General features: G+C 74.5%; 51 protein-coding genes (1 of these 51 running past the window's edge). 26 read left to right on the top strand and 25 right to left on the bottom strand.

Annotated elements, in window-relative coordinates:
* Positions 1–298, bottom strand: the 5' end (the start) of a protein-coding gene (locus ACI79P_RS18240) for an MMPL family transporter (protein WP_456582478.1). The gene continues 1,832 nt to the left of window position 1, outside the view; the window shows 298 of its 2,130 coding nt (coding positions 1–298); the start codon lies at positions 296–298; the stop codon falls past the left edge of the window.
* 76 nt (positions 299–374) lie between these two features.
* Between ACI79P_RS18240 and ACI79P_RS18235 the strand changes: the two genes are divergently transcribed.
* Positions 375–836, top strand: a complete 462-nt coding sequence (locus ACI79P_RS18235; RefSeq protein WP_456582477.1) for a MarR family winged helix-turn-helix transcriptional regulator — start codon at positions 375–377, stop codon at positions 834–836.
* A gap of 69 nt (positions 837–905) precedes the next feature.
* On the opposite strand, the gene ACI79P_RS18230 is transcribed toward ACI79P_RS18235, so the two are convergent.
* The 6 genes from ACI79P_RS18230 to ACI79P_RS18205 all read right to left on the bottom strand — a co-directional run bounded on the left by ACI79P_RS18230 (position 906) and on the right by ACI79P_RS18205 (position 6,144).
* Positions 906–1,235: a GroES family chaperonin gene (locus ACI79P_RS18230; RefSeq protein ID WP_456582476.1), complete on the bottom strand. Its 330-nt coding sequence runs from the start codon at positions 1,233–1,235 to the stop codon at positions 906–908.
* Positions 1,236–1,252: 17 nt separating this feature from the next.
* Positions 1,253–1,600, bottom strand: coding sequence for a metallopeptidase family protein (locus ACI79P_RS18225; RefSeq protein WP_456582475.1), 348 nt, complete (start codon positions 1,598–1,600; stop codon positions 1,253–1,255).
* Complete coding sequence (locus ACI79P_RS18220) at positions 1,597–3,021, bottom strand: GuaB1 family IMP dehydrogenase-related protein (protein ID WP_456582474.1); 1,425 nt, start codon at positions 3,019–3,021, stop codon at positions 1,597–1,599. The genes ACI79P_RS18225 and ACI79P_RS18220 overlap by 4 nt, the downstream gene beginning before the upstream one ends.
* Before the next feature lie 212 nt (positions 3,022–3,233).
* Positions 3,234–4,685, bottom strand: coding sequence for a glycosyltransferase (locus tag ACI79P_RS18215; RefSeq protein ID WP_456582473.1), 1,452 nt, complete (start codon positions 4,683–4,685; stop codon positions 3,234–3,236).
* Complete coding sequence (locus tag ACI79P_RS18210; RefSeq protein ID WP_456582472.1) at positions 4,682–5,761, bottom strand: HEAT repeat domain-containing protein; 1,080 nt, start codon at positions 5,759–5,761, stop codon at positions 4,682–4,684. Before ACI79P_RS18210 ends, ACI79P_RS18215 begins: the two co-directional genes overlap by 4 nt.
* Complete coding sequence (locus tag ACI79P_RS18205; protein WP_456582471.1) at positions 5,758–6,144, bottom strand: response regulator transcription factor; 387 nt, start codon at positions 6,142–6,144, stop codon at positions 5,758–5,760. The genes ACI79P_RS18210 and ACI79P_RS18205 overlap by 4 nt, the downstream gene beginning before the upstream one ends.
* A 121-nt stretch (positions 6,145–6,265) precedes the next feature.
* On the opposite strand from ACI79P_RS18205, the gene ACI79P_RS18200 reads away from it, so the two are divergent.
* The 5 genes from ACI79P_RS18200 (at position 6,266) to ACI79P_RS18180 (ending at position 14,041) form a co-directional block, all read left to right on the top strand.
* A complete protein-coding gene (locus ACI79P_RS18200; RefSeq protein ID WP_456582470.1) occupies positions 6,266–9,049 on the top strand; it encodes a response regulator in 2,784 nt (927 codons plus the stop codon).
* Positions 9,050–9,119: 70 nt separating this feature from the next.
* Positions 9,120–10,415: a serine--tRNA ligase gene (gene serS, locus ACI79P_RS18195; RefSeq protein WP_456582469.1), complete on the top strand. Its 1,296-nt coding sequence runs from the start codon at positions 9,120–9,122 to the stop codon at positions 10,413–10,415.
* Positions 10,412–11,323, top strand: a complete 912-nt coding sequence (locus tag ACI79P_RS18190) for an HAD family hydrolase (protein WP_456582468.1) — start codon at positions 10,412–10,414, stop codon at positions 11,321–11,323. The genes serS and ACI79P_RS18190 overlap by 4 nt, the downstream gene beginning before the upstream one ends.
* A complete protein-coding gene (locus ACI79P_RS18185; RefSeq protein ID WP_456582467.1) occupies positions 11,316–12,119 on the top strand; it encodes an HAD family hydrolase in 804 nt (267 codons plus the stop codon). Before ACI79P_RS18190 ends, ACI79P_RS18185 begins: the two co-directional genes overlap by 8 nt.
* 281 nt (positions 12,120–12,400) lie before the next feature.
* On the top strand, positions 12,401–14,041 hold the full coding sequence (locus tag ACI79P_RS18180; protein ID WP_456582466.1) for a methyl-accepting chemotaxis protein: 1,641 nt from the start codon (positions 12,401–12,403) through the stop codon (positions 14,039–14,041).
* Between the two features lie 109 nt (positions 14,042–14,150).
* On the opposite strand, the gene ACI79P_RS18175 is transcribed toward ACI79P_RS18180, so the two are convergent.
* Entirely contained in the window at positions 14,151–15,158 is a 1,008-nt protein-coding gene (locus ACI79P_RS18175) for a type IV toxin-antitoxin system AbiEi family antitoxin domain-containing protein (protein WP_456582465.1), read from the bottom strand.
* A 157-nt stretch (positions 15,159–15,315) separates the two neighbouring features.
* The gene (locus tag ACI79P_RS18170; protein WP_456582464.1) at positions 15,316–15,864 is read right to left on the bottom strand and encodes a bacterial proteasome activator family protein; all 549 of its coding nucleotides are present in this window, start codon (positions 15,862–15,864) and stop codon (positions 15,316–15,318) included.
* Positions 15,865–15,952: 88 nt separating this feature from the next.
* On the opposite strand from ACI79P_RS18170, the gene ACI79P_RS18165 reads away from it, so the two are divergent.
* Positions 15,953–17,176, top strand: a complete 1,224-nt coding sequence (locus ACI79P_RS18165) for a cysteine desulfurase-like protein (RefSeq protein ID WP_456582463.1) — start codon at positions 15,953–15,955, stop codon at positions 17,174–17,176.
* A gap of 66 nt (positions 17,177–17,242) precedes the next feature.
* Here the strand turns inward: ACI79P_RS18165 and ACI79P_RS18160 are convergent, their stop codons facing one another.
* From ACI79P_RS18160 to ACI79P_RS18150, 3 genes are all read right to left on the bottom strand, one after another.
* A complete protein-coding gene (locus ACI79P_RS18160) occupies positions 17,243–18,235 on the bottom strand; it encodes an NAD(P)H-quinone oxidoreductase (RefSeq protein WP_456582462.1) in 993 nt (330 codons plus the stop codon).
* A gap of 65 nt (positions 18,236–18,300) precedes the next feature.
* The gene (locus tag ACI79P_RS18155) at positions 18,301–19,812 is read right to left on the bottom strand and encodes a GAF domain-containing protein (RefSeq protein ID WP_456582461.1); all 1,512 of its coding nucleotides are present in this window, start codon (positions 19,810–19,812) and stop codon (positions 18,301–18,303) included.
* Positions 19,813–19,952: 140 nt separating this feature from the next.
* The gene (locus ACI79P_RS18150; RefSeq protein WP_456582460.1) at positions 19,953–20,372 is read right to left on the bottom strand and encodes a GlcG/HbpS family heme-binding protein; all 420 of its coding nucleotides are present in this window, start codon (positions 20,370–20,372) and stop codon (positions 19,953–19,955) included.
* A gap of 163 nt (positions 20,373–20,535) precedes the next feature.
* On the opposite strand from ACI79P_RS18150, the gene ACI79P_RS18145 reads away from it, so the two are divergent.
* Genes ACI79P_RS18145 through ACI79P_RS18125 form a run of 5 tightly spaced genes read left to right on the top strand, consistent with a single transcriptional unit; the run spans position 20,536 to position 25,646 of the window.
* Positions 20,536–21,081: a diol dehydratase small subunit gene (locus ACI79P_RS18145; RefSeq protein WP_456582459.1), complete on the top strand. Its 546-nt coding sequence runs from the start codon at positions 20,536–20,538 to the stop codon at positions 21,079–21,081.
* Positions 21,078–22,790 carry a propanediol/glycerol family dehydratase large subunit gene (locus tag ACI79P_RS18140; RefSeq protein WP_456582458.1) on the top strand — a complete coding sequence of 571 codons (1,713 nt, stop codon included), beginning with the start codon at positions 21,078–21,080 and terminating at the stop codon, positions 22,788–22,790. Before ACI79P_RS18145 ends, ACI79P_RS18140 begins: the two co-directional genes overlap by 4 nt.
* A gap of 3 nt (positions 22,791–22,793) precedes the next feature.
* A complete protein-coding gene (locus ACI79P_RS18135; RefSeq protein WP_456582457.1) occupies positions 22,794–23,387 on the top strand; it encodes a propanediol/glycerol family dehydratase medium subunit in 594 nt (197 codons plus the stop codon).
* Position 23,388: 1 nt separating this feature from the next.
* The gene (locus tag ACI79P_RS18130; protein WP_456582456.1) at positions 23,389–25,287 is read left to right on the top strand and encodes a diol dehydratase reactivase subunit alpha; all 1,899 of its coding nucleotides are present in this window, start codon (positions 23,389–23,391) and stop codon (positions 25,285–25,287) included.
* Positions 25,288–25,322: 35 nt separating this feature from the next.
* On the top strand, positions 25,323–25,646 hold the full coding sequence (locus tag ACI79P_RS18125; RefSeq protein ID WP_456582455.1) for a glycerol dehydratase reactivase beta/small subunit family protein: 324 nt from the start codon (positions 25,323–25,325) through the stop codon (positions 25,644–25,646).
* 50 nt (positions 25,647–25,696) lie between these two features.
* On the opposite strand, the gene ACI79P_RS18120 is transcribed toward ACI79P_RS18125, so the two are convergent.
* From ACI79P_RS18120 to folP, 3 genes are all read right to left on the bottom strand, one after another.
* On the bottom strand, positions 25,697–27,295 hold the full coding sequence (locus ACI79P_RS18120) for a 4-coumarate--CoA ligase family protein (RefSeq protein ID WP_456582454.1): 1,599 nt from the start codon (positions 27,293–27,295) through the stop codon (positions 25,697–25,699).
* Positions 27,296–27,382: 87 nt separating this feature from the next.
* Positions 27,383–27,808: a PaaI family thioesterase gene (locus tag ACI79P_RS18115; protein ID WP_456582453.1), complete on the bottom strand. Its 426-nt coding sequence runs from the start codon at positions 27,806–27,808 to the stop codon at positions 27,383–27,385.
* 162 nt (positions 27,809–27,970) lie between these two features.
* The gene (folP, locus tag ACI79P_RS18110; RefSeq protein WP_456582452.1) at positions 27,971–28,831 is read right to left on the bottom strand and encodes a dihydropteroate synthase; all 861 of its coding nucleotides are present in this window, start codon (positions 28,829–28,831) and stop codon (positions 27,971–27,973) included.
* Between the two features lie 28 nt (positions 28,832–28,859).
* On the opposite strand from folP, the gene ACI79P_RS18105 reads away from it, so the two are divergent.
* Positions 28,860–29,363, top strand: a complete 504-nt coding sequence (locus ACI79P_RS18105) for a MaoC family dehydratase (RefSeq protein WP_456582451.1) — start codon at positions 28,860–28,862, stop codon at positions 29,361–29,363.
* Between the two features lie 120 nt (positions 29,364–29,483).
* On the opposite strand, the gene ACI79P_RS18100 is transcribed toward ACI79P_RS18105, so the two are convergent.
* The 3 genes from ACI79P_RS18100 to ACI79P_RS18090 all read right to left on the bottom strand — a co-directional run bounded on the left by ACI79P_RS18100 (position 29,484) and on the right by ACI79P_RS18090 (position 32,521).
* Positions 29,484–30,740, bottom strand: coding sequence for a serine hydrolase domain-containing protein (locus ACI79P_RS18100; RefSeq protein ID WP_456582450.1), 1,257 nt, complete (start codon positions 30,738–30,740; stop codon positions 29,484–29,486).
* Between the two features lie 125 nt (positions 30,741–30,865).
* Positions 30,866–31,150, bottom strand: a complete 285-nt coding sequence (locus ACI79P_RS18095) for an HU family DNA-binding protein (RefSeq protein WP_456582449.1) — start codon at positions 31,148–31,150, stop codon at positions 30,866–30,868.
* 276 nt (positions 31,151–31,426) lie between these two features.
* Complete coding sequence (locus ACI79P_RS18090) at positions 31,427–32,521, bottom strand: EAL domain-containing protein (protein ID WP_456582448.1); 1,095 nt, start codon at positions 32,519–32,521, stop codon at positions 31,427–31,429.
* A 187-nt stretch (positions 32,522–32,708) separates the two neighbouring features.
* Here ACI79P_RS18090 and ACI79P_RS18085 point away from each other — a divergent pair, with 187 nt between their 5' ends.
* Positions 32,709–35,459, top strand: coding sequence for a SpoIIE family protein phosphatase (locus ACI79P_RS18085; RefSeq protein WP_456582492.1), 2,751 nt, complete (start codon positions 32,709–32,711; stop codon positions 35,457–35,459).
* A gap of 247 nt (positions 35,460–35,706) precedes the next feature.
* Here ACI79P_RS18085 and ACI79P_RS18080 read toward each other — a convergent pair whose 3' ends face one another.
* Together ACI79P_RS18080 and ACI79P_RS18075 are read right to left on the bottom strand one after the other, a co-directional pair.
* Positions 35,707–37,758 carry an acyl-CoA dehydrogenase family protein gene (locus ACI79P_RS18080; RefSeq protein WP_456582447.1) on the bottom strand — a complete coding sequence of 684 codons (2,052 nt, stop codon included), beginning with the start codon at positions 37,756–37,758 and terminating at the stop codon, positions 35,707–35,709.
* On the bottom strand, positions 37,755–38,516 hold the full coding sequence (locus ACI79P_RS18075) for a TetR family transcriptional regulator (protein WP_456582446.1): 762 nt from the start codon (positions 38,514–38,516) through the stop codon (positions 37,755–37,757). Before ACI79P_RS18075 ends, ACI79P_RS18080 begins: the two co-directional genes overlap by 4 nt.
* A gap of 61 nt (positions 38,517–38,577) precedes the next feature.
* On the opposite strand from ACI79P_RS18075, the gene ACI79P_RS18070 reads away from it, so the two are divergent.
* The 6 genes from ACI79P_RS18070 (at position 38,578) to ACI79P_RS18045 (ending at position 44,949) form a co-directional block, all read left to right on the top strand.
* Complete coding sequence (locus ACI79P_RS18070) at positions 38,578–39,873, top strand: acetyl-CoA C-acetyltransferase (protein ID WP_456582445.1); 1,296 nt, start codon at positions 38,578–38,580, stop codon at positions 39,871–39,873.
* A 78-nt stretch (positions 39,874–39,951) separates the two neighbouring features.
* A complete protein-coding gene (locus ACI79P_RS18065) occupies positions 39,952–41,307 on the top strand; it encodes a 3-oxoacyl-ACP reductase (protein ID WP_456582444.1) in 1,356 nt (451 codons plus the stop codon).
* A complete protein-coding gene (locus ACI79P_RS18060) occupies positions 41,307–42,176 on the top strand; it encodes a MaoC family dehydratase (protein ID WP_456582443.1) in 870 nt (289 codons plus the stop codon). Before ACI79P_RS18065 ends, ACI79P_RS18060 begins: the two co-directional genes overlap by 1 nt.
* A 108-nt stretch (positions 42,177–42,284) precedes the next feature.
* A complete protein-coding gene (locus tag ACI79P_RS18055; RefSeq protein WP_456582442.1) occupies positions 42,285–43,499 on the top strand; it encodes an acyl-CoA dehydrogenase family protein in 1,215 nt (404 codons plus the stop codon).
* Positions 43,500–43,696: 197 nt separating this feature from the next.
* On the top strand, positions 43,697–44,770 hold the full coding sequence (locus tag ACI79P_RS18050) for a class E sortase (RefSeq protein ID WP_456582441.1): 1,074 nt from the start codon (positions 43,697–43,699) through the stop codon (positions 44,768–44,770).
* A 20-nt stretch (positions 44,771–44,790) separates the two neighbouring features.
* Entirely contained in the window at positions 44,791–44,949 is a 159-nt protein-coding gene (locus ACI79P_RS18045) for a hypothetical protein (protein ID WP_456582440.1), read from the top strand.
* A gap of 3 nt (positions 44,950–44,952) precedes the next feature.
* Here the strand turns inward: ACI79P_RS18045 and ACI79P_RS18040 are convergent, their stop codons facing one another.
* From ACI79P_RS18040 to ACI79P_RS18030, 3 genes are read right to left on the bottom strand one after another with little or no spacing between them, the layout of a single operon-like run.
* A complete protein-coding gene (locus ACI79P_RS18040) occupies positions 44,953–45,993 on the bottom strand; it encodes a DUF1611 domain-containing protein (protein WP_456582439.1) in 1,041 nt (346 codons plus the stop codon).
* The gene (locus tag ACI79P_RS18035; protein ID WP_456582438.1) at positions 45,990–47,012 is read right to left on the bottom strand and encodes a dipeptide epimerase; all 1,023 of its coding nucleotides are present in this window, start codon (positions 47,010–47,012) and stop codon (positions 45,990–45,992) included. Before ACI79P_RS18035 ends, ACI79P_RS18040 begins: the two co-directional genes overlap by 4 nt.
* Positions 47,013–47,044: 32 nt before the next feature.
* Complete coding sequence (locus ACI79P_RS18030; protein WP_456582437.1) at positions 47,045–48,232, bottom strand: hydroxymethylglutaryl-CoA reductase; 1,188 nt, start codon at positions 48,230–48,232, stop codon at positions 47,045–47,047.
* Positions 48,233–48,406: 174 nt separating this feature from the next.
* Between ACI79P_RS18030 and ACI79P_RS18025 the strand changes: the two genes are divergently transcribed.
* The 5 genes from ACI79P_RS18025 (at position 48,407) to ACI79P_RS18005 (ending at position 54,125) form a co-directional block, all read left to right on the top strand.
* Complete coding sequence (locus tag ACI79P_RS18025) at positions 48,407–49,936, top strand: ABC transporter substrate-binding protein (protein ID WP_456582436.1); 1,530 nt, start codon at positions 48,407–48,409, stop codon at positions 49,934–49,936.
* The gene (locus tag ACI79P_RS18020) at positions 49,933–50,874 is read left to right on the top strand and encodes an ABC transporter permease (RefSeq protein ID WP_456582491.1); all 942 of its coding nucleotides are present in this window, start codon (positions 49,933–49,935) and stop codon (positions 50,872–50,874) included. The genes ACI79P_RS18025 and ACI79P_RS18020 overlap by 4 nt, the downstream gene beginning before the upstream one ends.
* A 94-nt stretch (positions 50,875–50,968) precedes the next feature.
* Complete coding sequence (locus tag ACI79P_RS18015; RefSeq protein ID WP_456582435.1) at positions 50,969–52,012, top strand: ABC transporter permease; 1,044 nt, start codon at positions 50,969–50,971, stop codon at positions 52,010–52,012.
* Positions 52,009–53,025 carry an ABC transporter ATP-binding protein gene (locus ACI79P_RS18010; RefSeq protein ID WP_456582434.1) on the top strand — a complete coding sequence of 339 codons (1,017 nt, stop codon included), beginning with the start codon at positions 52,009–52,011 and terminating at the stop codon, positions 53,023–53,025. The genes ACI79P_RS18015 and ACI79P_RS18010 overlap by 4 nt, the downstream gene beginning before the upstream one ends.
* On the top strand, positions 53,022–54,125 hold the full coding sequence (locus tag ACI79P_RS18005) for an ABC transporter ATP-binding protein (protein ID WP_456582433.1): 1,104 nt from the start codon (positions 53,022–53,024) through the stop codon (positions 54,123–54,125). Before ACI79P_RS18010 ends, ACI79P_RS18005 begins: the two co-directional genes overlap by 4 nt.
* An 89-nt stretch (positions 54,126–54,214) precedes the next feature.
* Here ACI79P_RS18005 and ACI79P_RS18000 read toward each other — a convergent pair whose 3' ends face one another.
* Both ACI79P_RS18000 and ACI79P_RS17995 read right to left on the bottom strand, forming a co-directional pair.
* Positions 54,215–55,417: an MFS transporter gene (locus tag ACI79P_RS18000; RefSeq protein WP_456582432.1), complete on the bottom strand. Its 1,203-nt coding sequence runs from the start codon at positions 55,415–55,417 to the stop codon at positions 54,215–54,217.
* Positions 55,414–56,217 (bottom strand): IclR family transcriptional regulator domain-containing protein, encoded by an 804-nt coding sequence (locus tag ACI79P_RS17995; RefSeq protein WP_456582431.1) that lies wholly within the window; start codon positions 56,215–56,217, stop codon positions 55,414–55,416. The genes ACI79P_RS18000 and ACI79P_RS17995 overlap by 4 nt, the downstream gene beginning before the upstream one ends.
* A gap of 212 nt (positions 56,218–56,429) precedes the next feature.
* Here ACI79P_RS17995 and ACI79P_RS17990 point away from each other — a divergent pair, with 212 nt between their 5' ends.
* On the top strand, positions 56,430–57,404 hold the full coding sequence (locus ACI79P_RS17990) for an ABC transporter substrate-binding protein (protein ID WP_456582430.1): 975 nt from the start codon (positions 56,430–56,432) through the stop codon (positions 57,402–57,404).
* Positions 57,405–57,536: the final 132 nt, after the last annotated feature.

Here is a 57,536-nt window from a genome sequence, read left to right as displayed (position 1 = left end):
CGCGGGCGACGTCGGCGGCCTGCTGCACCCGCTCGGCGATGGTGGCGAGGGTGGCGGGGTCGATGCCGCCCTCGCCCTCCCACAGCAGGATCGCCGGGATCGACTGCGTCGGCGCGAAGCCCTGCTGCAGCTCCTGCACCCGCGTGCTCTCGGCGCTGTCGGGCAGGAACGCGGCGACGTCGTTCTCCTGCAGGCCGGTGAGCCCGGCGCCCAGGGCGCTGAGCGGGCCGGCGCCGCCGAGCCAGACGACCAGGACCAGGAGCGGGAGGATCCAGCGGGCGGAGCGGCGGCCGGGCATGATTCCCCTAGATGCTCGATCATCTCGATCGTCGAGATGATAGGACGGCGGGACCACGATGGCGAGTGGAGGTGCGGTGGCCGAGGACGTCGACCGGCAGGAGCTCGCGCTGCTCCTTCGCCGGCTGACCGTGGAGCTGGATGCGGTCGGGCAGCGGTTCGCCGATCTGCACGGGCTCGGGCGCACCGACGTCCGGGCGCTGGTGGCCGTCATGGACGCCGCGCGGCGCGGGGAGGCGCTCACCGCCGGGCGGCTGGGGTCGGCCGTGGGGCTGAGCTCCGCGTCGGTGACCGCGCTGGTCGACCGGCTGGAGCGGGCCGGTCACCTGCGCCGGGTGCGGGACGGCGCCGACCGCCGGCGGGTGACCCTGGAGATGTCGGCCGGTTCGATGGCTGCCGGCGCGGAGTTCTTCGGCGGGCTGCAGCGGGACCTGCTCGCCGCGATGGAGGGGTTCTCGGACGACGAGCTCACCGTCGTCCGGCGGTTCCTGCTGGGGATGACCGAGGTGATCGAGACGCACGCCCGCGACGCCCCGTGACCGTGCGGCCCGCTCGCAGGGTCCCGCCCTGAGCGCGCGCGAAGGGGCGGGGGGCGAGGGGGTCCTCTCTCAGAGGTAGAGGCCGGTCGACTCCTCGATGCGCTCGGCGGCGACGGCGTGCACGTCGCGCTCGCGGAGGATGACCAGGTCCTCGCCGTGCACCTCGACCTCGTGCTGGTCCTCGGGGGAGAAGAGCACCTGGTCGCCGACCTTCACCTGCCGGACGCTGGGCCCGACCCCCTTGGCCTCGCCCCAGACCAGCCGCTTGGCGACCTGGGCGGTCGCGGGGATGAGGATGCCGCCGGTCGAGCGCCGCTCGCCGTCCTCCCGGCGCAGCGACACCAGGATGCGGTCGTGCAGCATCTTGATCGGCAGCCGTCCGGCGCTGTTCTCGGGCACGGGGGGCAAGGCTACGTTCACCCCCAGCCGAGCTCGTGCAGGCGGTCCTCTTCGATGCCGAAGTGGTGCGCGATCTCGTGGACGACGGTGATCGTCACCTCGTCGACCACCTCGTCCTCGGTCTCGCAGATGTCGCAGATCGCCTCGCGGTAGATCATGATCCGGTCGGGCAGCGCCCCGCCGTAGTCCCAGCCGCGCTCGGTCAGCGCGTAGCCCTCGTAGAGCCCGAGCAGCTCGGGCTCGTCGGGGTTCCGGTCCTCGACCAGGACGACGACGTTGTCCAGCAGCGCCATCAGCTCGGGCGGCACCTGGTCCAGCGCGTCGGCGACCAGGTCCTCGAAGACCGGGAGCGGGAGCGGCGTCACCAGCTGGTCGGCAGCGGCCGGCCCTCCTCGTACCCGGCCGAGCTCTGCACCCCCAGCACCGCCCGCTCGTGCAGCTCGTCGACGGTGCGCGCACCCGCGTAGGTGCACGAGGAGCGCACGCCGGCGACGATCTGGTCGATCAGGTCCTCGACGCCGGGGCGCTGGGGGTCCAGGTACATGCGGGAGGAGGAGATGCCCTCCTCGAACAGCCCGGCCCGCGCCCGCTCGAAGCCGCTCTGCGTCGCCGTCCGTGCCTTGACCGCGCGCGCCGACGCCATCCCGAAGGACTCCTTGTACAGCCGGCCGGCGTCGTCGTGGATGTCGCCGGCGCTCTCGAAGGTGCCGGCGAACCAGGAGCCCACCATCACGTTCGCCGCGCCGGCCGCCAGCGCCAGGGCGATGTCGCGGGGGTGCCGCACGCCGCCGTCGGCCCACACGTGCTTGCCCAGCGAGCGGGCCTCGGCGGCGCACTCCTCGACGGCGGAGAACTGCGGCCGCCCCACCCCGGTCATCATCCGGGTGGTGCACATGGCGCCCGGGCCCACGCCGACCTTGACGACGTCGGCGCCGGCCTCGACCAGGTCGCGGGTGCCCTGCGCCGTCACCACGTTGCCGGCGACGACCGGCACGGAGCCGGCGACCGAGCGGACCGCGCGCACCGCCTCGATCGCCTTCTCCTGGTGCCCGTGCGCGGTGTCGACGACCAGCACGTCGACGCCGGCGGCCAGGAGGGCGCCGGCCTTGCCGGCGACGTCGCCGTTGATGCCGACGGCGGCCGAGGTGAGCAGGTGCCCGTCGGCGTTCACCGCCGGGAGGTAGAGCGAGGAGCGCAGCGCGCCCTTGCGGGTGATGACCCCGACCAGCCGGTCCCCCTCGACCACGGGGGCGGCGCTCACCCGCTCGCCGGAGAGCACGTCGAAGATCTTGGTGAGGTCGGTGCCGGCCGGGATCGTCAGCGGCTCGCGGGTCATCACCTCGGAGAGCTGGGTGAAGCGGTCGACGCCCTGGCACTGCCCGTCGGTGACGACGCCGACCGGGGCGCCGCCCTCGACCACGACGACGATGCCGTGGGCGCGCTTGGTCAGGAGCGACAGCGCCTCGCCCACCGTGGACGTGGGGGAGAGGGTGATCGGGGTGTCGTAGACGGGGTGCCGGGTCTTGACCCAGGAGACCACCTCGGCGACGACGTCGACCGGGATGTCCTGCGGCAGGACGGCGAGGCCCCCGCGGCGGGCCACCGTCTCGGCCATGCGGCGGCCCGAGATCGCCGTCATGTTGGCCACGACGATCGGGATCGTGGTGCCCACGCCGTCGGGCGTGCGCAGGTCGACCTCCAGCCGCGACCCGACGGTGGAGCGCGCCGGCACCATGAAGACGTCGGAGTAGGTGAGGTCGTGCGAGGGCCGCTGCAGGAAGCGCATGGGGCCCATTGTCCCCGATCCCCGGTCCGGCCCGTGGTGCCCTGCGAGCCCTACCTCTCTGCCCCGCCGGGGTGGGCAGAGGGGTACTGCCCGGGCGGGGACCTCCGGGGTGGGTGGAGCGGGCGAGGAGCCGGATCGCGGCCGGCGTCGACCGCGAGCAGTGGACGCGGTGGCACGACGCGCTCGTCGATTCCCCCGGAGCCGGTCGAGCGCTAGCGCGCGGGGGCGAGCTGCCCGCGCCGCGGGTCCGCGGGGAAGCCCACGCGCGGCATGGCCGACCACACCGGGTCGCGGGAGGTCAGCGCCGCCACCAGGCCGCGCAGCCGGAACCAGGCGTGCGCCTGCCGGTACCCCACGTTCTCGACGAGGGCGGCCAGCAGGAGGGCGCACAGGTCCCGCCCCCGCCGGTACCGGTGGTAGGTCAGCTCCTCGACGGCGATGGCCGTGGTCGACAGCAGGGTCCCGACGGCGAGCGCCAGCCCGACCATCACCACGGCGGTGCCGTGGTCGAGGATGCCCAGCCCCGCGGCCAGGACGACCGAGGCCAGCCCGAACACCTCCACGACCGGGCCCAGCAGCTCGAACAGCACGAAGAACGGCAGCGCCATCGTGCCGACGGCGCCGAAGCGCGGGTTGCCGACCATCCGCCGGTGCTTCCACAGCAGCTGCGCCAGCCCGTGCGACCAGCGCCGCCGCTGCCGCGCCAGCACGCCCCACGTCTCGGGGACCTCGGTCCAGCAGACCGGCTCGGGGACGAAGACGACGCGGTGCGGCGCGCCGGCCCGGCGCTGGTGCTCGAGCAGGCTGATGACCAGCTCGGCGTCCTCGGCCAGGGACCGGGCGTCCAGCCCGCCGATCTCCAGCAGCAGGTCGCGGCGGAACAGCCCGAAGGCGCCGGAGATGATGAGCAGCGCGTTGGCGTCGGCCCAGCCCGTGCGACCGAGCAGGAACGAGCGCAGGTACTCGACCGCCTGGATGCGGACCAGCCAGTTGCGCGACAGCCGCGGCTCGAGCACGGTCCCGCGGTCGGTGACGGCGCCGTTGGCCGCGCGGATCACCCCGCCGGCGGCGATGACGTTCGCCGGGTCCTCCACGAACGGGCGGGCCACCCGCAGCAGCGCGTCCTCCTCCAGCAGCGAGTCGGCGTCGACCATGCAGACCAGCGGGTGGCGGGCGACGTTCAGCGCCGCGTTGAGGGCGTCGGAGCGGCGGCCGACGCTGGTCTTGCGGACGACGACCAGCGGGTCGCCGGTGGTGGCCCGGTGCACCGAGAGGATCTCGCCGTCGACCGGGAGCTCCGCGGTGCGGCGGGGGGTGATCTCGGTGAGCCCGTAGCGCTCCGCGACCAGCGCGAAGGTCCGGTCGGTGGAGCCGTCGTCGACGAGCACCACCTCGAGCGCCGGGTAGCGCTGGCCGAGGGCCGCGCGCAGCGTGTCGAGGATGCCCGCCTCCTCGTCGTGCGCCGGGATCAGCAGCGAGACGGCCGGGGTGAGCGGGCTGGCGAAGATCTCGCCGTGCCCCTCGGCACCGCGCCAGCGGCGGGCCTCGGCGACCCGCCGGGCCCCCAGGAGCACCAGGGCCAGCATGCTCAGGTCGAGCAGCAGCGTGTAGCCGAGGACGGTCCAGCTCGCGGTCAGGACGACGTCGGTGAGGAGGCCGCTCACCGGGCACCGGCCGGCTCGGGACGGCGCAGCCCGGCGTCGAGCTCGTCGAGCGCGGCCCGGGCGACGTCGGCGGCGGCCCCGGGGCCGTCGGCCACCTCGCGGAGGGCGAGGCGCCCCTCGGCGCCGAGCCGGCCGAGCGCGTCGGCGCAGGCGCTGCGGACGGCGATCCCGGGGGCGGCCAGGCCGGCGAGCAGCGGGACGGTCGCGACCGGGTCGCCGACCCGCCCGAGGGCTTCGGCGCTGGTGCGCTGGAGCCGGGCGTCGGGGGAGTGGGTCAGCGCGGCGACGAGCGGCTCGGTCGACGTCGGGGAGCCGATGCGGCCGAGCGCGGCGGCCGCGGCACGGCGCACGCCGAGGTCCTCCCGGGCGTCGCGGAGCAGGTCCTCGAGCAGCGGGGCGGCGGAGGCGTCGCCGTGCACGCCGAGCAGCTCGGCCACGAGCTCGCGGGCGACGCCGCCGGAGCCGGCGAGGGCGTGGCGCAGCACGGGGAGGGCCGCGGTCCCCAGGTCGAGCAGGGCCATGCCGACGACGCCGTGGGGCAGGCCGCCGGCGCCCCGGGTGGCCCGGAGGAGGGGGTCGACGGCGGTGGGGTCGCCGGCCTTGCCGAGGGCGCGGGCCGCGGCGCAGCGCACCTCGAGCGAGCGGTCGCGCAGCAGCGGGGTCATCGCCGCGACGTGCGAGGTCCCCGCGGCGGAGCCCAGCAGGGTCACCGCGCGGCCGCGCCGCCAGGGCGTGCGCGCCGCGAGGTCGGCGACCGCGCGGGCCACGACGCCCCGCTCGGTCAGCAGCCGGCGGAGCACCTCGCGGTCGCTGCCGCGGAGCTGGGGGAGGAGCTCCAGCACGATGGCGTCGAGCTCGGCGGGCGCGCCGACGGCCTCGGGGAGGGGCGCGCCGCCCGCGGGGCCGTCGTCCAGCAGGGCGTGCACCAGCGGGGTGAGCTCCCGCTTGCGCCGGGCGTCCCGGGCGACGCGGCGTCCGCGCAGGAGGTGGGCGGCCCCGACCAGGACCAGCAGGACGACGATCAGCGCGGTCACCGCCGCCCCGGCCACGAGCGCCGGTGCGAGCGGGACGGTCACGGGAGGACGCTGCCCGGCGGCAGGGCCGCGGTGACGCGGCTGACCAGCTCGCGGGTGCTGAACGGCTTGGCGACGAAGTCGGTGGCCCCCGCGGCGAACCCCCGCTCCAGGTCCGGCTCCTGGGCCTTGGCCGTCAGCAGCAGCACGGGGGTGCGGGCGAGCGCGGCGTCGCCGTCCCCACGCAGGGCGCGGCACACCTCCAGGCCGTTCATCCGCGGCATCATCCAGTCGAGGACGACGAGGTCCGGGCGCAGCTCGCGGGCGGCCGCCAGGCCGGCCTCGCCGTCGCCCTCGACCGACACCTCGAGGCCCATCCGGCCGAGGCGGAACGCGACGAGGTCGGCGATGACGGGGTCGTCGTCGACGACGAGCACGTGGGTCATGGGGCTCCGATCGGAGGGGGGCGGACCTCCCCGGCATCGGCACGCACGGCGCGGAACTGAAGCGTCCGGGGCCGGGCCGTCGGGCCTCAAGGACGGGGGCCCGGCGGCCGACACCACAGGGGTGCGCCCCTCCCCCCGTCCCCTGACCGACGCCGACGACGCCCGCCCGCTGCGGGCGCTCCTGCGCCGGCCGATGCTGGTCGCGCTCGCCGCCCTCACCACGGTGGCCCTGACGACGCTGGGGCTCGCCCTGCTGGTGGTCACGGTGATCGGCCCCCGGATCGACCGGACCGACGCCATGCTCGCGACCCTCCAGGACGGGCACATCGCGATGCTGAACCAGGAGACGGGGCTGCGCGGGTTCCTGGTGACCCGCGAGGTGCGGTTCCTCCAGCCGTACTGGAACGGCGTCGACGCCCTCCGGCGGAGCGACGCCGCGCTGGACCGCATGGCCCCGGGGGACGCCGAGTTCGCCGCCGTCGTCGCCGACCTGCGGGCCGCGCAGCAGCAGTTCATCACCGACTGGGCCGAGCCCGTCCTCCGGACCCAGCCCGCCGTCGGCGACACCGCCGCCCTGAGCGCGCTGCTGGTGCGCGACAAGGCCCTGTTCGACCGGTACCGGGAGGTGCAGGGCGAGGCGCGCGCCCTCATGCAGGAGCGGCGCGAGCAGGCGACCGGGCAGCGGAACGCCGTCGTCCTGGGCGGAGCCGGGCTGGGGCTGGTCGTGGCGGTCGTCGTGGCGCTGGCCGTCCGCCGGGCCAACCGGCGGCTGGCCGCCCAGCTGCTGCCCCCGACCCGCGAGGTGCGGGACTCGCTGGAGGCGCTCACCTCCGGCAACCTGGACCGCCGGGCCCCCGAGGCCGGGCCCGCCGAGCTGCGCGCCATCGCCGGTGACGTGAACGCCCTGGGCCACGCGCTGCGGGAGCGCGGCGAGCAGGTCGCCGCCCGGGAGACGCAGCTGGTCGCCGCCCGCGACGAGGCCGAGCGCGCCGGCCAGGCCAAGACCGCCTTCCTCGCCACCATGAGCCACGAGATCCGGACGCCGCTCAACGCCGTCCTCGGGCTCACCGACCTGCTGCTGACGACGTCGCTCACCGACGAGCAGCGCGGGCACCTGGAGACCGTCTCGCGCAGCGGCGACAGCCTGCTGGCGCTGATCAACGACATCCTCGACTTCTCCAAGATCGAGGCCGGCGAGCTGGACCTGGAGCAGGCGCCCTTCGACGTCGCCGGGCTCGTGTACGACGTCGCGCAGCTGCTCGCGCCCCAGGCTGCGGGCAAGGGGCTGGACCTGCTGGTCGACGTCCCGGTCACCTGCTCGTGGCGGGCCGTCGGCGACGCCGCCCGGCTGCGGCAGGTGCTCACCAACCTGCTCGGCAACGCGGTCAAGTTCACCAGCTCCGGCCAGGTGCTGGTCAGCCTCGCCGGCCAGGAGACCGACGGGGTGCTGACCTGCCGGCTGGCGGTGAGCGACACGGGCATCGGCATCCCGGCCGCCCAGCGGGACCGGCTGTTCCGGTCCTTCAGCCAGGGCGACGCCTCGATCACCCGCTCCTACGGCGGCACCGGCCTGGGCCTGGCGATCAGCCAGCGGATCGCCCGGGCGATGGGCGGCGACATCGGCGTCGACAGCAGGGAGGGCAGCGGCTCGACCTTCACCGTCACGGTGCAGCTGCCGGTCGCCCCGCCGGCGCCTGAGGACGACCGCAGCGGCAGCCTCGCCGGCCGGCGGTTGCTGCTGGTCGACGACAACCCGACCAACCTGCGGATCCTCGAGCACCAGCTGGGCCGGGCCGGGGCGACCTGCGTCCTCGCCGGCAGCGGGGCGGCCGCGCTCGAGCAGGTGGAGGGCGGGGACTTCGACGCCTGCCTCCTCGACCTGCACATGCCCTTCATGGACGGCGAGGAGCTGGCCCGCCGGCTGCGCGCCCACCCGCGGGCGGGCCGCATGCCGCTGGTGCTGCTCAGCAGTGCCGCGCACATCCCCTGCGACGGCGGCGCGACGTTCGAGGCGCGGCTGCACAAGCCGGTCCGCCCGGAGCGCCTCGTGCAGACGCTCCGCTCGGTGCTGCAGCGGGACGGGGCCGGCGCACCCGATGCCGGGGGCGCGCAGCCGTACGGGACCGGGGTCGCGGGGCAGCGGCTGCGGGTGCTCGTCGCCGAGGACCACGCGGTCAACGCGCACCTGATCGGCCTCTACCTGCGCCAGCTCGGGCACGACGGCGTGCACGTGGAGAACGGCGCGCTCGCGGTGGAGGCGGTGCGCACGGAGCGCTACGACGTCGTCCTCATGGACGCGCAGATGCCGGTGATGGGCGGGGTGGACGCCACGGCGGCGATCCGCGCCCTCGACGTGCGGCAGCCGGCCGTCATCGCCGTGACGGCCAGCGTGCTGGCCAGCGACCGCACCGCCTTCCACACGGCGGGCGCCGACGAGTTCCTGACCAAGCCCGTCCGCATGGGGACGCTCGGCGACGCGCTGGAGCGGGTCGCCACCGGGCGCCCCAGCGGCATCCCGGCGCCGGCACCCGGGGCGGTGCCCGCCGCGGCCCCGGCCGACGACGACGCCCTGGACGCGGAGACGGTGGAGGAGCTCCGCGACCTCGGCGAGGACGGCTTCCAGCACCTCTACCGCCAGTACGCGGACGCGCTCGCGGAGACGGTGGCGGCGCTGCTGGCGGCCGACGTCACCACGGACGCCGACGACGAGGCGGGCCTCCCCCGGCTGGCCCACCGCCTCAAGGGGAGCAGCGCCGCCATGGGGGCGCTGCGGCTGGCCGACCTCTGCCACCGCCTGGAGGACGCCGGCGCGGCGCCGGGGGACCGGGACGAGGTGCTCGGCGCGCTGCGCGACGAGAGCCGGCGGGTGCACGCCGCCGTCACGTCCCTGCTCGACGCCCCGTGACCACGACCCCGCGCCGCCGGGTCCCCCGCCGCTCGACACGTCGTCCGGCCCCGGGTGACACCATGGCGACGTGATCGACCTGCGCCTGGTGCGCGAGCACCCCGACGTCGTCCGTGCCAGCCAGCGCGCCCGGGGCGCCGACGAGTCCCTGGTCGACGCGCTCCTGGCCGCCGACGCGGCCCGGCGGGACGCGGTGAAGCGCGGCGACGACCTGCGCGGCGAGCAGAAGAGCGCCTCGCAGGCGGTCAAGAAGGCGACCCCCGAGGAGCGTCCCGCCGTCCTCGAGCGGGCCAAGGCCCTGGCCGCGGAGGTCAAGGAGGCCGAGGAGGCGCAGCGCGCCGCCGATGCGGCGCTGCGCGAGGTCCACCTGCGCATCCCGAACGTGGTCGCCGACGAGGTCCCGCCCGGCGGTGAGGACGACGCGGTGACGATGCGCACCGTGGGCGAGGTGCCCGCCTACGACTTCCCGCCGCGCGACCACATCGAGATCGGGGAGAAGCTCGGCGCGATCGACATGGAGCGCGGGGCGAAGGTCTCGGGCTCCCGCTTCTACTTCCTCACCGGGCCCGGTGCGCTGCTGGAGTTCGCGCTGGCCCAGCTGGCGATCAGCCGCGCGGTCGCCGCCGGCTTCACCCCGGTGATCGCCCCCGCGCTGGTCAAGCCCAGCGCCATGGAGGGCACCGGCTTCCTCGGCGAGCACGACGAGGAGGTCTACCGGATCGAGCGCGACGACCTGTACCTCGTCGGCACCTCCGAGGTTGCCCTGGCCGGCATGCACGCGAACGAGGTGCTCGACCTCTCGTCGGGGCCGCGGCGCTACGCCGGCTGGTCGTCCTGCTTCCGCCGGGAGGCCGGGTCCTACGGCAAGGACACCCGCGGCATCATCCGCGTGCACTGGTTCGACAAGGTCGAGATGTTCAGCTTCTGCCGGCCCGAGGAGACCGAGGCCGAGCACCTGCGCCTGCTGGCGTGGGAGGAGGAGTTCCTCCAGGCCCTGGAGCTGCCCTACCGCGTCGTCGACATCGCCGCCGGCGACCTGGGCACCAGCGCCACCCGCAAGTACGACATCGAGGCCTGGTTCCCCACCCAGGGCACCTACCGGGAGCTGACCTCGACCTCGGACTGCACCACGTTCCAGGCCCGCCGGCTCAACATCCGCTACCGCGACGCCGACGGGAAGAACCAGATCGCGGCCACCCTCAACGGCACGCTCTGCGCCATCGCCCGCACCATCGCCTGCCTGCTCGAGGTGCACCAGCGGGCCGACGGGTCGGTGCACGTGCCGGTCGCGCTGCGCCCCTGGCTGGGCGGCGTCGAGACGCTGACCCCGGGCATGGCGCTGGTGCCCCCGGTGCCGACCGCATGACGGCCCGCACGCCGCGGGCGGTCCGCGCTCACGGCGTCCTCGAGGGGGCGGACACCGTGGTCGAGCTGGGCGACCTGGGCACCTGGCGGCCCAAGCTGGTGGCCAGCGACCTCGACGGCACGCTGCTGGGGCCCGACGGCGAGGTGAGCCCCCGCACCCGCGCGGCGCTGGAGGCCTGCTGGGACGCCGGGATCCCGGTCATCGGCGTCACCGGCCGGGGGCCGCGGCTGCTCGACAGCGTGCGCGCGGCCCTGGACGGGCGCGGGATCGCCGTCCTCTCGCAGGGCGGGTTCGTCGTCGACCTCGAGCGGGACGAGGTGCTGCGCACCGTCGCTCTCCCGCGTGACCAGGCCGAGCGGGTGGTGGAGCAGATCGAGGAGGTCGCCGGCGACCTCGTCCTTGCCGTCGAGGACGCCGCCGAGCAGGGCGAGGTGCACGCCCGCCTGCGGGTGCAGCACGGCTTCGACTGGCCCTACCCCGAGCCGGCGCACCTGCTCCCCCGCGGCGACGTGCTGCCCGCCGGGCCCGTGCTCAAGGTGTTCCTCCGCTCGGCCGCGCTGGGGCAGGACGAGCTGCTGGCCCGCGCCCGGTCCGTCGTCGACCCGGCCGACGCCGAGCTGACCCACGCCGGGCTCGGCTTCATCGAGGTGCTGCCCCCGGGCATCACCAAGGCCAGCGGCCTGGCGATGGCCCTGGAGCGCTACGGCGTCGGCTTCGGCGACGTCCTCGTCTTCGGCGACATGCCCAACGACCTGCCGATGCTCTCGGCGGTCAAGGACGCCGGTGGCCGGGCGGTCGCGGTGGCCAACGCCCACCCGGCGGTGAAGGCGCTCACCCCGGAGCTGACGAGCGGCCACGAGGTCGACGGGGTCGCCCGCTACCTGGAGGCGGTGCTGGGCGATGTCTGACTGGCGGCCGCGGCTGATCGCCACGGACATGGACGGCACCCTGCTGCGCTGGGACGACACGGTGAGCGAGGCGACGGTCGCCGAGCTCGCGCGCTGGCGGGCCGACGGGGTGCCCGTCGTCCTGGCCACCGGCCGGCCACCCCGCTGGATGGTCCGGATCCGGGAGGTCCTGGGCACCGGCACCGCGGTGTGCTGCAACGGCGCGGTGCTGCTCGACCTGGAGCGGCTGGAGATCCTCCACGAGGACCCGCTGGAGCCGGCGGTCCTCGAGTCGGTCACCGCCGAGCTGCGGCGGCGTCAGCCGGACACCTGGTTCGCGGTCGAGTACGGCCTGGAGTTCCGTCACGAGCCGATCTACAAGCCGCGGTGGGACGTCGACGCACCCGGGGTGGCCGAGGCGACGCTGGCGGAGATGGTCGCGCAGCCGGTCGCGAAGCTGCTGGCCCGGCACGAGTCGATGACCCGGGACGCCTTCGTGCGGCTGGTCGGCGACGTCGTCGGGGACCGGGCCACGGTGACCACCTCGTCGACCGACGCGCTCGCCGAGATCTCCGCGCCCGGGGTGACCAAGGCGACGGGCCTCGCCCGGGTCGCCGCCGAGCACGGGGTCGGACCCGAGGACGTCGTCGTGTTCGGCGACATGCCCAACGACATCGCCGCGTTCGAGTGGGTCCGCGCCGGCGGGGGGCGGGCGGTCGCGATGGCCCACGCCCACCCGGACCTGCTCGCCGTCGCGACCGACGTCACCGGCACCAACGAGGAGGACGGCGTCGCCGCCTTCCTGTCCGCGCTCTAGGTCGGAACGAGCCCTCCCCCGCGCGCCGGCGCCGCCCGGCTGGGATCAGGTGACCTGATCATCGAGGCTCCTCCCTCACGGTGGGCGGTGAGGGTGGACGCGCGGCGCCGAGGGAGGACGCCCCGGCCCGGCGCGTCTCGGCGTCCCGCGACGGCGCCGTCGACCTCCGCCGACCCCGCGTGACGGTCGGTACACCGCTCGGCTGCATTCCGGCCGTCCGCCGTCCGAAAGGAGCACGACGGTCCTCCGCCGACCGACCGACTTCACGGAAGCGAGCAGGCATGGAGCACGTGCACGACCCCGAGACAGCGGCGAACGTCCACCCCGGAGACGAGGCCCGGCGCGGCCTGTCCGGGATCGGGCTGCGCACCCGGCTGCTCGGCTCCATCCTCGTCGTCGCCCTGACCACCGTCGGCGTGGGCGCGTTCGGCATCGACCGGATGTCCACCCTCAGCGACCAGGCCCAGGAGGTCTACGACCGCGGGGCGATCCCGCTCAGCGGGCTGCAGGGGCTCGAGGCGGACTGGTGGCAGCTCTCCACCAACGTCGCGCGGGCCGCCATCCCCACCCTCCCGCCCGAGACGATCGCCAAGGCGCAGCGCGGGACGGTGGCGGCCACCGAGGCCCTCGCCGCCGACACCGCCACCGTCGCGGAGATGCCGCTGGACGGGCCGACGCGTGCGGCGTTCGAGACCTTCGCCGGGGCCACCCAGGCCTACCTGGCCGCGCTCGGCGAGCTGCAGACGGTGGCGACCACCAACCCCGCCGCCATGCCGGGGCTGCTCAGGACCATGAACGAGAACGAGATCCTCATCGAGGAGTCGCTGGTCGAGGCGACCGACGCCGCGGCAGCTGCCGCCCGCGCCACCGCGACCGACGCCAACGCCGCCTACGAGACCGCGCGCACCATGACCCTGCTGATCATCGGCGCGGGTCTGGCGATCTCCGTCGTCCTGGCCCTCGTCGTGGCCCGCGGCGTCACCGGGCCGGTGCAGCGCATCCGCGAGGTGCTCGGCCAGGTCGCCGCCGGTGACCTCACCGTCCGCGCCGGCCGCACCGGCGGTGCCGAGCTCGGCGAGATGGCGGCGTCGCTGGACGAGACCCTCGACGCCATCGGCAACGTCCTCGTGCTGGTGAACGACTCCTCCACCCGCCTCGCCGCGGCCTCGACGCAGCTGAACGCGGCGGCCGAGGGCATGCGCGGCAACGCGGAGACCGCCGCCGGTCAGGCCGACGAGGTCGTCGCCTCCGCCGGTGCCGTCGCGTCGAGCGTGGACACGGTCGCGACCGGCTCCTCCCAGATGGAGTCGGCGATCCGCGAGATCGCGCACAACGCCACCGAGGCCGCCCGCGTCGCCGGTCAGGCCGTGTCGGTCGCCGAGAACACCACCAGGACCGTCGGCAAGCTGGGCGACTCCTCGCAGGAGATCGCCACCGTCATCAAGCTGATCAACGGCATCGCCGAGCAGACCAACCTGCTGGCGCTCAACGCCACCATCGAGGCGGCGCGGGCCGGTGAGGCGGGCAAGGGCTTCGCCGTCGTCGCCTCGGAGGTCAAGGAGCTGGCGCAGGAGACGGCGCGCGCGACCGAGGACATCTCCAAGCGCGTCGAGGCGATCCAGGCCGACACCGCCGGCGCGGTGGACGCGATCAGCCAGATCAGCTCGGTCATCGGCGAGATCAACGACTTCCAGGCAACCATCGCCGCGGCGGTCGAGGAGCAGACGGCGACGACCAACGAGATGAACCGCAACGTCGCCGAGGCGGCCAGCGGGACCCAGGGCATCGCCGCGGCGATCTCGGGGCTGGCTGCGGGCACGCAGGAGACCAACCAGCGCGTCGCCGACGCCCAGCGCGCCGCCGGTGAGCTGGCCCGGATGAGCGGTGAGCTGCAGGAGGCGGTCAGCCGCTTCACCGTCTGACCCGGCGGACCCGGCTGGGATCAGCTGACCTGATCATCGAGCGTCCTCCCTCACCGCCGACCGTGAGGGAGGACGCTCCGCGTTGAGGGAGGACGCGACCGGGCAGGTGTCAGGCGACGGCGTCCGCCGGATCGGACCCGGGCTCGGGCCGGCGGACCACCCGGAAGCGGCGAGGCCCGCTCAACGGCCGGGCCAGCAGCTCGCGGAGGCGCTCGGCGGGTCCGTGGAGCCGGGGGAGGTCCTCGTCGACGACGCGGACCACCCGCACGTCGAGGTCGCGGATCCGGTCTTCGCGACGCTTCTCCCGCCAGGCAACCTCCGCCGGGGTGCGGCCGCCGTGGGGGTCCTCGTACTTGATGCGCCCGTCGAACTCGACGGCGACACCGGCGTCCTCGAACCAGGCGTCCACCCGCGCGACGAAGCCGCGAGGCCCGTGCAGGTCCACCTGCAGCTCAGGGCGGGGCAGCCCGGCGTCCAGGAGGGCCAACCGGCCCCGCGACTCCAGCGGCGACTCGGCTCGCCCGTCGGCCAGGCCGAGGGCGCGCGCCGCCCCACCGATGCCCAGCCAGTGGCTCTGCTGCAGCACCGCCGTCGTCAGCTCGCGCCGGCGCACCTGCTTGCGGAAGATCGCCGCGTCGAAGGCGACGACGGCGTCGGCGACCAGCAGCTCCCTGGCGCAGTCGACCAGCGTCCGCGCAACGCCCGTCACCCGGAACGGGCCGGTGTCGACGACGTCGTCCGCGGGCAGCGCCGCGGCGGCGATGCGGTAGCCGTCGCCGACCCGCCACTGGTCCGGGTCGGTCAACCGGACGACGTCGTCGACACCGCGGGGGAGGACCAGCTCGTGGAAGCGGGCCGCGGACGAGTGACTGAGCACCGGGCCGGCGCGCAGGACGGTGAGCGCCGCGACCGCGGCGAGGAGGTGCCGGGCCCGAGGGTCGCCGGCCGCGGTGGCCCAGGTCTCGGCCGTCACGTAGACGCCGCGGCGCAGCCGGTGCCAGGCGCCCGATCCGACGGCCGAGCGGATCTCGTCGGGGCGGTAGCCGGCGCGGCGGGCATCGGCGACGGTGAAGACGCCGTCACGGCGTCGGGCGGCGGCCTCGAGGACTGGGTGCACCGCGCCAGTCTCGGGATCCCCGGCCGGCCGCGGGACGGCGTCGGCCGATCTGTGGACAACCGGCGTCCGTCCTCAGCGCGGGGTGTCCTCCCTCGCCGCAGACGCTGAGGGAGGACACCCGGTGATCAGGTCACCTGATCCCCGCCGGGGCCAGGTGTCAGAGGTACTGGCCGCCGCCGGGCCGGAAGTCGGGCTGCTGGGCCGGCGCCTGCCCGCCGGGGAGGGCCTTGCGGCGCATCTCCTCCAGCTGGGCGCGGGCGGCCATCTGCTGGGCGAACAGCGCCGTCTGGATGCCGTGGAACACGCCCTCCAGCCAGCCCACCAGCTGCGCCTGCGCGATCCGCAGCTCGGCGTCCGAGGGGGTCTCGCCCTCGCTGAAGGGCAGGGTGATCCGCTCCAGCTCCTCGCGGAGCTCCGGCGCCAGGCCCTGCTCCAGCTCCCGGATCGAGGAGGCGTGGATGTCGCGCAGCCGGTTGCGGCTGGCGTCGTCCAGGGGCGCGGCGCGGACCTCCTCCAGCAGCTGCTTGATCATCGTGCCGATCCGCATCACCTTCGCCGGCTGCTCGACCAGCTCGCCGACGCCCGGCGCGCCGTCGCCCTCCTCGTCGGGCCCCTGGGGCATCGGCACGGTGCCGACCGGACGCCCGTCGGGCCCGACCACGACGACCTGCTGCGGGCGCTCGTTGCCGTTCTGCGGTGCAGTCATGCCCCCATCCTGCCCGGTGGTGCGGACGGTCCGCCGGGGCACCGGGACGGCGCGGGACCGACCGGGCGCACGAACTAGGGTGCGGCCCATGTCTTCGGGGGGCCGGCTGGACGTCGCGCGGGTGCGCGGCCTCTTCCCGGCGCTCTCCGACGGGTACGTCCACGCGGACGGTCCGGCCGGCTCGCTGGTCCCCGAGAACGTCGCGCACGCCGTGGGCTCCGCGATGCGCATGCCGGTCGCGAACCGCGGCGGGGTCTTCCCGGCGTCCGGGCGGGCCGAGGCGCTGGTCTCCGGCGCCCGCGCGGCCGTCGCCGACCTCGTGGGCGGCCGTCCCGGCGGCGTGGTCCTGGGCCCGAGCATGACGGCGCTGACCTACGGGATGGCCCGCGCGCTGGCCCGCACCTGGCGGCCGGGTGACGAGATCGTGCTGAGCCGGCTGGACCACGACGCCAACGTCCGCCCCTGGCTGCAGCTGGCCGCCGTCACCGGCGTGCAGGTGCGTTGGGCGGAGGTCGACATCGAGACCGGTGAGCTGCCCGCCTGGCAGTACGCCGAGCTGCTGAACCGGCGCACCCGGTTGGTGGCCGTCACCGCGGCCAGCAACGCCCTGGGCACCCGGCCCGACGTCGCCGGCATCGCCGCGCAGGCGCACGCGGTCGGGGCAGTCGTCTACGTCGACGCCGTGCACGCCGCCCCGCACGTGTTCCTGGACAAGGCGTCCCTGGGCGCCGACCTCCTCGCGGTGTCGGCCTACAAGTGGTGCGGCCCGCACGTCGCGGCGGTGGTCGCCGACCCCGACCTGCTCGGCCACCTGCAGCCGGAGAAGCTGCTGCCCTCCTCCGACCGGGTGCCCGACCGGTTCGAGACGGGGACGCCGCCGTTCGAGCTCTATGCCGGCGTGAGCGCCGCCGTCGACCACCTGGCCGGTCTCTGCGGGGAGGCGTTCGGCAGCCGCCGCGACCGGCTGCGGATGTCGATGGCCGCCGTCGCCCGGCACGAGGGCGACCTGTTCGACTGGCTGGACCAGGCGCTCCGCGCCATGCGGCACGTGCAGGTGCTGGGCGAGCCCGAGCGGTGCACCCCGACGTTGTCGTTCACCGTCGCCGGCATGCGCCCCCGCCAGGTGGCCGCGGAGCTCGCCCGCGCCGGCATCTGCGCCTGGGACGGCGACTTCTACGCCCGCGAGCTCTTCGACGCCCTCGGGGTCAACGAGAGCGGGGGAGCGGTGCGCCTGGGCCTCATGCACTACAACACCGCGGACGAGGTCGGCCGGATCATCGACGCCGTCGCCGGACTGCGCCCCCGCTGCTGAAGGACCCCCTCCTCCTCACGGCCCCGCTGCGAGCGTGCGAGTGGTGGGGGGCAGCGGGGTCCTTCCTCAGTCGCCGTTGACCAGCAGCACCTTGCCGACGTGCTCACTGGCCTCCACGACCCGGTGGGCCTCGGCCGCCCGCGACATCGGCAGGCGGCGGTCGACGATCGGCCGGATCGTGCCGCGCTCGACGTCGGGCCACACGTCGTGCCGCACGGCCGCCACGATCTCCGCCTTGCCCCCGCGGCCCTCCACCGGGCGCGACCGCAGCGCCGTGGCGTGCACCGAGGCCCGCTTGGCCAGCAGCTTCCCGATGTGCAGCTCGGCCTTCGCGCCGCCCTGCATGCCGATGATCACCAGCCGCCCGCCGGTCGCGAGGGCATCGACGTTGCGGGCCAGGTACTCGGCGCCCATGTTGTCCAGGACGACGTCGACCCCCCGGCCGTCGGTCGCCTCCCGCACGCGCTCGACGAAGTCCTCGTCGCGGTAGTTGATGCCGACGTCGGCGCCGAGCTCGCGGCAGACGTCGAGCTTGGCCGCCGTCCCTGCGGTCGTGAGCACCCGCGCGCCGGCGCGGGCGGCGAGCTGGATCGCCATGGTCCCGATGCCGCTGGACCCGCCGTGCACCAGGAACGTCTCCCCCCGGCGCAGCCCGGCGAGCATGAAGACGTTGGACCAGACGGTGCAGGCCACCTCCGGCAGGGCGGCGGCCGTCGCCAGTTCCACGCCCGACGGCCTGGGCAGCACCTGCGCGGCCGGGACGGCGACCCGCTCGGCGTAGCCACCGCCGGCGAGCAGGGCGCACACCTCGTCGCCGACCGCCCAGCCGGTGACGCCCTCCCCGACCTCGCTCACGATCCCGCTGCACTCCAGGCCGAGGACCTGCGTCGCACCGGGCGGGGGCGCGTAGTTGCCTCGCCGCTGGAGGAGGTCGGCGCGGTTCACGGCGGTGGCGACGACGTCGACGACGACCTCGCCGGGGCCGCAGACCGGGTCGGGCGCCTCCCCCCAGGTCAGCACCTCCGGACCGCCGGGTTCGCTGATCGTCACCGCGCGCATGCCCGCACCTTAGGAGGCCCGTGGGCTCCCCACCTCTCGCGGGCCGGGGCAGGACGGGCTCCGGGTCAGTCGGCCGCCAGCCGACCCCGGCGGACCGCCAGGGGCGCCAGCCGCGGATCGCGCGCGGGCAGCAGCTCGATCAGCCGGTCGTGCACCTCCAGGTCGTCCTCGCCGAGGCGGTGGTGGGCCAGCTCGTGCAGCAGGTCCACGTCCCCGGAGTCGAGCACCGCACGGCGCACGGCGGCCGACAGCTCGCCGCGCAGCTGGCGGACCAGTGGCGCCTCCGAGCGGGGCAGCAGGGGCCCGGGCGCCCCCCGCAGCGCCGTGGCGGCCTGGCCCTGCTGCAGCGCGCGACGCACCCTGCCCAGGTCGCTGTCCACCGGGGTGGTCAGCCGGTAGGGCCGGGTCAGCAGCAACTCGGCGCCGATGAGGCTGCGCAGGCGGAGGACCTCGACACGCACCGTCGTGGGGTTGCCCTCGTCGCCGTACAGCAGCAGGGCCAGCTGCTCGCCGGTGAGCCCCTCGGGGTGCAGCACCAGGGCGGTGAGCATCTCGGCAGGGCGGAGGGTGAGCGGGATCGGGCGTCCCCGCACCACCGCCCGGGGCGGCTCGTCGCCCATGAGGCGCAGGGAGAGCGCCCTCTCGGGTGGCCCGGCGGCGCTGCCGGAGAGGCGGTCGGTGGTGCGCAGGAGGAGCCCCTCGTCCAGCTGCTCGACCACCACCTCCTGGCCACCCGGAAGCACGAGCCGGTCGCCCGCGGCGGGGATCTCCATGCGGTCGGGCCACCAGCCCCAGGGTTGCCCGGCGAGCAGCCGGCCGGACGGGGTGAGGAGAGCTCCGGGGGCGCCCCGCAGGGCCGTCAGGTGCCGCATGTTCTGCCGGCGCAGGCGCTCGTCGGCGATCGCCGACCGCACCCGAAGCTGGTGCTCGGCGAGCTGCGCGGTGGTGGAGACCAGTTGCACGAGCGCCGGGTGCACGGTCTTCAGAGGGCCGCTGAGGTCTATCGCGCCGAGGATCGAGCCGGTCTCCGGGTCGTGCACGGGCGCGGCCACGCAGGTCCAGCTGTGGTAGGTGCGGACGAGGTGCTCGGCCGAGTGGATCTGCACCGGCTCGTCCACGGCCAGCGTCGTTCCCATCGCGTTCGTGCCGATGGCCTGCTCGCTCCAGTTCGTGCCGGGGAACAGGCCGACCCGGTCCCCCTGGTGGAGCAGGGTGGCCGCGCCCTCCCGCCACAGGACGTTGCCGGCCGCGTCGGTGACCAGCATGACGTGCACGGCCTCGTCGGCGATGCTGGCCAGGGTGCTCTGCAGGAGGGGGAGCACCGCGTTCAGCGGGTGGGCATCCCGGATGTCCCGCAGCTCGTCCTCCGCGTAGACGACCGGCGGGGTGCGGTGCTCGGGGTCGACGTGCGCGGCGAGGCTCCGCTGCCACGAGGCCGACACGACCGGGCGCGGGCGGGGGGCGTCCGCGTCGCCGGCGAGGACCGCGTCGAAGACCCTGCTCAGGGTGCGGGCGTGCGCGACGGGATCGGGTGCCGTCCGCGCGCTGCCGAGCCGGGGCGCCGCTCCGCGTGTCACCCGCACCTCCGAGCCCGGTGCCGGGCACCCGCCGAGCACACCTCGCCCGCGCATCATCGACCCGGCCGCGCCGGGCGGGCAACCCCCGCCACCGCCGGTCCTGCTCGTGGCGGCAGGCGGCAGGCGGCAGGCGGCAGGCGTCAGGCGTCAGGCCGGCCGTCGAGCGCAGCCGCGGCCGCCGTCGCGACGACGACGTCCTGCTCGACGGATCCGGCGCTGACCCCCACCGCTCCGATGATCTCGCTCCCGCGCTGCAGGGGGATCCCACCGCCGAAGGTGACCAGGCCGCCCGCGGTGTGCTCGAGGCCGTAGAGCTCGGCCCCCGGCTGGACGAGGGGCATGAGCGCGGCGGTCGGCAGGGCCATCAGCGCCGACGTCACCGCCTTGCGGTTGGAGATGTCGATGCTGGCCCGGATGGCGCCGTCCATCCGGGCGAAGGCCACCAGGTGGCCACCGTCGTCGACGACGGCCACGTTCATCGGCTGGCCGATCTCTTCGGCCTTGGCGATGCCGGCGTCCAGCACCTGGCGGGCTTCTGCGTGGGTGAGGCGAGGTGTCATGGCGGGCAGCAAACCGCCAACGCTCCGTCGGGGCCAGCCCTCCCGTCGTGCCGGTCCGCGGCCCGGTGCCCGCCGTCCCCCGACGCAACGCGCGTGCAACGTGGCGCCTGTCACAGTTGCCGGGCTGGACGCCCGCGCCGGACCACCACAGGAGCGCCGCCGGATGAGCACGCCACCGAGCAGACCGCTGACCCCCGCCGACTACCCGCTGTCCATCAACCGGCCCGACCTCCTGCGCACCCCCACCGGCAAGTCGGTCAGCGACCTGACCATGGCCGCGGTGGTGTCCGGCGAGCTGTCGGCCGACGACCTGCGGATCGCCCCGCAGACCCTCGAGCTGCAGGCCCAGCTGGCCGAGGCGAGCGGCCGCCCGCAGCTGGCGGCCAACTTCCGGCGCGCGGCGGAGATGGCCGTGATACCCGACGTCGAGGTGCTGCAGATGTACAACGCGCTCCGCCCCCGCGCCTCGACGGGTGCGGAGCTGCGCTCGCTCGCCGACCGGCTGGAGGGCACGTACTCGGCGCCGACCTGCGCCGGCCTGGTCCGCGAGGCCGCCGAGGTCTACGCCCGGCGCCGCCTGCTGGCCCCCGACGCCGCCACCGACGCCGACGGCCCGGTCGCCTCCGGGGACGTGCCCCCCACCGCCGCCGACGACGTCGCGGCCGCAGACCTCACCCCCGAGCTGAGCGAGAGGACACCGCGGACATGACCACCACGCAGCCCCGCACGGCGGACGAGCCCGGGCGCTCCCGGCGCACCGACGTCCTCGAGGCGCGGCCGGTCAACCTCGACGGCTTCGTGGAGGAGTGGCCCGAGAAGGGCCTCGTGGCGATGGAGAGCGCCTTCGACCCGGCCCCGGGTGTGCGGGTGGAGGAAGGCCGGATCGTCGAGCTCGACGGCCGCGCACGCGCCGACTTCGACTTCATGGACACCTTCATCGCCGACCACGCGATCGACGTCGCCACGGCCGAGGCATCCAACGCCGTGCCGTCGATCGAGATCGCCCGGATGCTCATCGACCCCCGGGCCTCCCGCGCCGACGTGCTCCAGGTGACCCGCGGCCTCACCCCCGCCAAGATCCTCGACGTCGTCAAGCTGATGAACGTCGTCGAGATCATGCAGGGGATGCAGAAGATGCGGGCCCGCCGCACGCCGGCGAACCAGGCCCACTCCACCAGCGCCCGCGACAACCCGCTCCAGGTGGCCGTGGACGCCGCCGAGGGAGCGCTGCGCGGGTTCGCCGAGCTGGAGACGACGCTGGGTGTGGTGCGGTACGCCCCGCTGGTGGCGATCGCGCTGCAGGTGGGCGGGCAGGTCGGGCGCGGTGGCGTCCTCACCCAGTGCGCGCTGGAGGAGGCGACCGAGCTCGAGCTGGGCATGCGCGGCATCACCGCCTATGCGGAGACCATCTCCGTGTACGGGACGGAGTCGGTGTTCGTCGACGGCGACGACACCCCCTGGTCCAAGGCATTCCTCGCCTCGGCGTACGCCTCCCGCGGCATCAAGATGCGCTTCACCTCCGGGACCGGGTCGGAGGTGCAGATGGGCAACGCCGAGGGCAGGTCCATGCTCTACCTGGAGATCCGCTGCATCCTCATGGCCAAGGGCGCCGGCGTGCAGGGTCTGCAGAACGGGTCGATCAGCTGCATCGGCGTGCCCGGGGCGGTGCCGGGCGGCATCCGCGCGGTGGCCGCGGAGAACCTGGTGGCCAGCATGCTCGACCTCGAGTGCGCGTCGGGGAACGACCAGTCCTTCTCCCACTCCTCGATGCGCCGGGTGGCCCGGCTGATGCCGCAGCTGCTGCCGGGCACCGACTTCGTCTGCTCCGGCTACTCGGCCGTGCCGAACCCCGACAACATGTTCGCGGGTTCCAACTTCGACACCGACGACTACGACGACTGGAACACCATCCAGCGCGACCTCCAGGTCGACGGGGGCCTCCGGCACGTGCGCGAGGACGAGATCCTCGCCGTCCGGAACAGAGCGGCGCGGGCGCTGCAGGCCCTCTTCGCCCACCTGGACCTCCCGTCGATCACCGACGAGGAGGTGGAGGCCGCGACCCGCGCGAACTCCTCCAACGACTACCCGTTCCGGGACGTGCTCGCCGACCTCAAGGGTGCGCAGTCCGTGATGGACCGCGGGATCACCGGCTTGGACCTCGTGCGGGGACTGGAGGCCACCGGCTTCCACGACGTCGCCGGGAACCTGCTGGCGGTCCTGCGCCAACGGGTGAGCGGGGACCTGTTGCAGACGTCCGCCGTCCTCACCGCCGACTTCGTGCCGCTGTCGGCGATCAACGACGCCAACGACTACGCCGGGCCCGGCACGGGCTACCGGCTGGAGGGCGAGAGGTGGGAGCAGCTCAAGAAGCTGCGGCACGTCACCTCCGCCACCGACCCCGAGACCGAGGTGAGCTGAGCCGTGACCACGTTGGAGACGACGCCGGCACGACCGGAGCGCACGCTGTCGCTCCGCGAGGTGGGGCCGGCCGGCCGGGGGACCCGCGGCGACGAGGTCGTGGTCGCGGTGTCCCCGGCCTTCGGTGGGCACTTCAGCCAGACGATCGTCGGGGTGCCGCACGCCGAGGTGCTGCGTCAGCTGCTCGCCGGCATCGAGGAGCAGGGCGTGACGGCGCGGGTCGTGCGCGTCTGGTCGACCGCCGATCTCGCCGCCCTGTCGCACACCGCCGCGAAGCTGTCCGGCTCGGGGATCTCGGTGGGGCTGCTCTCCCGGGGCACCACGATGATCCACCAGAAGGACCTCGCGCGGCTGAGCAACCTCGAGCTCTTCCCCCAGTCACCGCTGCTCGACCCGCCGGTGTTCCGGATGATCGGCTCGAACGCAGCCCAGTACGCCAAGGGCGAGTCACCCCAGCCCGTACCGACCCGCAACGACCAGATGGCGCGACCCCGGTGGCAGGCGAAGGCCGCTCTGCTGCACCTCAAGGAGTTCGAGTGCATCCAGCACGACCGCGAGCCGGTCGAGCTGGCGGTGGCGTTCGGGCCCGCCGGCTGAGGTGACCGGTCAGCGCGGTCGACGGCTCGTCGTCGGCGTCGACATCGGCAACTCCACCACCGAGGCCTGCGTCGCCGTGATCGGTGCGGACGGCGCGGCCGACCACCTGGGCACCGATCTGACGCACACCACCGGCGTGAAGGGGACCCCGGACAACAGCGCGGGAGCGCTCGTCGCGATCCGGGGCGCGCTGGCCCGTGCCGGGCGGGATCCCGCCGACGTGCACGTCGTGCTGCTCAACGAGGCGACGCCGGTCATCAGCGGGCTGGCCATGGAGACGATCACCGAGACGATCATCACCGAATCGACCATGATCGGGCACAACCCGGCCACCCCGGGCGGGGAGGGGCTCGGGGTGGGCACCACCGTGTCGGTCACCGACCTCGCCGCGCAGGAGGCCGGGACGCCGGTGATCTGCGTGGTGCCGCACGGCTGGGACTTCGACGACGTCGCCGGCGCCCTCAACACGGCGGTCGACCGCGGCGTGGAGGTCGTGGCCGCGGTGCTCGCCGGGGACGACGCCGTCCTGGTCACCAACCGGCTCTCCCGGCCCATACCGGTGGTCGACGAGGTCGCGTCGGTGGAGAAGGTGCCGCTGGGCATGCTCGCCGCGGTCGAGGTGGCCGCGCCCGGTCGCACCATCCGGACCCTGTCGAACACCTACGGGTTGGCCACCGTGTTCGGCCTGGACCCCGAGCAGACCCGGCACGTGTCGCCCGTGGCGCGGGCGCTCACCGGCAACCGCTCGGCCGTCGTGATCCGGACCCCGTCGGGTGACGTCTCCGACCGGCGCATCCCGGTGGGGGTCCTGGAGCTGCGGGGTGCCGGCAAGACCCTGCGGGTCGACGTCGACGCCGGTGCGGAGGCGATCATGGCGACCCTCGCCCGCGTCCAGCCGCTCGACGACGCGCACGGTGAGCCGGGCACCCACGTGGGCGGCATGCTGGCCCAGGTCCGCGACACCATGGCCGACGTCATGGAGGTGCCCGGCCAGGCGGGCGTCCCCTCGGCGGAGATCGCCATCCGCGACGTCCTGGCCGTCGACACCTTCGTGCCCGCCGAGGTGCGCGGCGGGCTGGCGGGTGAGGTCGCGCTGGAGAACGCGGTCGCGCTGGCGGCGATGGTGCGCACCAGCCGCAGCCGCATGCAGCTGGTGGCCGACGAGGTGTCCACCCGGCTGGGCGTCCCGGCCGAGATCGGCGGGGTCGAGGGCGAGATGGCCGTGGGCGGCGCGCTGACCACCCCGGGCGTGGACCGGCCGGTCGCGGTGCTCGACCTCGGTGGCGGATCGACCGACGCGGCCCTGGTGGACCGCGCCGGCCGGAGCACCGCGGTGCACGTCGCGGGTGCGGGCGAGCTCGTCACCAAGCTCATCGACTCGGAGCTGGCGCTGGACGACCGGGAGGTGGCCGAGAGCGTCAAGCGGTTCCCGCTGGCGAAGGTCGAGAGCTTCTTCCACGTCCGCCACGAGGACGGGACGGTGCAGTTCTTCCCCGACCCGCTGCCGGCCCACGTGTTCGCCCGGGTGGTGGTCATGACGCCGGAGGGGCCGGTCCCGGTGGTCACGAGGCACGGGCTGGACCGCGTGCGCCGTGTCCGCCGGGAGGCCAAGCGCCGGGTCTTCGTCGTCAACTCCCTGCGCGCGCTCCGCCAGGTCGCGCCGGACGCGGACCTGCGAGCCCTCGACTTCGTGGTCCTGCTCGGCGGCTCCGCCCTGGACTTCGAGATCCCGGACATGATCGCCGACGCGCTGGCCGGTCACGGCATCGTGTGCGGAACCGGGAACGTGCTGGGCACCGAGGGGCCGCGCAACGCCGTCGCCTCGGGCCTCGTGCACGCCTACGCGGCGGCCACCGCCGTCCCGGCGGCGCCGGTGGACGCAGCCGCCGCCGTGCCGTGACCGCGCCGGGGAGGTCGGCACCGGAGCCCCCGGCGGTGCTGGTGCACCGCCACGCGGATGCCGATGCCACGGTGCTGCGCGAACTCCACGCCGGGATGGAGGAGGAGGGGGTGCCGACCCGCGAGGTCGTGCTGCCGCACGGATCCCCGGATGCCGTGGCGATGGCGCACGCCGCGGCGACGGACTCCCGGCTGGAGGTGGGGATCGGGGTGGACGCCGCCGGGGCGGTCGCGGTGCACCACGGGAAGCTCCCCGCGCGGCGCGCGGTGCTCGTCGTCGGGGCGGGCGCGGGACCGGTCGAGCTGCGCCGGGCCGGGCGGACGGCCGGTCGGGTGGTCAAGGGGCTGCCGCTGGGGTGAGGCCCCGGCACGTCGCCGTGCCGGGGCCCCACCGCCGTCGCGGGGCGTTCTCAGGCGCGGGCCTTGAGGTCCTTGCGCAGGATCTTGCCGGCTGCCGACTTCGGCACCTGCTCGATGAACTCGACGAAGCGGATCTTCTTGTGCGGGGCCACCTTCTCGGACATGTACGCCATGACGGCGTCCTCGGTGAGCTCCGAGCCCGGCGCGCGGACGATGAACGCCTTCGGCAGCTCCTCGCCGCTCTCCTTGTCCGGCACGCCGATGACGGCGGCGTCGGCGATCTCCGGGTGGTTGATCAGCACGGCCTCGAGCTCGGCCGGGGCCACCTGGTAGCCCTTGTACTTGATCAGCTCCTTGACGCGGTCGACGACCGTGTAGCAGCCGTTCTCGTCGACGACGGCGACGTCGCCGGTGTGCAGCCAGCCCTCGCTGTCGACGGTGCCGGCGGTGGCGTCGGGGTTGTTCAGGTAGCCCTTCATCACCTGGGGGCCGCGCACCCACAGCTCACCGCGCTCGCCCGGCGCTGCGTCCTGGCCGGTGCCCGGGTCGACCAGCCGGCACTCGGTGTTGGGCACCGCGTAGCCGACCGAGCCCTTGGGCACCTCGCTGCTGACGCCCGGCGGCTCGGCGCCCGGGTCGGGCGTGGTGTGCGAGACCGGCGAGAGCTCGGTCATGCCGTAGCCCTGCCCGACGGTGACGCCGGTGTCGGCGCCCTTGCGCAGCCGGTCTTGGGCGGCCAGCGCGAGCTGCTCGTCGAGCGGGGCGGCGCCCGACAGGATCGAGGTCAGCGACGACAGGTCGTACTGGTCGACCACCGGGTGCTTGGCCATCGCCAGCAGGATGGGCGGCGCGACGAACGCGCGGGTGATCTTGTGGTCCTGGATGGTGCGGAGGAAGTCCTCCAGGTCGAAGCGCGGCAGCGTGACGACGGCGCCGCCCCACGCCAGGCCCTGGTTCATCAGCACGGTCAGGCCGTAGATGTGGAAGAACGGCAGGACGGCGATGATCCGCTCGTCCTCGCCCAGCCGGATCAGCGGGCGGCACTGCGCGACGTTGGCCACCAGGTTGCGGTGGGTGAGCATGACGCCCTTGGGCAGCCCGGTGGTGCCGCTGGAGTACGGCAGCGTGACCAGGTCGTTCGCCGGGTCGATGTCCACCTGGACCGACGGCGCGTCGGCGCCCAGCAGGTCGAACAGGTTGGCGTGCCCCTCCGCGCCGTCGAGCACGATGATCTCGTCCAGCGGCGTCTTCTCCGCGGCCGCCGTGGCGCGGTCCAGGAACAGCCCGATGGTGATCAGGATCTTCGCGCCGGAGTCCTTCAGCTGGAAGGCGATCTCGTCGGGCGTGTAGAGCGAGTTGATCGGGCTCATCACGCAGCCGGCCGCGGCGATGCCGTGGAAGACCACCGGGAACCACGGGGTGTTCGGGCAGAAGACGGCGACGACGTCGCCCTTGCGCAGGCCGCGGGCGTGCAGGTTGGCCGCGACCCGGTCGACGTACTGGGCCAGCTGGCCGTGCGTGATGACGTCGCCCTTGAGGCCGTCGATCAGGGCCGGTGCATCGGGCTTCTCCCGGCCGGCCGCCAGGACGAACTCGGGGACGGAGACGTTCGGGATCTCGACGTCGGGATACGGGCTCGACAGCGCCACGGGTGTTCCTCCTCGCATGGTGTGTGGCGCCAGTCTCACACCCGCGGTGTCCCCGCTCACAAGGGGGTTACCGGCGGGTTCGCCCGGTCAGCGGGGCCACAGCACCGACTGCGTGCACCGGAACAACGCGATGGTCTTCCCGGTGGCGGCGTTGCGGACGACGGCGTCCCACACCTGGGTGGTCCGCCCGGCGTGCACGTTGGTGGCCTCGCAGGTGAGCCGGCCCTCCCGCGCGGTGCTCAGGTGGTTGCTCTTGAGCTCGATCGTGGTGAACCCGCTGGCACCCTCGGGGAGCAGCGCGCGCGTGGGCAGGCCGCAGCTGGTGTCGGCGAGGGTTACGACGGTGCCCGCGTGCAGGTAGCCGTTGGGGGCGAGCAGCTCGGGGCGGACGTCGAGGTGGCTCGTCAGCCGCCCGGGCTCGTGGGTGTCGACGACGATGCCGAGCAGGCCGGGGAGGGTGCCCGGCAGCAGGTCGTTGAGCTCGTCGGCGGTCAGGAACCCGGTGGCGGACATGGGAAGGGAACTTAGCGAGGCCCGCTGCGCCGGGATCAGGTGACCTGATCGCGGCGCGTCCTCCCTCACCGCCCACCGTGAGGGAGGACGCTCGATGATCAGGTGAGTTGATCGTGGCTCGGCGTGGCTGCGGCGTCGTCCGCGGACGGCGGTGTCATCGCGTCAGGCGAGGCCGCGGACGGTGCGCACCGGCGGGCGGGTGCCGCGGATCGAGGCGACCATGTCCAGCGTCTGCCGGGTCGGGGCGACGTCGTGGGCGCGGAACACCCGGGCGCCCAGCCAGGCGCTCACCGCGGTGGCGGCCAGCGTGCCGGTGAGCCGCTCGCCCAGCGGGACGTCGAGGGTCTCGCCGACGAAGTCCTTGTTCGACAGCGCCACGAGCACCGGCCAGCCGGTCGCGACGAGCTCGTCCAGCCGGCGGGTCGCCTCCAGCGAGTGCCGGGTGTTCTTGCCGAAGTCGTGCCCCGGGTCGACCAGCACGCGCTCGCGGTCCACCCCGGCGGCGACGGCGGCCTCGGCCAGCGCCGTCGTCCGCGTGACGATGTCGGCGACGACGTCGTCGTAGGCGACACGGTGCGGCCGGGTGCGCGGCGGCAGCCCACCGGCGTGGGTGCAGACGATGCCGGCGCCGGCCTCGGCCGCGACGACCGCCAGCGCCGGGTCCACGCCGCCCCAGGCGTCGTTGACGACGTCGGCGCCGGCGGCCAGCGCCTCACGGGCGACCTCGGCCCGCCAGGTGTCGATGGAGATGGGCAGGGCGGGGTGCGCGGCACGGATCGCGGCCACGAGGTCGACGGTCCGGCGCACCTCCTCGGCGGGGGAGACCTCCTCGCCGGGCGCGGCCTTCACACCGCCGACGTCGACCATGTCCGCGCCCTCGGCGACCACCCGGTCCACCCGCTCGACGGCCGCGGCCAGCTCGTAGGTGGCCCCGCGGTCGTAGAACGAGTCGGGGGTGCGGTTGACGATCGCCATGACCACGAACGCGCCGTCCGGAACGTCGAGCGCCCCCAGTCGCAGCAACCCGCTCCCCGTCCCATGGTGGTGTGTGGTGGAGTCAGCCAACCAGACCGTGCACGAGGAGGCAGAGCAGATGGCGCAGACGACGGCCGAGGGCGTCGAGGGGGTCCAGGGCCTGGTGGGTCAGCACCTGGGCCACAGCGACTGGGTGACGATCACGCAGGAGCAGGTGAACCAGTTCGCCGAGGCGACCGGTGACCACCAGTGGATCCACGTCGACCCGGAGCGGGCGAAGAAGGAGAGCCCGTTCGGCGGGCCCATCGCCCACGGCTACCTGACGCTGTCGCTGCTGCCCGCGCTGATGCCGCAGATCGTCGAGATCACCGGCTTCCGGATGGGCGTCAACTACGGCACCGAGAAGGTGCGCTTCCCCTCGCCGGTGCCCGTCGGCGCGCGGGTGCGGGCCTCCGCCACGCTCGAGGCGGCGACGCCGTTCGAGGGCGGCATCCAGATGAACCTCGCCGTCACCGTGGAGGTCGAGGGCGGCAGCAAGCCGGCGATGGTCGCCACCGTCGTCTACCGCCGCTACCTCTGACCGGCGGGCGGTCGGCTCGCAACCGCCGTCCACCCTCACCGCCGGGCGTCCTCCCTCACCGCACACCGCGAGGGAGGACGCCCGACGATCAGGCCACCTGATCCCAGCCCCGGGGGCGGGTCAGGTGACGATCGCCTGGCTGATCAGCTGGCGCAGGTAGGTGCGGACCGGCAGCGTGCTCGAGGGCAGCAGCTGCGTGTAGAAGCCGACCGTCAGGTCCTCGACCGGGTCCACGTAGAACGCCGTCGACGCCGCCCCGCCCCAGCTGTAGTCGCCGACGCTGGAGACGACGCCGTAGCGCACCGGGTCGATCACCACCGAGACCCCGAGGCCGAAGCCCACCCCGCGCAGCGGCGTCTCGGCGAACAGCGGCCGGCCGAAGGTCTCCAGGTCCTGCCCGCCGGGGATGTGGTTCCTGACCATGTGGGCCAGCGTCCGCGGCCCGAGCAGCCGGCCGCCGTCGTAGGAGCCGCCGCTGCGGAGCATCTCCGCGAACCGCAGGTAGTCACCGGCGGTGGAGACGAGCCCGCCGCCGCCGGAGAGGAACGCGGGCTTGCTCAGCGCCGCCTGACCCATGGCGTCGAGCGGGGCGAAGCCCGTGGGCGCGCCCCCCGGCCGGCCGGGGGTGGCGGCGTAGAGCCGGGCCAGGGTGTCGGGGTCGTCCTCGGGGCGCAGCCCGAACGACGTGTTCGCCATGCCGAGCGGCGCGAAGATGCGCTGCTCGAAGAACTCGTCCAGCGGCTGCCCGGAGACGACCTCGACCAGCCGGCCCAGCACGTCGGTGGAGACGCCGTAGTTCCACTCGCTGCCGGGCTGGAAGACCAGCGGCACCGAGGCCCACTGTCGGCAGACCTCGGCGGAGTCCGCCCCGGGCGGGGTGCCCCACTCGTGGCCCATCGCGCGGTACATCGCGTCGACGGGGTGGGCGTGGTGGAAGCCGTAGGTGAGCCCCGACATGTGCGTGAGCAGGTGCCAGATCCGGATCGGCTCCACCTGCGGCGCGGTGACCGGCTTCATCGTCGACCCGGCCACGTACACGCGGGTCTCGGCGAACTCCGGCAGCCACCGCGAGATCGGGTCGGAGAGCTGGAAGGCGCCCTCCTCGTACAGCATCATCGCCGCGACCGAGGTGACCGGCTTCGTCATCGAGAAGATGCGCCACCGGGTGTCCAGCTCGACGGGGCGGCCGTGCTCGACGTCGCGGGAGCCGTAGCGCCCGACGTGCACCAGCTTCCCGTGGCGGGCGACCGTCACCAGGAAGCCGGGCAGCTGCCCCTCCTCGACGTAGCGGGCCAGCCGGCCGTCCAGGCGTCCCAGCCGGGCGGGGTCCATGCCCACCTCTGCCGGGTCGGTGACCACCTGCAGTTCGTCGCTCACGCGCACCTCCGGGTCCCGGGCGCCGACCGCCGCCGGGCGACGCCTCGACCGGCATCCTGGCTCACGGCGTTGTGAGCCCGGACACACGGGGTCGGCGTCGGCCCGGCTGCGGGCGCGACCCGGGATCAGACCGGGACGGAGCTCGCGGCCTTCTTCAGGTTGGAGCCGGCGGTCACCTTGACGGTGTTGGCCGCGGGGATGTCGATCGACTCACCGGTCTGCGGGTTGCGGCCCGTGCGGGCGGAGCGCTGCGTGCGCTCGACCGTGATCAGCCCGGAGACGGCGACCTTCTCGCCACGGGTGATCGCGTCGACGAGCTCGTCCTGGAGGCCGGCGAGGACCGAGTCGACCGTCGAGGTCGGGACGTCGGCGCGCTTGGCGATGGCGGAGACCAGTTCAGCCTTGTTCATGGAGCAACCTTTCCGTAGGGGGTGGCGGTGCCGTGTCCTCGGCACGCAGCCGGCTCTTCACCCGGACGCGCGGAACGCCACCGGGGTTCCCGCTCCCACGCCTGGCGGGGGTGCGAGCACCCGGTCTCGCGGGATTCCGGGCCGGGGGCACGGTGTCATGCCACCTGCAGGTCTGGCCAGTGGGGGGTCCCGGGAAACCCGCAGCAGACCCGCTGATCACAGCCGTCACGCGGGCCCGCGGCCCCCGCGGACGGGCTCAGCCGCTCCTCTGGTGGGTCAGCGGTCGGCGCCGGCGGCCGACGCCAGGTCCTCGATGCGCAGCAGCCCCAGCACGTGGCCGCTGGGGTCGGTGCAGACGACGGGGTCGAAGCGGTGGGCGGCCGGGCGGGTGAGCGCCCTGCGCAGGGCGTCCCCGACACCGGTCGAGGGGTGCACCCGCAGCGAGAGCGGGGCGGTGTGCACCTCGCCGGTCCGCGGGTCGCTGAGCAGCAGGGCCGCGGGCTCGCCGTGCGGTCCCACCAGGACGGCGGGCGGTGACGCCGGCTCCTCGCCCGGGCCGCACTGGCGCACCGGGCGCAGCAGGCTGGCGACGCTGTCGGTCAGCCGGGCGCGGGCCACGTGGGCCCGCACCAGCCGGGCGACGTCGGGGTCCAGCGGCCGGAACTCCGGCGCCGGGCGGCCCAGCAGCCAGCCCTGGGCGAGCGGCACGCCGATGCGGGTGAACGCGGCCAGCTCCGCGGGCGTCTCCACCCCCTCGGCCAGCAGCCAGGCGTCGATGCGCCCGGCGAACTCGCCGATCATCTCCACCAGCGCCATCCGCACCGGGTCGCCGTCGACGTCCGAGACGAGCGACCGGTCGAGCTTGACCAGCTGCGGCCGCACGGCGGTCAGCTGCTGCAGGCCGGAGTAGCCGCTCCCGGCGTCGTCGACGGCGATGAGGGCGCCGCGCTGCCGCAGGGCGTCGGTCTGCCGGCGCAGGAGGAAGAGGTCGTCGACCGGCGTGTGCTCGGTCAGCTCCAGGACGACGCGGTGCAGGTCGGGACGGGTCGCCAGGGCGGCCTGGACGACGTCGGCGCCCAGCAGGTGCGGGCTGACGTTCACGGTGAGGAACGTGCCGTCCGGGAGCCGGTCGACGGCGGCGAGCGCCTTGTGGATGGCCAGCGCCTCGAGGTCGGCCGCGATGCCCGCGTCGGCGGCGGCGGCGAACCAGACGTCGGGTCCGGCCGCGCCGGGGAAGCGCGCCAGCGCTTCGTAGCCGGCGATCCCCGCCGTGGCGAGGTCGACGATCGGCTGGAAGACCAAGGTGAGGTCGTCGGCGTCGGCGAGGAGCGGCCGGCAGTCCGGCGGAGCGACCGTGGGCGTGCCCAGCATGGTCAGGTGATCGACGCGGGTGGGCCCGTCCTTGACGCGGCCCCTGCCGCCTCACCCCGCGGGGGGACGTCCTTCCGTGGCACACCGGGGACGCCGGTCCCGCGCCCGCGGCGCGGCGTGCCAGCATGTGCCAGGGACGTCCCCGGTCAGGGGGGCGCGGACGCCGGGCGGAGGATGCGTGGCCACGATGGGCGCCGCGGTCCCGGACGGTCGGTCCGAGGACGACCCGCTCACCGATCCGCTGCGGATCGCCGCGGCGCGCCGGCTGCTGCTGGAGGTGCGCGGCCCCGCGGCGTTCGACCGGCTCTCGGCGCTGACGGCCCGGGTGCTCGGGGTGGGGCACGTCAAGGTCACGCTCTTCACCGACCACGACGTCGTCGTCGGGGGGTACGGCCTCCCGGCCGGCGTGGTGGGCGGCCCGGCCCTCCTCACCGGGGCGCTCTCCGCCATCACGGTGCGCACCGGCCAGCCGCTGGTCGTCTCCGCCGCCACCGAGGACGCGCGGGTGGCCGACCTGCCCGCCGTCACGTCGGGGCAGGTGCTCTCCTACCTGGGCGCCCCGCTGACCGCCGTCTCGGGTCAGGTCGTGGGCGCGCTGGCGGCCTACGACGCCGAGCCGCGCACCTGGTCCGAGGACGCCGCCGAGCTGCTGGAGCAGCTGGCCGCCTCCGTCGTCGCCGAGCTGGAGCTCTCGGCCGCGCAGTCGGCGGTGGGCACCTCGCGGGCCTGGCTGGAGGTCGCGCTCGAGGCGAGCTCGGTGGGCATCTGGGAACGCGACCTGCGCACGGGGACCATCCACTGGGACGACCGGTGCGCGGCGCTGTTCGGCCTGGACTCCGCGGTCGAGCTCGACTCGCTCGACGACGTCCTGGTCTCGCACGTGCACCCCGACGACCACGCCGCCATCGCCGAGGCCATGCGGGTCGCCGTGGAGGAGCGCGGTGACTACACCGTCGAGTTCCGGGCGCTGCGCGAGGACGGCGTCACGCGGTGGGTGCTCGCCCGCGGGCGGGTGGTGGCCGACGTGACCGGCGCCCCGGCGCGCGTGCTCGGCACGGCCGTGGACATCACCGAGGCGCGCGGGCAGGCGCAGCGGCGGCTCACCGCGGTGCAGCGGGCCGCCGCGATCGCCGAGGTGGCGGCCGAGCTCGCCAACGCGGCGCGGCTGGACCAGCTCGCCGACATCGCGCTGCGCGGGGCCCAGGTGCTGGGTGCGGAGTCCAGCGCGCTGGCCGTCTTCGACTTCCCGGGCGGCCCGCTGCGGCTGCGCATGACCGGGAACATGGTGGCCACGGTGGAGGAGAGCGTGCCGGAGGCGGGGGTGCTCGGCGACGGCGTCATCCTCCCCATGGACGACGCGCTGCCGGCCCAGCACGCGGCGCGGCACGGACGCCGGATCCTGCTCGACGACCGCGCCGAGGCCGTGGCCCGCTTCCCGGCGCTGGAGCCCGTCATCGAACTGCTGGGGTTGCACGCGCTGGCGACCATCCCGCTGCGGGTCGAAGGGCGGCTGCTCGGCTCGTTCCTGGTCGTCTGGACCAGCGCGCACACCTTCACCGGGGACGACGTCGAGGTGCTCGAGGCACTGGCCGCGCAGATCGCGCTGAGCGTGTCGCGGCTGCAGTCCGACGCCGAGCGCGGTGCGGCGGTCGCGGCGATGGCGCAGGCCAACCAGCGGCTGCGGCTGCTCGCGGAGGCCGGGCGGGTGCTGTCGGGGACGCTGGACATCGACCAGCAGATCGGCCGGCTGGCCTCCCTGGTGGTGCCCGAGCTGGCCGACTGGTGCTGGATCGTGGTCACCGACGAGGCCGGCCGGCTGCACGGGGTGGCCAGCGGTCACCGGGACCCGGCGCGGCGCGAGGAGGTCCAGGCCTACGTGCGCGCGATGGTCGCCGAGATGACCGAGGAGGCCGCCGCGCGGCAGGTGACCGCCACCGGCCGCCCCGTCGTGCTGCCGGTCATCGACTGCGACCACGTGGCGCGCGCGCTGCCCGATCCCGTGACGCGGGAGCTCTTCGCCCGGCTGGGGGCCACGTCCTCCGTCGTGGTGCCGCTGGTCGCGCGCGGGCAGGCGCTCGGCGCGCTGGGGCTGTTCACCGGGGAGCAGCGCGGGCCGCTCGGCGACGCCGAGGTGGACACGGCGGTGGAGATCGGCCGGCGGGCGGGGCTGGCCCTGCACCAGGCGCGGCTCTACGAGCAGCAGCGGGATCTGGCCGACGCGCTCCAGCGCAGCATGCTGACCGAGCCACCGCAGCCGGAGCACTGCGAGATCGTGGTCCGCTACGTGCCGGCCGCCGAGGGCGCCGAGATCGGTGGCGACTGGTACGACGCCTTCCTGCAGCGCGGCGGCACGACGGTGCTGGCGATCGGCGACGTCGTCGGCCACGACACCCGGGCCGCGGCGGCGATGGGTCAGGTCCGCGGCCTGCTGCGGGGCATCAGCTACTCCAGCGGCGGCTCACCGGCCGAGGTGCTCACCGAGCTCGACCGCGCGGTCCAGGGGCTGGCGCTGAACACGATGGCGACGGCGCTGGTCGCCCAGCTGGACCCCGAGCCCGGCGACGAGGCCGGGCGCATGCGGCTGCGCTGGGCCAACGCCGGGCACCCGCCACCGGCGCTGCTCGCCTCGGACAGCAGCGTGGTGCTCCTCGACGGCAAGCAGGCGGACCTGCTGCTGGGCGTCGCGCCGGAGACCGTCCGCGAGGACCACGTCGCCGTCCTCGCCCCCGGCTCGACGGTGCTGCTCTACACGGACGGGCTGGTCGAGCGCCGCGACCGCGACATCGACGCGGGCACCGAGGAGCTGCTGGAGGTCCTCGGCGAGTGCGGCGGGTTGCCCCTCGACGAGCTCTGCGACCGCGTCCTGGAGCGGATGATCCTGCCGGACGCCGAGGACGACGTCGCCGTCCTCGCCGTCCGGCTCGTTCCCGAGGGCTGACCCCCGCACCGGGTGGATGCGCTGGCGGGCACCCCGGCCGCCGGGTCCCCGGGCTGGGCACCGCGCTCCTCCGGGCAGTCGCTCTCTGCCCCGCCTGAGTGGGCAGAGAGCAACTGCGCCGGACCCCTCGTGTGCCGCAAGCCGGTGAGGCCCTGCAACGGCCCCTCCGGGTGACGTCCTGGAACGGCCCCTCCGGGTGACGTCCTGGAACGGCCCCCGTGCAGGGCCGGGGGGCACGGGGGTCCTCTTACTGGCCCGGCGGGACCTCGACGGCGGTCGCGGTGCCCTCGGGGGCGCTCGCGCCGGTCTGCGCCCGCAGCTCGGCGTCGCGGGCGGCCATCGCCTCCTGCCGGCCCGGCTCCTCCTCCAGGATCGCGGCGGCCTTCCAGCCGTCGGGGATAGCGAAGGCGTCGACCAGCGTGGTGATGTGCGGCCGCAGGGCCTTGAGCAGGGCGTTCACCGTCGCGGTCAGCGTCTTGCCGCGCGACGGGGTGAGCTGCCCGTGCTCGAGGAACCAGGCCTTGTCCTCCTCGATGGTGGAGAGGGCGTACAGGTCGCAGACGGTGTCGAGCAGCGCCTTCGCGGCGGGGTCGGTGGTGCGGTCGACGGCGTCGACGAACGCCTCGAGGACGATCCGGTCGATGTGCGTCTGCGCCGTCTTCAGGACGTGGTCCTGGACGTCGTTGAACATGTCGAACGGGGCCATGCCCTCGATCGTCGAGTTCCTCCGCAGGCGGCGGATCGCGCCCTCGAGCGCGTGCTTCTCGCGGAACTCGAACATCTTGAGCTGCCAGCCGCGGTCGAGCATCGGCACCTCGTCGTCCCGGCCGGGGACGGCGTCGACGAGCCGCTGGATCAGCGCCCGCGCCGCCGTCCGCTCCAGCACGGTCTCGCGGACCATGTCCGCGACGAAGCCGATCCGGCCCCAGCCGTCGAGCGAGCCGAAGGTGTCGCGGTAGCCGGTGAGCAGGCCCTTCGCCACCAGCTGCAGCAGGACGGTGTTGTCGCCCTCGAAGGTGGTGAAGACGTCGGTGTCCGCCTTGAGGTGGGGGAGCCGGTTCTCCTGCAGGTAGCCCGCGCCGCCGCACGCCTCACGGCACATCTGGATGGTGCGGGTGGCGTGCCAGGTCTGGGCCACCTTGAGGCCGGCGGCGCGGGACTCGAGCTCCCGCTGCGCGTGCTCATCGACCTCCTGGCCGTGCTCGTGCACCGCCGTCTGGAGGTCGTGCATGGTGCTGACCAGCTCGCTCTGGGCGAAGTGCAGCGCGTAGGTCCTCGCCAGCGCCGGCAGCAGCTTGCGCTGGTGCACGAGGTAGTCGTTGATGACGATCTCGCGCTCCTCGCCGGGAGCGGCGAACTGGCGACGGCTGTTGCCGTAGCGGACGGCGATGTCGAGCGCCAGCTTGGTGGCCGACGCCGCCGAGCCGCCGACGCTGACCCGGCCCCGCACGAGGGTGCCGAGCATGGTGAAGAAGCGCCGGGTCTCGTTCTCGATGCTCGAGGTGTAGGTGCCGTCCGCGGCGACCTGGCCGTAGCGGTCGAGCAGCATGTCCCGCGGCACGGCCACGTGGTCGAAGGTGAGCCGGCCGTTGTCGACACCGAGCAGCCCGGCCTTGGGGCCGTCGTCGCCGATGGTGACGCCGGGCATCGGGTTGCCGTCCTCGTCCCGGATCGGCACCAGCCAGGCGTGCACCCCGTGGTTCCTCCCCTGGCTGACCAGTTGCGCGAAGACCACCGCCATCCGGCCGTCCCTCGCCGCGTTGCCGATGTAGTCCTTGCGCGCCGCCTCGTGCGGGGTGTGCAGGTCGAACGTCTGCGTCTCCGGGTCGTAGGTGCACGTGGTCCGCAGCTGCTGGACGTCGGAGCCGTGCCCGGTCTCGGTCATCGCGAAGCAGCCGGGCAGGTCGAAGCTCATGATGTCGCGCAGGTAGGTCTCGTGGTGCCGGCGCGTGCCGAGCAGCTGCACCGCCCCGCCGAACAGGCCCCACTGGACGCCGGCCTTGACCATGAGCGAGAGGTCGACGAAGGCCAGCATCTCGATGGAGACGACCGAGCCGCCGGCGTCGGCCTCGCCGCCGAACTCCTTGGGGAAGCCGAGGGTAACCCGGCCGGACTCCGCGAGCTTCGCCGCCATGCGGGTCACCCGCTCCCGCGCCTCGGCCATCGACTCGCCGTAGACCGGGAGCATCTCCGGGTCGTGCAGGTTCTCGCGGGCGTCGCGGCGCACGTGCGCCCAGCGGCCGTCGAGCGCCTCCTGGAGGCGGGCCGGGTCGACCGTGGGGGGCAGGGTGCTCGTCACAGGTCCTCCTTGCGGGGGTCGGGGGTCACGACGCCGGAGAGTCCGGCCCAGGCGAGTTCGGTGAGGTGGGCGGCCAGGTCGCGACGCGGCATGGGGCGGCCGGCGCGCAGCCACCAGTCGGCGGCGGCGCGGACCAGGCCGACGACGGCGTGGCCCCAGGGCGCGGCGGCGACCGGGTCGCGGCCGGCCCGTTCGAGCGCCGGGGCCAGGATCGCGGCCGCCTGGTCACCGACGAGGTCGGAGAGGCCGGTGATCGGGTCGTCGGCGTCGGCCGGGCCAGTCGGGCCGTGGACGACGAAGCGGTACAGCTCCGGATCGGCCTCGAGGAACGCCAGGTAGGCCTCGACGGCGGCGCCGAGCATGTCGCGCGGCTGGTCGGAGCTGCCCATCGCGGCGCGCAGCGTCGGCACCAGCTGCTCGGCGACCCGGGTGCAGACGGCGACGTGCAGGTCGCTGCGGTCGGCGAAGTGCCGGTAGACGACGGTCTTGCTGGTGCCGGCCACGGCCGCGATCTCGTCCATGCCCACGCCGGCGCCGTGCCGGCCGACCGCGACGACCGCCGCGTCGACCAGCGCGGCCCGGCGGGCCCGGCGGTGCTCGTCCCACCGGGAGTCGCGCCGGTCGCGGGGAGCAGCCGCACGGGCGGCGGCCGCCCCCGCCCGGTGCTCGGCGCGCCCCTGGGTGTCCCCGCCGGCCCGACGCCGGCGGCCTGCCGGGGCGTCCGGCTGCGACGACGGGTCCATCGCCTCGAGTTTCACGGCACCGACGGTACCGGGTACTGTCGGTACCGGCCACCCATCCCCCACCACGGAGGTCCCCATGGCTGAGAACGCGAAGCCCGCCACCCGCCGGGCGGCGATCGTCGGCGGCAACCGGATCCCGTTCGCCCGGTCCAACACCGCCTACGCCCAGGCGTCCAACCAGGACATGCTCACCGCGACCCTCGACGGGCTCGTCGCCCGCTTCGGGTTGCAGGGTGAGTCGGTGGGCGAGGTCGTCGCCGGCGCCGTCCTCAAGCACGCGCGAGACTTCAACCTCACCCGCGAGGCGGTGCTCGGCTCGAAGCTGTCGCCCACCACGCCGGCCTACGACGTCCAGCAGGCCTGCGGCACCGGGCTGGAGGCCGCGATCCTCGTCGCCAACAAGATCGCGCTGGGCCAGATCGAGTCCGGGATCGCCGGCGGGGTGGACACCACCTCCGACGCGCCGCTGGCCGTGGGGGAGGACCTCCGCCGCGTGCTCATCTCGCTCAACAGCGCGAAGACGGTGCAGGACCGGCTGAAGGCCCTCGCACGGATCCGCCCGGGCATGCTGGCGCCCGAGATCCCGCGCAACGCCGAGCCGCGCACCGGCCTGGCCATGGGCGACCACGCCGCGATCACCGCGGAGGAGTGGGAGATCGGGCGCGAGGAGCAGGACGAGCTCGCCGCCCGTTCCCACCGGAGCATGGCTGCCGCCTACGAGCGCGGCTTCTTCGACGACCTGGTGACGCCGTTCCTCGGCCTCGCCCGCGACAACAACCTGCGCCCCGACTCGAGTGTCGAGAAGCTGGCGAAGCTGACGCCGGTCTTCGGCAAGGGCGAGCGCGCCACGATGACCGCGGGCAACTCGACGCCGCTCACCGACGGGGCCTCGGCCGTGCTGCTGGCCTCCGACGAGTGGGCGCGGGCCAAGGGGCTGCCGGTGCTGGCCCACCTGGTCGACGCGCAGACCGCCGCCGTCGACTACGTGCACGGCGGCGAGGGCCTGCTCATGGCCCCGGTCTACGCCGTGCCGGTGATGCTGGCCCGCAACGGCCTGACCCTGCAGGACTTCGACTTCTACGAGATCCACGAGGCGTTCGCGTCCACCGTGCTCGCGACGATGAAGGCCTGGGAGGACCCCGCGTTCTGCAAGGACAAGCTGGGCCTCGACGCGCCGCTGGGTCCGATCGACCGGGCGAAGCTGAACGTCAACGGCTCCTCGTTGGCCGCCGGGCACCCGTTCGCCGCGACCGGCGGCCGGATCGTGGCGAGCCTGGCGAAGATGCTGCACGAGGCGGGCCCGGGCAAGCGCGGCCTGATCTCCATCTGCGCCGCCGGCGGTCAGGGCGTCGTCGCGATCCTCGAGTCCTGACCCACACACCTCCGGTGGGGAACCGGACGGCCTCCGGCCGCACCCCACCCACACACCTCCGGAAGAAGAGAGCTCTCAGTGGCTGACTGGTACACGAACTTCGCCAACTCCGGCTTCGGCACCACCCTCACCAAGCAACTCGGCCTGCCGCGCCCGGTCGAGCTCCGCCGCTACGAGCCCGGGGAGCCCCTGCTCCCGGGCCCGGTGGTGGTCGGCTCGGCCGGCGCGGGCCGGCTGGTCGAGACCGTGACCGCCGTCCTCCGGGACGCCGGCGTGACCGTGCGGTCGCCGGTGACCGCCGACGGGGCGGCCGACGGCGAGAAGCTCGGCGCGGTGGTCCTCGACGCCACGGGGCTGGCCTCGCCGGGCGACCTGGCCAGCGCGCGCGACGTCCTGGCGCCGGCGATCAAGCGGCTGCGGGCCTCCGGGCGGGTGCTGGTCCTCGCCGACCCGCCCGCGGATGCCGCCACCCCGGCGCAGGCGGCGGCGCGCCAGGCCGTGGACGGACTGGTCCGCTCCATCGGCAAGGAGCTGCTGAACGGCTCGACGGCGAATGCGCTCGTCGTGCCCGACGGCGCCGAGGGCTCGCTCGCCGCGCCGCTCCGCTTCTTCCTCTCCGGCCGTTCCGCCTACGTCGACGGCCAGCTGGTCACCCTCTCGGCGGCGGACGTCCCGGTGAACCCGGACGAGGAGCGGCCGCTGGCCGGCAAGGTCGCCGTCGTCACCGGTGCGGCGCGCGGCATCGGCGCCGCCATCGCGAAGGTCATGGCTCGCGACGGCGCCCACGTGGTCGCCGTCGACGTCCCCGCCGCCGGGGACGCCCTGGCCCGGGTTGCCAACGAGATCGGGGGGACGTCGCTGCAGCTCGACATCACCGCCTCGGACGCCCCGCAGCGGCTCGTCGAGCACCTGCGGGAGCGGCACGGGGGCGTGGACATCGTGGTCCACAACGCCGGCATCACCCGCGACAAGCTGCTGGTGAACATGGACGCCGCCCGCTGGGACACCGTCATGGCGGTCAACCTGCAGGCGCAGCTGGACCTCACGCAGGCGCTGCTGGACGCCGACGGCGTGCTGAGGCCGGACGCCCGCGTCGTCTGCGTCTCCTCGCAGTCGGGCATCGCCGGCAACCGCGGCCAGACCAACTACGCGGCGAGCAAGGCCGGCGTCATCGGCATGGTGCGGGCCTGGGCGCCGGAGTTCGCCGGCCGGGGCGCCACGATCAACGCCGTCGCGCCGGGCTTCATCGTCACCGAGATGACGGCGAAGATGCCCTTCGGCACCCGGGAGATCGGGTCGCGGATCAACTCGCTGCAGCAGGGCGGGCTGCCGGTCGACGTCGCCGAGACGATCGCCTGGCTGGCGCAGCCGGCCAGCGCCGGGGTCAACGGCCAGACCGTGCGGGTCTGCGGCCAGTCGCTGCTGGGGGCCTGATGGCCGAGTCCTCCGCTGCACGAACCGTCCTGGACGGGCCGCCGAACATGGCGGCGCTCTTCGCCCAGGCGGCGCTCACCGCGCGCGGCCGGGGCGGGGAGCTCCCCGACACCCGTTTCGCGCGCACCGGCGTGACCGTGGACCCGACCGACCTCGCCGCGTACGCGCGGGTCTGCGGCTTCCCGCTCGCCGACACGCTGCCGGCGACCTACCCGCACGTGCTGACCTTCCCGCTGCAGCTGGCGCTGATGAGCGACCGCGCGTTCCCGCTCGCCCTGCCCGGGCTGGTGCACGTGCGCAACCGCATCGACCTGCTGCGCCCGATCGCCACCACCGAGGCGCTCGACCTCGAGGTGTGGGCGGAGCGGTTCGCGCGGCACCGGAGCGGGGCGACCGTCGACCTCTGCGCGTCGGTGCGCGCCGGCGGCGCCGAGGTGTGGCGTTCCCGGTCGACCTACCTGGCGCGCGGGGCGGCCGCACCCGACGGCGCGCCGGAATCCGATGTGACGGTGACGGTGGGCAGCCTGGAGCGGGCGGTCGCCACCTGGCGGGTCCCCGACGATGCCGGTCGCCGCTACGCCAAGGTCTCCGGGGACGTGAACCCGATCCACCTCTCGGGGCTGTCCGCCAAGGCGTTCGGCTTCAAGCGGGCGATCGCGCACGGCATGTGGGTCAAGGCCCGCGTGCTGGCGGCGCTGGAGAACCGGCTGCCCGAGGCGTTGACGGTCGACGTCGCCTTCCGCAAGCCGCTGTTCCTGCCCTCCACGGTCACGCTTGCCACGGAGCAGGCCGAGGGTGGCTGGGACGCCGCCGTCCGCAACGCGGCGAGCGGGACCGAGCACCTCGTCGCCACCATCCGCCCCCTGTGACCTGAGGTCACCCCCGTCGTTGATCATCGGCGTCTGGTCGGCCGACACGCCGCTGGGCGCAGCCGGATGCCGATGATCAACGCGACGGACCGAATCGAGGAGCTCCGCATGGCCGTGTCGTTCGACCTCACCGAGGACCAGCTCGAGCTGCAGAAGTGGGTCCACGAGTTCGCCGCGGACGTCGTCCGCCCGGCCGCGCACGAGTACGACGAGCGGGAGGACTTCCCGTGGGAGGTCCTGCAGGAGGCCGCGAAGATCGGCCTGTACTCGCTGGACTTCTTCGCCACCCAGTGGTTCGACGAGTCCGGTCTCGGCATCCCGCTCACCATGGAGGAGCTCTTCTGGGGCGACGCCGGGATCGGGCTGGCCATCGTGGGGACGACGCTCGCCGCCGCCTCCGTGCGGGCCAACGGCACCGACGAGCAGGTCGGGCAGTGGATCCCCGCGATGTTCGGGACCGAGAGCGAGCCGAAGGTCGCCGCGTTCTGCTCGTCGGAGCCCGACGCCGGCTCCGACGTCGGCGCCATGCGCACCCGGGCCGTCTACGACGAGGCGACCGACGAGTGGGTGCTCACCGGCACCAAGACCTGGGCCACCAACGGCGGGATCGCCGACATCCACGTGGTCACCGCCGTCGTCGACCCGGAGCTGAAGGCGCGCGGGCACGCGAGCTTCGTCGTCCCGCCGGGCACGAAGGGCATCAGCCAGGGCCAGAAGTTCCTCAAGCACGGCATCCGCGCCTCGCACACCGCCGAGGTGGTGCTGGACGGCTGCCGGATCCCCGGCGACTGCCTGCTCGGCGGGCGGGAGAGGCTCGAGGAGCGGCTGGCACGCGCGCGCGAGGGCGTGCGGAGCGGGCGCACCCAGCCCTCGATGGCGACATTCGAGCGCACCCGCCCCGCGGTCGGCGCCCAGGCGGTCGGGGTGGCGCGGGCCGCCTACGACTACGCGCTGGACTACGCCAAGCAGCGGGTGCAGTTCGGCCGGCCGATCATCGAGAACCAGGCGATCGCCTTCATGCTCGCTGACATGAAGACCTCGATCGACGCGGCCCGCCTGCTGGTGTGGCGCGCGGCGTGGATGGCCCGCAACGGCCAGCAGTTCACTGCCGCCGAGGGCTCGATGTCGAAGCTGGTGGCAGGGGAGACGGCCGTGCGCGTGACGGAGAAGGCCATGCAGATCCTCGGCGGCAACGGGTACACCCGCGAGTACCCCGTCGAGCGGATGGCGCGCGACGCCAAGATCTACACGATCTTCGAGGGCACCTCGGAGATCCAGCGCCTGGTCATCGCCCGCGCCATCTCCGGCGTGCAGCTCCGCTGACGGGCAGCCGACCGGGCAGCTGTGACGCTGGTGTCGCGCTCTGCCCACGTGGGCGGGGCAGAGCGCGACCGTCGTCCGGGGGTGGTGACGTCGCCCGTGCCCGGCGCGTCGCATCACGCTGAGCAGCGGTTCCGTCACTTAACATCGGCCCGACGCGCCTCTGGCGGGCGCCGCAGCCGAACGACCGGGGGCACGGTATGGCGGACCCGGACCGGGGACGGCGCGAGGACGACACCCGTCCGGCGCTGCGGTGGGACGCCGGCGCCGACCCGGACGTCCTGCCGCTGACCGCCCGCCCGCCGGTGCCTCCGGTGGCCGGCCCGCGGCACGATGCCATCCCCGCACCCGACGGCGGCCCGGTCGGCACCGTGGCCGGGGCGCGCCCGGCCGAGCGCCCGTGGGACGACGGGCCGTGGGACGAGCACTGGGACGAGCTCACCGCGGACGACGGCACCTGGGACGACCCCTCCTCGGACGGCCGGTCCTGGCACGGCACCTCCTGGCAGGACGAGGACGGCGAGGAGCAGGCCGCCCCGCCGCGGCGCCGAGAGCCGCGGTGGCAGGTGGTGTCCCGCGGGATCGGCGAGCTGATGGTCACCGCCGGCCTGGTGCTGCTGCTCTTCGTCGTCTACGAGGTCTACGTCACCGACCTGCTCACCGAGCGGCGCCAGGACCAGCTGAGCGCCGAGCTGCAGGAGGAGTGGCGGAACGCCCCCGCCGAGGCGGGCCTCGTCCAGGTCGAGATCGGGGACGCCTTCGGGGTGCTGCGCATCCCGCGGCTGGGCGAGGACTACGCCCGCGTGGTCCTGGAGGGCACCACCGAGGGCGAGCTCTCGCAGGGGCCCGGCCACTACGTCGGCACCGCGATGCCGGGGCAGCCCGGCAACGTCGCGCTCGCCGGCCACCGGGTGGGCAAGGGCTCGCCCTTCCTCGAGCTCGACGCGCTCGCCCCCGGCGATCCGATCGTCGTCGAGACCGTGGACACCTGGTTCGTCTACCGCGTCCTGGGCGACCCGGCGACCGGCGATCTCGAGGCCGACCCGACCGGCATCCCGGGCCGGCACGTGGTCTCCCCCTCCGACGTGTCGGTGATCGCCCCGACGCCGACCGCCGACCCGGCGGTCGGCCCGACCGGCGCCTACCTCACGCTCACCACCTGCCACCCGCGCTTCTCCGCGCGGGAGCGGCTGATCATCCACGCGCGGCTCGACGGCGCGGGCATCCCCAAGTCGGAGATGCCCGACGGCCCGCCCGTGCTGCGCGAGGGCTGATCCGGACACCGGAGGACCGCATGTACGGCTGGATCTGGCGGCAACTGCCCGGCGGCACGGGCCTGAGGGCGGCGCAGTCGCTCGTCCTCGCGCTCGCCGTCTGCGCCCTGCTGCTCTTCGTCGTCTTCCCGTGGGTGGAGCCGCAGCTCCCCTGGAACGACGTCACCGTCGACGGCTGATCGCTACCGGTCCAGCACGGCCAGCACGGCGTCGAGCACCCGGTCGGGGCCCCAGCGGACGACGTCGTCGGTGACCAGCCCGGTCTCTCCCGCGGCGGCGTCCACGGCACGCCGCGCGGCGACGTCGTCGAGCCCGGCGGTGTTCACGGCGACGGCGGCGACCCGCGCCGGGCGCACCCAGCCGGCGGCCTGCTCGTAGCCGCGCACGATCTCGGCGAGCGGGGGGAGCGCCGTGCCCGGGTAGTCGGCGATCGCGGTGCGCCCCGCCCGGTGGCACAGCACCAGCGCGTCCGCCGACGACCCGTGCAGCAGGCCGAGGGTCACGCCCGAGTAGGCCGGGTGGTAGATCGAGCCCTGCCCCTCCAGCCACAGCAGGTCACCCCGTTCGGCGCCCTCCCGCACCAGCCGGTCGGCGGCGCCGGCGGTGAAGTCGGAGATCACGTGGTCGACGGCCATGCCCCAGCCGGAGATCGCGACGCCGGTCTGCCCGGTGGCCACGAAGACCGAGCGCAGCCCCCGGTCCCGCGCGGCCCGGTCCAGCTCCAGGACGACGCTCATCTTCCCGATCGCGCAGTCCGAGCCGACGGTGTGCACCACCCGGGCGCCGACCGGCCCGGTGAGCGGGACGCCGAGGTCGTCGGGGACCGCGCGCAGGTCGCGGATCGAGACCCCGGCCGCCCGGGCGGCGGCCGCCAGCTCCGGATCGGCGCCCAGGTCGGTGTGCAGCCCGGCTTCGACGTGCAGGCCGAGCCGGAGGGCGGTCAGCAGCGTCTCCCGCCAGGCGGCCGTCAGCCGGCCGCCGAGCGGTGCGACCCCGAGCAGCACCGTCGTCGCGCCGAGCTCCCGGGCGGCCGCGACGTCGGCGACCACGGGGGCGGGGGAGGCGCAGAAGGGGACCACGTCGACCGCCCGCCGCCCGGCGTGCGCGGGGTCGATCACGCAGACCACCTCGCGGGTGCCGTAGCGGAGCACCCCGTGCGCTGTCTTGGCGTAGGACTCCGACAGCTGCCCGCCGGTCAGGACGGCCAGCCGCTCCCCGTTCACGCCACCTCCCCGGCCGGCTCGAGCCCGAGGCCGGGTGCGTCGGGCAGCACGACCCGCCCGGCCTCGAGCCCCAGACCCGTGAAGGGCTCGTCCGAGACGAGCAGGTGGGCGTCGAGGTCCACCAGGTCGGCCAGCGGGCCGAGCTGCGCCGCCTGGGCGATGCCGAGCTGCGACTCGATCATGCAGCCGAGCATCACCCGGAGGTCCAGCGCCGCGGCCGCCGCCAGCATCCGCTGCGCCTCGCGGATGCCCCCGCACTTGGCCAGCTTCACCACGATGCCGTCCGCGTAGCCGGCGACGGCGGGCACCGAGGCGAGGTCTTTGCAGCCCTCGTCGACGAACACCGGCAGCCGGTCGGGGAGCTCCCGGTAGCGGGCGAAGGAGTCCAGGTCGCCGGCGGGGAAGGGCTGCTCGACCATCTCGACGCCCAGCTCGCGCAGCCGCGGCAGCAGCTCGCGGGCCTGGTCGAACGTCCAGCCCTCGTTGCCGTCGATCCGCAGCCGGGCGTCGGTGACCGAGCGGATCGCCGCCAGCCGTTCCAGGTCGCCCGGCCCGCCCACCTTCACCTTGTAGACGGCGAACCCCGGGGCACGCCGCACACGGGCGACCGTCTCCTCCACCGACGCGATGCCGATCGTGAAGCTGGTGGGCGGGAGGACCCCGTCCAGCCCCAGCAGCCGCCAGACCGGCTGCCCGTAGCGACGGCCCACCCAGTCGTGCACCGCGCCGTCGAGAGCCATCTTCGCGCCCTGCGGGCCGTCCCAGGCCCGCAGCCGGCGGGCGATGCCCTCGACGTCGCGGAGGTCCCCGCCCAGGAGCGCGGGCCCGTCCGCGGCGACGGCGTCGTCCATCGCGGCCACCGACTCCCCCCAGTAGGCGACCGGCGCGCCCTCGCCGTACCCGCGGACGCCCCCCTCGTCGACCCGGACGACGAGCACCTCCTCGGTGTCCACCGAGGAGCGGGCGATCGTGAAGGTGTCGCGCAGGTGCAGCGTCAGGGGGCGGCAGGTGAGCTCCACCCGGGCAGTCTCGTGGCCGGGGCGGCCTGCGGCTACCGGTTGCGTCCGAGCGCGTCGTGGCTGGTGACCCAGTCACCGGCCAGGATCGCGGAGGTGAGCGAGATGTCGCCGGCCAGCACCACCCCGGCGCAGATCTCGGCGAACTTCTGCACCTTGTCCTTGCCGTAGCAGCCGAGCACCTCCAGGCACTCGCGCTGGGTGGGCAGCCCCGTGCCCCCGCCGTACGTGGCGACGATGAGCGAGGTCAGCGTGGTCGACCAGTAGTAGTCGCCGTTCTCCAGCAGCTGGGTGTAGGTGACGCCGGAGTGCGACTCGGCGACGTTGGCGGCGTCCTGCCCGGTGGCGATGAACATGGCGGTCAGCCCGTTGGCGGCGTGCGCGCCGTTGTAGGCCGCCCCGGACATGAAGGCGCCGGCCATGCCGATCTGCCGGTACTCGAACAACTGCCGGGTGCCGACGCCGGTGAGCCGCCGCAGCACCTCGTCGGGGATCGTCACCTCGGCGACGACGCGCTTGCCCCGCGTCATCAGCATGTTGATCTGCGAGTGCTTCTTGTCGGTGTCGATCGCGCCGGAGAGGACGTAGCGCGGATGGTCGGGGTGGTTCTCGCGGATCCACTCGCAGGCGGCCAGCGTCGCCTTGCCGGTCATGTTCTGGCCGGCGGCGTCGCCGGTCGTGTAGTTGACCCGCAGGTACCGCAGCGGGCCGATCTGGTGCTGGCCGATGTAGGTGAGCTTCCCCGAGCGGGTCGTGGCCTCGGCCGCCGCCCGGATGCCGTCGACGTGCTCGTCCACCCAGCGGCCGAACTCCCGCGCCGCCAGGGCGTCCTCGAGCACGAAGGCGGGCGCGCGCTGCATGTGGTCGTCCACGACGGTGGTCCGCGCGCCGCCGCACTCGGCGATCAGCCGCATCCCGCGGTTGTAGCTGGCCACCAGCGTGCCCTCCGTCGTGGCCATCGGCACGAAGAAGTCGCCCCGGGCGTGCTCGCCCCGCAGCGTCAGCGGCCCGGCCAGGCCGAGGGGCACCTGGGCGACCCCGGTGAAGTTCTCGACGTTGCCGGGCAGCACGGCGGGGTCGATGGAGTAGCGGCCGACGTGGTCGAGCCCGGCGCCGGTCTGCTCGGCGACGAAGGCCTGCCGCTTGTGCGCCATCTCGTCGGTGTAGTCGTGCTCCCGGTCGCGGGGGATGCGGGCGCGGTGCGGAGGGCGGGCGTCGGTCATGGGGCACCTCGACGGGACGACGGTGTGACGCCTCGATTGTGAGGTGGCTCACTTGCCCCCGCGCGTCCACCGGCGGGTCTCGAACCGGCAACGATCCCTTTCCCCCGAGTCGCCAACCTGCGGGTACGGGAGCAAGGTCGGGGTGGACGACCTGCCCCGACCGCGGAGGTTCCCGTGCGCACCACTCGATTGATCTCCCTGGGCGCCGTCGGTGCGCTCGCCCTCAGTGCGTGCAGCGGTGGCGGCGAGAGCGTCGACACCGGTGCCGGCGGCGGCGGGGGCGGCGGCGACGTGCTCGTGGCCGCGGTGAGCGCCCAGCCCGATCAGTTCGACCCGCACGTGACCAGCGCCTACCCGAGCTTCCAGGTGCTCGAGAACGTCTACGACACCCTCGTCGTCCCGAACGCGCAGGACCTGACGATGGAGCCGAGCCTCGCCACCGACTGGGAGGTCAGCGAGGACGGGCTGACCTGGACGTTCAACCTGCGGGAGGGCGTCACCTTCCACGACGGCAGCGAGTTCGACGCCGCGGACGTCGTCTACTCCTACAACCGGATCATCGACGAGGAGCTCAACAACGCCTACCGGTTCGCCACGGTCGAGAGCGTCGAGGCCGTCGACCCGCAGACCGTCGAGATCACCGTCAGCCAGCCGACGCCGAACCTGCCCGCCCTGATCGGCGCCTTCAAGGGCATGGCGATCCTGCCGGAGGGCGCGGCCGAGGAGTACGACCTCACGACCGAGGCGGTCGGCACCGGCCCGTTCACGCTGGAGAGCTCCGACGCCAGCAGCACCGAGCTCGCCGCGTACGAGGACTACTGGGGCGGCGCGCCCAGCATCGGCGGCGTCGAGTTCACCTACATCACCGAGCCGGCGGCGGCGCTGACCGCGCTGCAGAACGGCGAGGTGCAGTGGACCGACAACATCCCGCCGCAGCAGATCGAGTCCCTCGAAGGTGACGACGCCGTCGAGCTCGCGACCACGCCCAGCGTGGACTACTGGTACATGAGCATGAACTACGACCGGGAGCCCTTCGGCAACCCGCTGGTGCGCCAGGCGATCGCCACCGCCATCGACCGCGGCGCGGTGACCGAGGCGGCCCGGTTCGGGGCGGCGCAGCCCAACCAGACCGCCATCCCCGAGGACAGCTTCTACTACTACGACTACGCGCCCTTCGAGCCGAACGTGGAAGAGGCGACGGCGCTGCTGGAGCAGGCCGGGGTGCAGACCCCGATCACCATGGGCCTGATGGTCACCGACGAGTTCCCGGAGACCGTCACCGCCGCGCAGGTCATCGCCAGCCAGCTCGAGCCGATCGGGATCGAGGTGGACGTCCAGACCGTGGACTTCGCCACCTGGCTGGACCGGCAGGCGCAGGGTGACTTCGACGCCTTCATGCTCGGCTGGCTGGGCAACATCGACCCGTTCGACTTCTACCACGCCCAGCACATCACCGACGGCTCCAGCAACTACCAGGGCTACAGCAACCCGCAGGTCGACCAGCTGCTCACCCAGGCATCCACGGAGACCGACGAGAACGCCCGCAAGGAGCTCTACGACCAGGCCGCGAAGCTGATCGTGGACGACGTCTCCTACCTGTACCTCTACAACCCCGACGTCGTCCAGGCCTGGGCGCCGGGGCTCTCCGGGTACGAGATCCGGGCCGACAAGGCCATCAACTTCGAAGGCGTGGAGCTGCCCTGACCGGCTACGTCCTCCGGCGGATCGGCCAGTCCGCGGTCGTCCTCGCCGGAGTGAGCGTCATCGTGTTCGGCCTGGTGCACCTGGTACCAGGCGATCCGGTGCGGCTCGCGCTGGGCACCCGGTTCTCCCAGGAGAGCTACGACGCCCTGCGCGAGCGGTCGGGGCTGGACCAGCCGCTGTTCGAGCAGTTCTTCAGCTGGTTCGGCCGGGCGCTCACCGGCGACCTGGGGGTGAGCTTCCGCAGCGGCGAGACGGTGACCTCCCAGATCGCCGAGCGGCTGCCGGCGACGCTGACGCTGGCGCTCGCCTCCATCCTGGTGGCGCTGCTCATCGCCGTCCCGCTGGGCACGATCTCGGCGCTGCGCCCGCGCTCGCTCGTCGACCGCGCGGCCACCGTGATCAGCCAGTTCGGCATCTCGGTGCCGGACTTCTGGATGGGCATCGTGCTGATCCTGATCTTCGCCGGGACGCTGGGCTGGCTCCCGTCGGGCGGCTACGTCCCGCTGAGCGAGGACCCGGGCGGGTGGCTCCAGCGGCTGCTCATGCCGGCGCTGGTGACCGGCGTGGTGTCGGGCTCGGTGATCACCCGGTTCGTGCGGTCCAGCATGCTCGAGGCGCTCGGCGCCGACCACGTGCGCACCGCGCAGGCCAAGGGGCTGCCGACGCGGCAGGTGTTCACCTGGCACGTGCTCCGCAACGCGCTGCTGCCGCTGGTCACGGTGACCGGCGTGCAGCTGGCCTACCTGCTGTCGGGGGTGGTGGTCGTGGAGATCGTCTTCTCGTGGCCGGGGCTGGGGCAGCTGGCGCTGCAGGCGGTCCAGGCCCGCGACTACCCGGTGCTGCAAGGCGCGATCCTGCTCTTCGCGCTGGTCTTCCTGGTGATCAACCTGGTGGTGGACCTGCTCTACACCGCCATCGACCCCCGGATCCGCCGATGATCCCCAGCCGAGTCCTGCTGGCGACCCCCAGCCGAGTCCTGCTGGCGACCCCCAGCCGAGTCCTGCTGCCGACCCCCAGCCGATTCCTGCTGCCATGAGCATCCAGCCGACCCCCGGACCCCCGCCCTACCAGGGCAGGGGTGGCGAGCGCCCGCCCGAGACGCCGGAGGAGCCCCCCGGCGGGTCCCCGCAGCGGGACACCTCCCCCGAGCCGCCCACCCTGCGCCCGGCCCGGCCGCGGTGGCGCGAGACCCTGAGCCTGCTGGCCCACAACCCGACGGCGGCGATCGCCTCGGTCGTCCTGCTCTTCATCGTGGTGGTGGCGGTCTTCGACGACACCTTCGCGCCGGAGGGCGCCAACGACATCTCGGTGGCCGACCGGCTCCAGTCGCCGAGCTGGGAGCACCCGTTCGGCACCGACGACCTCGGCCGCGACATCCTGAGCCGGGTCATCCTGGGCGCCTCGGTGTCGCTGCGCGTGGGTTTCCTCGCCGTCGGGTTCGCCCTCGTCGTCGGCACCCTGATCGGCCTGTTCGCCGGCTACTACGGCAAGTGGGTCGACGACGTCCTCATGCGGGTCATGGACATGCTCTTCGCCTTCCCCGCGGTGCTGCTGGCGATCGCCGTCCTCGCCGTCCGCGGGCCCGGGTCGGGCAACACCGCGCTGGCGATCGGGATCGTCTACACGCCGATCTTCGCCCGGGTCACCCGCGCCAGCGTGCTCGGCGTGCGCGAGGAGGTCTACGTGCGGGCGTCCCGGTCGGTGGGGGCGTCGGACTGGCGGATCCTGACCCGCCACATCCTGCCCAACGCCGCGCCGCCGATCATCGTGCAGACCTCGATCAGCCTGGCGTTCGCGGTGCTGGCCGAGGCCGCGCTGTCGTTCCTCGGCCTGGGCACGCAACCGCCCAACCCCTCGTGGGGGCTGATGCTCGCCGAGGGGCGCGGCTACATCGAGCTGGCCTGGTGGCTGGCCTTCTTCCCGGGGATGGCGATCTTCCTGACCGTGCTCTGCTTCAACCTGCTCGGCGACGGGCTCCGCGACGTCCTTGACCCGCGCCAGCGCACCCAGATGGCCGGGGGCTCACGGGCGGCCGGTGCGGCCGCCGCCGCCGACACCGGCGGGGGTGGGCGGTGACCGCGCCGGTGCTGGAGGTCGAGGACCTGCGGGTGCGGCTGCGCACCCCGCGCGGGCCGGCCGATGTCGTCAACGGGCTGAGCTACACCGTGGGCCCGGGGGAGACCGTCGCGGTCGTGGGGGAGTCCGGCAGCGGCAAGAGCGTCTCGGTGCTGGCGCTGCTCGGCCTGCTCCCCGCGCGGGTGGCGACGGTGACCGGCCGCGCCGTGCTGCAGGGCGAGGACCTGCTGACCATGTCGCCCGAGCGGCTGCGCCAGGTGCGCGGCCCGGGGGCGGGCATGGTGTTCCAGGACCCGATGACGTCGCTCAACCCGGTGCTCACCATCGGGCGGCAGCTGGTCGAGGGCATCCGTGCGCACGGCGAGGTCTCCAAGCAGGCCGCGCGGGACCGGGCGACGGAGCTGCTGCGCGAGGTGGGGCTGCCGGATCCGGACCGGGCGCTGGACCGCTACCCGCACGAGCTCTCCGGCGGGATGCGCCAGCGGGTCGTCATCGCGATCGCGCTGAGCAACTCGCCCTCGCTGCTCATCGCCGACGAGGCCACGACGGCGCTGGACGTGACGGTGCAGGCGCAGATCATCGACCTGGTCGAGGAGCTGCAGGCCGACCACGGCACCGGCGTCATCTGGATCACCCACGACCTCGGCGTGGTCGCCGGCATCGCCGACCGCGTGCTGGTCATGTACGGCGGCCGGTGCGTCGAGGACGGCACGGTCGACGACGTCCTGGAGCGGCCGGCGCACCCCTACACCCGCGGCCTGCTCGGCTCGCTGCCCGACCTCGCCGCCCCGGTGGGGCCCGACGGCGAGGTGCCCGAGCTGACCGCCGTCCCCGGGCTGCCGCCGCCGCCCACCGACCTGCCGCCGGGCTGCGTGTTCTGGCCGCGCTGCCCCGTGCGGGCCGATCTGCGCTGCGAGACCGAGCAGCCGCCGCTGGCCGTGGTCGGCCCCTCCGGTGGGGCGCTGCCGCACCGGGCGGCGACCTGGTGCGCCGAGGGGGAGGAACCGCGATGAGCGAGCGGGGGCCGGCGGGGGCGCACGCCTCGCAGGGGGCGCCGGTGGCGGAGGATCGGACGGCGCCCGGGGGCGACGTCCTGGTCTCCGCCCGTGGGCTGGAGGTGCACTTCCCGGTGCGCGGGCAGGGCCGCGGCACGCCCGCCCGGGTGCTGCGCGCCGTCGACGGGGTGGACCTCGACATCCTGCGCGGGGAGGCGCTGGGCCTGGTGGGGGAGTCCGGCTGCGGGAAGTCCACGCTGGGCAACGCCCTGCTGCGGCTGGTGCCGCCGACCGGGGGCAGCGTGACCTTCGACGGCACCGACGTGACCTCGCTGGACCGCCGCGGGCTCAAGGAGATGCGCCGGCGGGCCGGGATGGTCTTCCAGGACCCGTTCGCCTCGCTCGACCCGCGGCGCACCGTCGCCCAGACGGTCAGCGAGCCGCTGGAGGTGCACGGGCTGCGGTCGGGCAAGCGGGAGCGGGCCGAGCGGGTGGGCGAGCTGCTGGAGCTGGTCGGGCTCGACCCGGTCGTCGCGGGGCGCTACCCGCACGAGTTCTCCGGCGGTCAGCGGCAGCGCGTCGGCATCGCCCGGGCCCTCGCCGGGGAGCCCGACTTCCTGGTGTGCGACGAGGCGATCGCCTCGCTCGACGTGAGCGTGCAGGCCCAGGTGCTCAACCTCCTGCGCCGGCTGCAGCGGCAGCTGGGGCTCACCCTGCTGTTCATCTCGCACGACCTCTCCGCCGTCCGGCACATCTCCGACCGGATCGCCGTCATGTACCTGGGGCGGATCGTCGAGATCGGCCCCGCGGCGGCGGTGGGTTCCGAGCCGCAGATGCCCTACACGCAGGCGCTGCTGTCGGCGGTGCCCGTGCCGCACCCGGCGCAGGAGCGGGCGCGGAAGCGGGTCGTGCTGCGCGGCGACGTCCCCTCGCCGTCCGACGTCCCCTCGGGCTGCCGGTTCCGCACCCGCTGCCCGTACGTCTTCGAGCCGTGCGACGACGTCGACCCGGCGCTGCAGCCGGCGGGCGCGCCCGGCCAGCTGGCCGCGTGCCACCTGCACGGCGTCGCCGGGACGCCGGTCACCGAGACGCCCGAGGGCGTCACCGCCGACCCCTGACGCTCTGGATCGCTGTTGATCATCGTCGTGTGGCTGGGAGACACGCCGGCGGTGGGCGCCAGATGACGATGATCAACCGGGGAGGGGCGTCAGACGGTCTCGCCGACCAGGCGCGGGCGGGCGGCGGCCAGCCCGACGGCGAGCTGGGCGACCACCACGGCGAGCAGCATCCACAGCCCGGGCGCCCACTCGCCGGTCGCCTCGTGCAGCAGGCCGACGGTCAGCGGCCCGGTGGCCGCCACCAGGTAGCCCACGCTCTGCGCCGCCGCCGAGAGTCGCCCGGTCTGGCCGACGTCGCGGGTGCGCTGGAGGATCAGCGTCATCGCCAGCGGGAAGGCGATGCCGGTGCCGACGCCGTAGAGCACCGCCCACAGCAGCGGGGCGGACGCGGGCGCCGCGAGCAGGCCGACGATCCCGGCGATCACCGGGATCGTGCCGGCCAGCACCCACGCGCCCTGGCCCGGGCGGCGCGCGGCCAGCGGCGGGACGACGAGGGACGCGGGCAGGCCGAGGGCGGCGGCGAGCGCGACCAGGCCGCCCGCGGCCACCGGGGAGACGCCGGAGTCGGACTCCAGCACCTCGGCCAGCCAGGTGAGCATCGCGTAGAACGACAGCGACTGGAGACCGAAGAAGAGGGTCACCGCCAGCGCCACGCGGTCGCGAAGGACGGCGGTGCGGGCGCCGGCCGGGGCGGGTGGAGGAGGCGGGACGGCCCGCCGCGCGCGGGTGAGGGCGGCCATGCCGAGCAGCGCCGCGAGCACCGGCACGGCCCACAGCAGCAGGCCGGTGCCGGCGCTGCCCGCGAGCCCGGCCAGCGGCTGCGCCAGCCCCGCCCCGATGCTGGCCGAGGCCGCCATGGCGGCCACGATCATCCCGAGCACCAGGGCGCTGCGGTTGCCGTACTCCGCGCGGGCCGCGGCGGGCAGCAGCACGTTGGCGACGGCGATGCCGCCGGTGAGCAGCACCGTGCCCAGGAAGAGTCCCGGGACGCCGGCCAGCCGGAGGCCGATCCCGGCCGCCAGCGCGACGACGCCGAGGAGCACGGCCCGGTGCACCCCGAACCGGGCGGCCAGGGCCGGCGCGAACGGCGAGACCAGCCCGAAGCAGACCAGCGGGAGCGCGGTGACGACGGCGAGCGCCCCGGTGGAGAGGGTGAACTCGTCGCCGAGCTCGGCCAGCAGCGGGCCGACGGCGGCGAACGGCGCGCGCAGGCACAGCGCGACCAGCACGAGGGCGGCGGCCGGGAGCGCGAGCCGCCAGGCGGAGCGCCGTCGGGTGGCGGGGGCGGTCACGAGCGGGCGCTGCGGCCGAGATCGTGCTCGATCTGGGCGGCGGTCTCCAGCAGCGGCGGCACGTAGTCCTGCTCCAGCTGCGTCACCGAGGTGCGGCTGGCGCTGACCGACAGGTTGACCGCGGCGACGACGGCGCCGGACCGGTCGCGCACGGGCGCGGCGGCCGAGCGCAGGCCCTCCTCGAGCTCCTGGTCGACCATCGCGTAGCCGCGCTCGCGCACGTCGCCGAGCACCCACCGCAGCACCCCGGGGTCGGTGACGGTGCGCCCGGTGAGCGGCTCCAGCCGGGCGCGGTCGAGGTAGGCGGTCAGCTCCTCGTCGGGGAGCCCGGCGAGCAGCACCCGCCCCATCGACGTCGCGTACGCCGGGAACCGGGTGCCGACGGTGATCATCACGGTCATGATCCGCTTGGTGTGCACCCGCGCCACGTACACGACGTCGTCGCCGTCGAGCACCGACAGCGACGAGGACTCCTCCACCCGCTGCACCAGCGACTCCAGGTGCGGCTGCGCGACCTCGGGGAGGGTGAGCCCCGAGAGGTAGGAGTAGCCGAGCTCCAGCACGCGGGGGCGGAGGGAGAACTCCCGCCCCTCGGCGCGGACGTAGCCGAGCTGGACGAGGGTCAGCAGGAAGCGCCGGGCGGCCGCGCGGGTCAGCCCGGTGGCGCGGGCGACCTCGCTGAGCTGCAGGCGGGGGTGCTCGGCGTCGAAGGCGCGGATCACGGCCAGGCCGCGGTCGAGGGACTGCACGTAGGTGCCGTCCCGGACGGGCGCCGGCCGCTCGTCGGGCACAGGGGTCACGGCGGCGCTCCTTCGCTCCGTCGGGTGGTGAGCGCGATCACCATACGGTGCGCATGATGAACGCCTGTGCGGAATGCGCACGACATGACGGTCGGATCACGACGGATTGACGTGACTGCCCTCACGTGCAAGCGTCGTGCACGTTCACATGGCACACAGATGTTCGCACAGCGAACACGTGCCTGGAGTCGCCGTCGATCCGAGGAGAACTCATGCGCCGCACCGTGGCAGCGCTCGTCGCCGCCCCCCTGCTGCTCGTCACCGCCTGCGGCGGATCCGACGAGGAGCCCGACGCCGGCGCGGCCGGCGGCGGTGGCGGTGGAGAGCTCGAGCAGGTGTCGGTCGGGGTCATCCCCATCGTGGACGTGGCGCCGATCTACCTCGGTGACCAGCAGGGCTTCTTCGAGGAGTGCGGGCTCGACCTCACCCTCGAGACCGGCCAGGGCGGTGCCGCCATCGTCCCCGCCGTGGTGAGCGGGCAGTCGCAGTTCGGCTTCAGCAACGTCACCTCGCTGCTGCTCGCCGCCAGCGAGGGGCTGCCGCTGCAGGTCGTCGCCAACGGCGTCGCCTCCACCGGTGAGCAGGGCGCGGACTTCGGCGCCGTCGTCACCACCCCCGACAGCGGCATCGCCGGCGCCGCCGACCTCGCCGGCGCCACCGTGGCGGTCAACACGCTGAACAACATCGGGACGACGACGGTCCGCGAGTCGGTGCGCGCCGCCGGCGGCGACCCCGACAGCGTCCAGTTCGTCGAGCTGCCGTTCCCGGAGATGCCCGCCGCCCTGGAGCAGGGCAACGTCGACGCCGCCTGGGTGGTCGAGCCGTTCCTCGCCGTCGCCACCGACGCCGGCGCCACGGTCGTGACCTCGAACTTCGTCGACACCGCCGACGACCTCACCGTGGCCGCGTACTTCACCAGCGAGCAGTACGCCCAGGAGAACCCCGAGGCCGTCGAGTGCTTCAGCGACGCGATGGCGCAGTCGCTGGAGTACGCGCAGGCGAACCCGGACGCCGTCCGCGAGGTCCTGGACGAGTACACCGAGATCGACCCGGCCATCGCCGAGGCCATGACGCTGCCGGCCTGGCCGGCCGAGATCAACCGCGACTCGGTGCAGACCCTCTCCGACCTGGCGGTCGAGGACGGGCTGCTCGACGAGGCTCCGGACCTGGACGCCCTGCTGCCGTGACCGGTTCCACCGCCACCCGCACGGCGGCGGACCCCGCCGCGGGGGGGGGGGGGGGGGGCCCCCCCCGGGGGGGGGGCGCCGCGCGCGGCGCCGGGGGGGGGGGGGGGGGGGGGGGGGGGGCCCGCGCCCGCG

It is taken from the genome of Blastococcus sp. SYSU DS0510, assembly GCF_054050835.1.
Note: the sequence above shows the minus strand (reverse complement) of the source record. Positions and strands in the feature narration are given on the sequence as shown.

Coding starts and splice junctions, on each gene's coding strand:
- ACI79P_RS18220 (WP_456582474.1), bottom strand. CDS start 3,021: ATGCGCTTCCTGCAGCGGCCCTCGCACGACCTCACCTACTCCGACGTC.
- ACI79P_RS18205 (WP_456582471.1), bottom strand. CDS start 6,144: ATGACCCACGTGCTCGTCGTCGACGACGACCCCGTCATCGCCGACCTC.
- ACI79P_RS18190 (WP_456582468.1), top strand. CDS start 10,412: ATGACGGCCCGCACGCCGCGGGCGGTCCGCGCTCACGGCGTCCTCGAG.
- ACI79P_RS18185 (WP_456582467.1), top strand. CDS start 11,316: ATGTCTGACTGGCGGCCGCGGCTGATCGCCACGGACATGGACGGCACC.
- ACI79P_RS18180 (WP_456582466.1), top strand. CDS start 12,401: ATGGAGCACGTGCACGACCCCGAGACAGCGGCGAACGTCCACCCCGGA.
- ACI79P_RS18170 (WP_456582464.1), bottom strand. CDS start 15,864: ATGACTGCACCGCAGAACGGCAACGAGCGCCCGCAGCAGGTCGTCGTG.
- ACI79P_RS18165 (WP_456582463.1), top strand. CDS start 15,953: ATGTCTTCGGGGGGCCGGCTGGACGTCGCGCGGGTGCGCGGCCTCTTC.
- ACI79P_RS18160 (WP_456582462.1), bottom strand. CDS start 18,235: ATGCGCGCGGTGACGATCAGCGAACCCGGCGGTCCGGAGGTGCTGACC.
- ACI79P_RS18150 (WP_456582460.1), bottom strand. CDS start 20,372: ATGACACCTCGCCTCACCCACGCAGAAGCCCGCCAGGTGCTGGACGCC.
- ACI79P_RS18145 (WP_456582459.1), top strand. CDS start 20,536: ATGAGCACGCCACCGAGCAGACCGCTGACCCCCGCCGACTACCCGCTG.
- ACI79P_RS18140 (WP_456582458.1), top strand. CDS start 21,078: ATGACCACCACGCAGCCCCGCACGGCGGACGAGCCCGGGCGCTCCCGG.
- ACI79P_RS18115 (WP_456582453.1), bottom strand. CDS start 27,808: ATGTCCGCCACCGGGTTCCTGACCGCCGACGAGCTCAACGACCTGCTG.
- ACI79P_RS18095 (WP_456582449.1), bottom strand. CDS start 31,150: ATGAACAAGGCTGAACTGGTCTCCGCCATCGCCAAGCGCGCCGACGTC.
- ACI79P_RS18090 (WP_456582448.1), bottom strand. CDS start 32,521: ATGCTGGGCACGCCCACGGTCGCTCCGCCGGACTGCCGGCCGCTCCTC.
- ACI79P_RS18085 (WP_456582492.1), top strand. CDS start 32,709: ATGGGCGCCGCGGTCCCGGACGGTCGGTCCGAGGACGACCCGCTCACC.
- ACI79P_RS18070 (WP_456582445.1), top strand. CDS start 38,578: ATGGCTGAGAACGCGAAGCCCGCCACCCGCCGGGCGGCGATCGTCGGC.
- ACI79P_RS18060 (WP_456582443.1), top strand. CDS start 41,307: ATGGCCGAGTCCTCCGCTGCACGAACCGTCCTGGACGGGCCGCCGAAC.
- ACI79P_RS18055 (WP_456582442.1), top strand. CDS start 42,285: ATGGCCGTGTCGTTCGACCTCACCGAGGACCAGCTCGAGCTGCAGAAG.
- ACI79P_RS18050 (WP_456582441.1), top strand. CDS start 43,697: ATGGCGGACCCGGACCGGGGACGGCGCGAGGACGACACCCGTCCGGCG.
- ACI79P_RS18045 (WP_456582440.1), top strand. CDS start 44,791: ATGTACGGCTGGATCTGGCGGCAACTGCCCGGCGGCACGGGCCTGAGG.
- ACI79P_RS18030 (WP_456582437.1), bottom strand. CDS start 48,232: ATGACCGACGCCCGCCCTCCGCACCGCGCCCGCATCCCCCGCGACCGG.
- ACI79P_RS18015 (WP_456582435.1), top strand. CDS start 50,969: ATGAGCATCCAGCCGACCCCCGGACCCCCGCCCTACCAGGGCAGGGGT.
- ACI79P_RS18005 (WP_456582433.1), top strand. CDS start 53,022: ATGAGCGAGCGGGGGCCGGCGGGGGCGCACGCCTCGCAGGGGGCGCCG.
- ACI79P_RS17990 (WP_456582430.1), top strand. CDS start 56,430: ATGCGCCGCACCGTGGCAGCGCTCGTCGCCGCCCCCCTGCTGCTCGTC.